At 73.7% G+C, this 49,612-nt stretch carries 41 protein-coding genes and 1 riboswitch; of the genes, 20 read left to right on the top strand and 21 right to left on the bottom strand.

Annotation, left to right across the window (positions count from 1 at the left end):
* Nucleotides 1-143 precede the first annotated feature (143 nt).
* The 4 genes from PT931_RS26095 to PT931_RS26110 are packed head-to-tail and all read left to right on the top strand — an operon-like array spanning nt 144 to nt 6,212.
* A complete protein-coding gene (locus PT931_RS26095; RefSeq protein WP_456248341.1) occupies nt 144-1,997 on the top strand; it encodes a hypothetical protein in 1,854 nt (617 codons plus the stop codon).
* A 17-nt stretch (nt 1,998-2,014) separates the two neighbouring features.
* On the top strand, nt 2,015-3,664 hold the full coding sequence (locus PT931_RS26100; RefSeq protein WP_456248342.1) for a glycosyltransferase family 2 protein: 1,650 nt from the start codon (nt 2,015-2,017) through the stop codon (nt 3,662-3,664).
* On the top strand, nt 3,661-4,665 hold the full coding sequence (locus tag PT931_RS26105; RefSeq protein ID WP_456248343.1) for a glycoside hydrolase family 26 protein: 1,005 nt from the start codon (nt 3,661-3,663) through the stop codon (nt 4,663-4,665). Before PT931_RS26100 ends, PT931_RS26105 begins: the two co-directional genes overlap by 4 nt.
* Complete coding sequence (locus PT931_RS26110) at nt 4,662-6,212, top strand: glycosyltransferase family 39 protein (RefSeq protein WP_456248344.1); 1,551 nt, start codon at nt 4,662-4,664, stop codon at nt 6,210-6,212. The genes PT931_RS26105 and PT931_RS26110 overlap by 4 nt, the downstream gene beginning before the upstream one ends.
* On the opposite strand, the gene PT931_RS26115 is transcribed toward PT931_RS26110, so the two are convergent.
* The gene (locus PT931_RS26115) at nt 6,209-6,772 is read right to left on the bottom strand and encodes a hypothetical protein (RefSeq protein WP_456248345.1); all 564 of its coding nucleotides are present in this window, start codon (nt 6,770-6,772) and stop codon (nt 6,209-6,211) included. The genes PT931_RS26110 and PT931_RS26115 overlap by 4 nt on opposite strands.
* 223 nt (nt 6,773-6,995) lie before the next feature.
* On the opposite strand from PT931_RS26115, the gene PT931_RS26120 reads away from it, so the two are divergent.
* The 4 genes from PT931_RS26120 to PT931_RS26135 are packed head-to-tail and all read left to right on the top strand — an operon-like array spanning nt 6,996 to nt 9,171.
* A complete protein-coding gene (locus PT931_RS26120) occupies nt 6,996-7,187 on the top strand; it encodes a hypothetical protein (RefSeq protein ID WP_363725874.1) in 192 nt (63 codons plus the stop codon).
* Nucleotides 7,184-7,510, top strand: a complete 327-nt coding sequence (locus tag PT931_RS26125) for a hypothetical protein (protein ID WP_456248346.1) — start codon at nt 7,184-7,186, stop codon at nt 7,508-7,510. Before PT931_RS26120 ends, PT931_RS26125 begins: the two co-directional genes overlap by 4 nt.
* 27 nt (nt 7,511-7,537) lie before the next feature.
* The gene (locus PT931_RS26130) at nt 7,538-8,446 is read left to right on the top strand and encodes an ATP-binding cassette domain-containing protein (RefSeq protein WP_456248378.1); all 909 of its coding nucleotides are present in this window, start codon (nt 7,538-7,540) and stop codon (nt 8,444-8,446) included.
* Nucleotides 8,443-9,171 carry an ABC transporter permease gene (locus tag PT931_RS26135; protein ID WP_456248347.1) on the top strand — a complete coding sequence of 243 codons (729 nt, stop codon included), beginning with the start codon at nt 8,443-8,445 and terminating at the stop codon, nt 9,169-9,171. Before PT931_RS26130 ends, PT931_RS26135 begins: the two co-directional genes overlap by 4 nt.
* Nucleotides 9,172-9,205: 34 nt before the next feature.
* Here the strand turns inward: PT931_RS26135 and PT931_RS26140 are convergent, their stop codons facing one another.
* Genes PT931_RS26140 through PT931_RS26165 form a run of 6 tightly spaced genes read right to left on the bottom strand, consistent with a single transcriptional unit; the run spans nt 9,206 to nt 15,670 of the window.
* Nucleotides 9,206-10,468 carry a cryptochrome/photolyase family protein gene (locus tag PT931_RS26140; protein ID WP_456248348.1) on the bottom strand — a complete coding sequence of 421 codons (1,263 nt, stop codon included), beginning with the start codon at nt 10,466-10,468 and terminating at the stop codon, nt 9,206-9,208.
* A gap of 59 nt (nt 10,469-10,527) precedes the next feature.
* Nucleotides 10,528-11,271 carry a DUF1295 domain-containing protein gene (locus PT931_RS26145; protein ID WP_456248349.1) on the bottom strand — a complete coding sequence of 248 codons (744 nt, stop codon included), beginning with the start codon at nt 11,269-11,271 and terminating at the stop codon, nt 10,528-10,530.
* A complete protein-coding gene (locus PT931_RS26150) occupies nt 11,264-12,529 on the bottom strand; it encodes a class I SAM-dependent methyltransferase (RefSeq protein WP_456248350.1) in 1,266 nt (421 codons plus the stop codon). Before PT931_RS26150 ends, PT931_RS26145 begins: the two co-directional genes overlap by 8 nt.
* The gene (locus tag PT931_RS26155; protein WP_456248351.1) at nt 12,526-13,734 is read right to left on the bottom strand and encodes a class I SAM-dependent methyltransferase; all 1,209 of its coding nucleotides are present in this window, start codon (nt 13,732-13,734) and stop codon (nt 12,526-12,528) included. The genes PT931_RS26150 and PT931_RS26155 overlap by 4 nt, the downstream gene beginning before the upstream one ends.
* The gene (locus PT931_RS26160) at nt 13,731-14,435 is read right to left on the bottom strand and encodes a DUF1365 domain-containing protein (RefSeq protein WP_456248352.1); all 705 of its coding nucleotides are present in this window, start codon (nt 14,433-14,435) and stop codon (nt 13,731-13,733) included. Before PT931_RS26160 ends, PT931_RS26155 begins: the two co-directional genes overlap by 4 nt.
* On the bottom strand, nt 14,432-15,670 hold the full coding sequence (locus PT931_RS26165) for an NAD(P)/FAD-dependent oxidoreductase (protein ID WP_456248353.1): 1,239 nt from the start codon (nt 15,668-15,670) through the stop codon (nt 14,432-14,434). Before PT931_RS26165 ends, PT931_RS26160 begins: the two co-directional genes overlap by 4 nt.
* 202 nt (nt 15,671-15,872) lie before the next feature.
* Here PT931_RS26165 and PT931_RS26170 point away from each other — a divergent pair, with 202 nt between their 5' ends.
* The 5 genes from PT931_RS26170 (at nt 15,873) to PT931_RS26190 (ending at nt 21,283) form a co-directional block, all read left to right on the top strand.
* On the top strand, nt 15,873-16,454 hold the full coding sequence (locus PT931_RS26170) for an alpha/beta fold hydrolase (RefSeq protein WP_456248354.1): 582 nt from the start codon (nt 15,873-15,875) through the stop codon (nt 16,452-16,454).
* Between the two features lie 82 nt (nt 16,455-16,536).
* Entirely contained in the window at nt 16,537-17,508 is a 972-nt protein-coding gene (locus tag PT931_RS26175; RefSeq protein ID WP_456248355.1) for a helix-turn-helix transcriptional regulator, read from the top strand.
* A 55-nt stretch (nt 17,509-17,563) separates the two neighbouring features.
* Nucleotides 17,564-18,763: a peptidoglycan DD-metalloendopeptidase family protein gene (locus tag PT931_RS26180; protein WP_456248356.1), complete on the top strand. Its 1,200-nt coding sequence runs from the start codon at nt 17,564-17,566 to the stop codon at nt 18,761-18,763.
* 1 nt (nt 18,764) lies between these two features.
* Nucleotides 18,765-18,835, top strand: a riboswitch (guanidine-III (ykkC-III) riboswitch).
* 13 nt (nt 18,836-18,848) lie between these two features.
* On the top strand, nt 18,849-19,100 hold the full coding sequence (locus tag PT931_RS26185) for a CBU_0592 family membrane protein (protein ID WP_456248357.1): 252 nt from the start codon (nt 18,849-18,851) through the stop codon (nt 19,098-19,100).
* Nucleotides 19,101-19,348: 248 nt separating this feature from the next.
* On the top strand, nt 19,349-21,283 hold the full coding sequence (locus PT931_RS26190; RefSeq protein ID WP_456248358.1) for an Agd3-related carbohydrate deacetylase: 1,935 nt from the start codon (nt 19,349-19,351) through the stop codon (nt 21,281-21,283).
* 58 nt (nt 21,284-21,341) lie between these two features.
* Here PT931_RS26190 and PT931_RS26195 read toward each other — a convergent pair whose 3' ends face one another.
* The 3 genes from PT931_RS26195 to PT931_RS26205 all read right to left on the bottom strand — a co-directional run bounded on the left by PT931_RS26195 (nt 21,342) and on the right by PT931_RS26205 (nt 23,981).
* The gene (locus PT931_RS26195) at nt 21,342-22,004 is read right to left on the bottom strand and encodes a response regulator (protein WP_456248359.1); all 663 of its coding nucleotides are present in this window, start codon (nt 22,002-22,004) and stop codon (nt 21,342-21,344) included.
* Nucleotides 22,001-23,191, bottom strand: a complete 1,191-nt coding sequence (locus PT931_RS26200; protein WP_456248360.1) for a sensor histidine kinase — start codon at nt 23,189-23,191, stop codon at nt 22,001-22,003. Before PT931_RS26200 ends, PT931_RS26195 begins: the two co-directional genes overlap by 4 nt.
* Nucleotides 23,192-23,282: 91 nt before the next feature.
* Nucleotides 23,283-23,981: a nucleotidyltransferase domain-containing protein gene (locus PT931_RS26205; RefSeq protein ID WP_456248361.1), complete on the bottom strand. Its 699-nt coding sequence runs from the start codon at nt 23,979-23,981 to the stop codon at nt 23,283-23,285.
* 107 nt (nt 23,982-24,088) lie between these two features.
* Here PT931_RS26205 and PT931_RS26210 point away from each other — a divergent pair, with 107 nt between their 5' ends.
* Nucleotides 24,089-24,904 carry a membrane protein gene (locus PT931_RS26210; protein WP_456248362.1) on the top strand — a complete coding sequence of 272 codons (816 nt, stop codon included), beginning with the start codon at nt 24,089-24,091 and terminating at the stop codon, nt 24,902-24,904.
* Nucleotides 24,905-25,136: 232 nt separating this feature from the next.
* On the opposite strand, the gene PT931_RS26215 is transcribed toward PT931_RS26210, so the two are convergent.
* Both PT931_RS26215 and PT931_RS26220 read right to left on the bottom strand, forming a co-directional pair.
* Entirely contained in the window at nt 25,137-25,505 is a 369-nt protein-coding gene (locus PT931_RS26215) for a PRC-barrel domain containing protein (RefSeq protein WP_456248363.1), read from the bottom strand.
* Between the two features lie 245 nt (nt 25,506-25,750).
* Nucleotides 25,751-26,692 (bottom strand): ribose-phosphate diphosphokinase, encoded by a 942-nt coding sequence (locus tag PT931_RS26220; protein ID WP_363725910.1) that lies wholly within the window; start codon nt 26,690-26,692, stop codon nt 25,751-25,753.
* Nucleotides 26,693-26,778: 86 nt separating this feature from the next.
* On the opposite strand from PT931_RS26220, the gene PT931_RS26225 reads away from it, so the two are divergent.
* On the top strand, nt 26,779-28,962 hold the full coding sequence (locus PT931_RS26225) for a phosphocholine-specific phospholipase C (protein WP_456248364.1): 2,184 nt from the start codon (nt 26,779-26,781) through the stop codon (nt 28,960-28,962).
* A gap of 314 nt (nt 28,963-29,276) precedes the next feature.
* Here the strand turns inward: PT931_RS26225 and PT931_RS26230 are convergent, their stop codons facing one another.
* The 5 genes from PT931_RS26230 to PT931_RS26250 are packed head-to-tail and all read right to left on the bottom strand — an operon-like array spanning nt 29,277 to nt 42,133.
* A complete protein-coding gene (locus PT931_RS26230; protein WP_456248365.1) occupies nt 29,277-31,496 on the bottom strand; it encodes a hypothetical protein in 2,220 nt (739 codons plus the stop codon).
* Nucleotides 31,493-35,383, bottom strand: a complete 3,891-nt coding sequence (locus PT931_RS26235; protein ID WP_456248366.1) for a DUF5682 family protein — start codon at nt 35,381-35,383, stop codon at nt 31,493-31,495. The genes PT931_RS26230 and PT931_RS26235 overlap by 4 nt, the downstream gene beginning before the upstream one ends.
* Entirely contained in the window at nt 35,367-36,521 is a 1,155-nt protein-coding gene (locus PT931_RS26240) for an ATP-binding protein (protein WP_456248367.1), read from the bottom strand. The genes PT931_RS26235 and PT931_RS26240 overlap by 17 nt, the downstream gene beginning before the upstream one ends.
* Nucleotides 36,518-41,257 carry a hypothetical protein gene (locus tag PT931_RS26245; protein WP_456248368.1) on the bottom strand — a complete coding sequence of 1,580 codons (4,740 nt, stop codon included), beginning with the start codon at nt 41,255-41,257 and terminating at the stop codon, nt 36,518-36,520. The genes PT931_RS26240 and PT931_RS26245 overlap by 4 nt, the downstream gene beginning before the upstream one ends.
* A 3-nt stretch (nt 41,258-41,260) precedes the next feature.
* Nucleotides 41,261-42,133 carry a DUF4132 domain-containing protein gene (locus tag PT931_RS26250; RefSeq protein WP_456248369.1) on the bottom strand — a complete coding sequence of 291 codons (873 nt, stop codon included), beginning with the start codon at nt 42,131-42,133 and terminating at the stop codon, nt 41,261-41,263.
* 119 nt (nt 42,134-42,252) lie between these two features.
* Between PT931_RS26250 and egtA the strand changes: the two genes are divergently transcribed.
* On the top strand, nt 42,253-43,431 hold the full coding sequence (egtA, locus tag PT931_RS26255; RefSeq protein WP_456248370.1) for an ergothioneine biosynthesis glutamate--cysteine ligase EgtA: 1,179 nt from the start codon (nt 42,253-42,255) through the stop codon (nt 43,429-43,431).
* On the opposite strand, the gene PT931_RS26260 is transcribed toward egtA, so the two are convergent.
* The gene (locus PT931_RS26260) at nt 43,389-43,604 is read right to left on the bottom strand and encodes a hypothetical protein (protein WP_456248371.1); all 216 of its coding nucleotides are present in this window, start codon (nt 43,602-43,604) and stop codon (nt 43,389-43,391) included. The genes egtA and PT931_RS26260 overlap by 43 nt on opposite strands.
* A gap of 214 nt (nt 43,605-43,818) precedes the next feature.
* Between PT931_RS26260 and PT931_RS26265 the strand changes: the two genes are divergently transcribed.
* Both PT931_RS26265 and PT931_RS26270 read left to right on the top strand, forming a co-directional pair.
* Nucleotides 43,819-44,250, top strand: a complete 432-nt coding sequence (locus PT931_RS26265; protein ID WP_456248372.1) for a MarR family winged helix-turn-helix transcriptional regulator — start codon at nt 43,819-43,821, stop codon at nt 44,248-44,250.
* Nucleotides 44,247-44,660 (top strand): organic hydroperoxide resistance protein, encoded by a 414-nt coding sequence (locus PT931_RS26270; RefSeq protein WP_363725930.1) that lies wholly within the window; start codon nt 44,247-44,249, stop codon nt 44,658-44,660. Before PT931_RS26265 ends, PT931_RS26270 begins: the two co-directional genes overlap by 4 nt.
* Before the next feature lie 79 nt (nt 44,661-44,739).
* On the opposite strand, the gene PT931_RS26275 is transcribed toward PT931_RS26270, so the two are convergent.
* Together PT931_RS26275 and PT931_RS26280 are read right to left on the bottom strand one after the other, a co-directional pair.
* A complete protein-coding gene (locus PT931_RS26275; protein WP_456248373.1) occupies nt 44,740-45,465 on the bottom strand; it encodes an AfsR/SARP family transcriptional regulator in 726 nt (241 codons plus the stop codon).
* A gap of 80 nt (nt 45,466-45,545) precedes the next feature.
* On the bottom strand, nt 45,546-47,687 hold the full coding sequence (locus PT931_RS26280) for a prolyl oligopeptidase family serine peptidase (protein ID WP_456248374.1): 2,142 nt from the start codon (nt 47,685-47,687) through the stop codon (nt 45,546-45,548).
* A 93-nt stretch (nt 47,688-47,780) separates the two neighbouring features.
* On the opposite strand from PT931_RS26280, the gene PT931_RS26285 reads away from it, so the two are divergent.
* Both PT931_RS26285 and PT931_RS26290 read left to right on the top strand, forming a co-directional pair.
* Complete coding sequence (locus PT931_RS26285) at nt 47,781-48,800, top strand: hypothetical protein (protein ID WP_456248375.1); 1,020 nt, start codon at nt 47,781-47,783, stop codon at nt 48,798-48,800.
* Nucleotides 48,801-48,862: 62 nt separating this feature from the next.
* On the top strand, nt 48,863-49,306 hold the full coding sequence (locus PT931_RS26290) for a DoxX family protein (RefSeq protein WP_456248376.1): 444 nt from the start codon (nt 48,863-48,865) through the stop codon (nt 49,304-49,306).
* 21 nt (nt 49,307-49,327) lie between these two features.
* Here the strand turns inward: PT931_RS26290 and PT931_RS26295 are convergent.
* On the bottom strand, nt 49,328-49,612 hold a 285-nt coding region (locus tag PT931_RS26295), incomplete at its 5' end, for a redoxin domain-containing protein (protein WP_456248377.1).

Here is a 49,612-nt window from a genome sequence, read left to right on the forward strand (position 1 = left end):
AGTTCCCGGGCCGGCCTCACTGTATGAACATGGACAGTCACAAAACGCTTATGGGTACTGCGATCTCGCCGACTTCCGACGTTGAGGACTGGCCGGTACTCGATACCATCAGGGCGCACCATTCCTTACCCTGAAGAGGAACCATGGCAAAGGTCGGCCCGTACGCGCTGCTCCAGCTCCTGAGCGACTCCCATATCGCCCAAACCTGGCTGGCACAGAGTGACGACGGCCAGCGGCTGACCGTCGTCGTGATGACCGACGGTGCCAAGCGCAACAGCGCGCACCGGTCCACCTTCAGCTTCGCGATGGTCTTCATCAACCAGGTGCTCTCCGGGCAGAACCTGGTCGCCGCGACCGACCCCAGCGGCAAGCGGCCCTGGATCGCCTTCCACGGCGAGAACCACGACGCCGCCCGCCAGTTCCTCGGCGCGATGAACATCCCGTTCGCCCCGGACGCCGGCACCGGCCAGCCCGGGCGGGGTTGGGCGCCGGAGCCGATGTCGGCCGAGCTGACCGTGCCGCAGGTGTTCCCCGCGCCGCCGGAGCCGGAGCAGGCGACGATCCTGCAGCCGATCCCGCAGGAGGAGCGGCGGTTCCTGCCGCCGGGGGCGTTCCCCTCGTCGTTGACGTCGCCGGAGCCGGCCGCCGCGCAGCCGGGATCGGAGCCGACGGCCGTGCTCGGGTTCCCGCCGGACCAGGGCAGCACGCCGCCCAGCGGCCTGCCCCAGGTCGGGCAGCAGCCGGGGGTGTTCGCCGCGCCCGAGCCGCCGACCGTGCCGCAGCAGGCCGGGCCCGGGGCGGGAGCTCCGCCGGTGGCCGGGCATCCGCAGGCGCCCGCGGTGGGCGCGCCCCAGCCGGGGCAGCCCGGGGCCGCGCAGCCGGGCCCGCAGCAGTGGCCCGGGCAGGCACAGCAGGCTCCCGGGCAGTTCCCGGGACAGCCCGGCCCGGGGCAGCCCGCTCCGGGACAGCCCGGCCCGGGACAGGCGTGGCAGGGGCAGGCCGTCACCGGGCACCAGTGGCCAGGTCAGCCGGGTCCCGGTCAGGGCGGTCCCGTCCAGCCGCAGCCCCCGCAGCAGTGGCCCGGCGCTCCCGCGCAGGGCATGCCGGTCGGCGCCCCGCAGAGCGCCCCGCCCGCGCAGGGCTGGCCCACCCCGCCCGTGTCGGCCGCGCCGTACCCGGTGTCCGGAATGCCCGGTTCGGTGTCCGCCGCGCCGTACCCCGTGTCGGGGCCGGCCGGACAGGTCTCGGGCACGCCGTACAGCGCGCCGCCCGGGCAGGCGTCGGGGGTGCCCTACACCGCCGCGGGGTATCCGCCGCCGAAGAAGTCCCGCAAGGGGCTCGTCCTGGTGCTCGGCGCGTTGGCGCTGGTCGTCGTGCTGCTGCTCGGCGGCGGCGTGGTGGCGTACCTGGAACTGAGCAAGAAGCCCGACCCGAAGCCGAGCCCGCAGGCCGAGCCGGAGCCGACGACGGGCGTGGTGCCCGGCCTCGAACCCCCGCAGGTCGCCGTGTGGCCGAACTACTGGGCGGTCTACAAGCCGACCGACAAGACCGTCCCCTCGAACACCAAGGCCGAGGTCGGGTTCGACTTCAAGGTCCCGACGACCTGGACGTGCGCCAAGCAGCAGGTCAAGCCCGGCTGGCCGACGATGTTCCAGTGCGGCGACGGTTCGGGCGCGGCCGGGGCCCCGAGCGGGCAGCTCGTGGTGCGCGACTGCCCCGACGGCTGCGGCGAGGACAGGCAGAAGGAGCTGCGGCGCAAGGAGAACGCCTGGGGCCTGCAGTGGTTCAAGGCCGAGGACGGCACGCTGTACGCCCGGGACAAGGAGGGCGTCGAGGACGGCGGCCAGAAGCAGTACCGGCTGGTGGTGGTCCGGTACGCGCGCAGCAAGCCCGGCGGCCCCCTCGACCGCCAGGTGACCCTGCGCCTGACCTCCTCCACCGAGCTGGGCTGGCACCTGCAACGCGTCGCCAACGAGCTCCGTACCGCGGTCGCCTAGGCCGGCGACCGGAAACGATGCGACCCCTCCTGACCAGGCGCACCCCGCGGGGCGTCGATCCGACGCTCACGGCCGAGTTCCGGATCCCCGGCGAGTTGCGGGTCCCGACCCAGCGCGCGACCGGCCCCCTCCGGCCGGCGTACGCGCCTGTGCCGTTGCCCCCGACGGACGACGAGAAGTACGTCCACCGGAAGCGCCGGCTGGTCGCGTTGATGCTCGCGTCCCTGGTCAGCTTCAGCTGCCTGACCGTGAGCCAGGTGCTGTTCCTGCGGATGTCCCCGTGGCTGCTCCTGTTCACCCCCCTGCTCGGGTTCACGATCGTCTACTACGTGATCTCGTTCGTGGTCAACGTCGGTACCCGCGACTTCGACATGCGCGCGCACAGCCGGCTGGTGGCGGGGTGGCGGCCCGAGAAGTACCCGTCGGTGGATGTCTTCCTGCCGATCTGCGGGGAGCCGGCCCACGTGGTCGGCAACACCTGGGCGTGCGTGCGGAAGATGGTGGCCCGCTACCCCGGGGAGATCCGGGTGCACGTGCTGGACGACTCCCCCGACGACGGGCTGCGGCGGACGGCCCTGGGGTTCGGGTTCCGCTACCTGCGCCGGCCCAACCGGGGCTGGTTCAAGAAGGCCGGCAACATGCGGTACGCCTTCGAGCGCACCGACCACGACTACATCCTGGTCCTCGACGCGGACTTCGCGCCCCGGGCCGACATGCTCGAGGAGCTCCTGCCGTACTTCGACGACGCGCCCGACCTGGGCATCGTGCAGTCGCCGCAGTACTTCCGGGTGCACAAGGGCCAGGGCTGGCTCGAACGGGGCGCGGGGACCGTCCAGGAGCTGTTCTACCGTTCCGTCCAGGTCTCCCGGCAGCACCACGGCGCGGCGATCTGCGTGGGGAGCTGCGCCGTCTACCGGCGCGCGGCGTTGGACGCGATCGGGGGCACGGCGCTCATCGAGCACTCCGAGGACGTGCACACAGGCTTCAACCTGCGCGTCGAGGGCTGGGGCCTGCGTTACGTCCCGGTGGTGCTGGCGGCCGGTTTGTGCCCCAGCAACGTGGACTCGTTCTTCACCCAGCAGTACCGGTGGTGCGCCGGCTCGATGAGCCTGCTGAGTTCGCGGAAGTTCTGGCGGACGAAGCTCAGCCTGCGGGCCCGCCTGTCCTACGTGTCCGGTTTCTGTTACTACGTCCACACCGGGCTCTACACGCTGGTCACCCCGGCGCTCCCCCTGGTGCTGCTGGCCGTGTTCCCCGGCCAGATCGCGGTGCTCAACTACGTGCTGATCATCCCGAGCATCCTGTACAACCTGGCGGTCGTCCCCCTCTGGCACCGCACGCCGTACGGGGTGGACGTGTTCACCGTGAAGCTGATCTACGGCTGGGCGCACATGTTCGCCGTGTGGGACATCCTCCGGGGCCGCCCGATGGGCTGGCAGCCGACCGGCGGCACCGCGAAGAAGGACCGGACCCGGCGGCTGTGGTACGGACTGCGGTTCTGGACCACCGGGCTGTCGCTGGCCTGGGTCGGCCTCGCCGGGGCCCGGATGTTCACCGGCCCGCCCCTGGACTACGCGCCGATGTTCCTGTCCGGCATGTTCGCCCTGCTCATCGCCCTACAGTCGTTGCTGGTGAAGCCCACCCGCGACATCGAGGTCATCGCATGAAGTCCAAGTACCTTTTCATGATCATGGCGATTCTCGCCGTGGCGGCAATCGAGGTCGCGGTGGTGCGCACGATCCCGATCCGGGGGCACGCGGGCGGGATCCTGGCCGCGCCGATCAACGAGCCGACCCAGGCTCCCGTCCCGACGTACGACGTGAGCCGCCTGGTGCTGCCGAAGACGAAGTACCTGGGCGTGTCGGTCGCCGGCGGCGCGGACGCGGGGCGGATCAGGGCGCACGCCGAGCGGACCGGCAAGGAACCGAACCTGGTCTCGATCTTCGAGAGCTTCAAGGACGGCTTCGCCGCGTCCGAGGCCCGCCGGCTGCACGAGGGCGGCAGCATGGCGTTCATCCGGTGGGAGCCGTTCGACATTCCCATGAAGGACATCGCCGAGGGCAAGCAGGACACGTACATCACCGGGTTCGCCAAGGCGGTGCGGAACCTGAACCTGCCGATCGCGATGACCTTCGCCCACGAGATGAACGGGCACTGGTACTCGTGGGGCACGAAGGGCAACACCCCCGAGGAGTACGTCGCGGCGTGGCGGCACGTGCACGACATCTTCCGGGCCCAGAACGCCACGAACGTGCTGTGGGCCTGGACCCCCAACGTGATCAACCCGGTCCGCGGCGTCGAACTCGGCCCGCTGTACCCGGGGGACGCCTACGTCGACTGGGTGGGCCTGGACGGCTACTACACCCTCGACGGCCAGCGGAACTTCAAGGACCTGTTCGGCCCGTCGATCGCGGCCGTCCGGAAGTTCACCGCGAAGCCGATCATCATCGTCGAGACCGGGGTCGAGCTGAACCCGTCCCGGCCCAGCCAGATCGTCAACCTGATGACCAGCGTGGCCACCAGCCCCGACGTGATCGGGATCGTCTACTTCAACATCAACGGCTCCGGGGACTGGAACATCGACAACGACCCGGCGGCGCTGAAGGCCATGCGGGAACAGGCCCAGAACCCGGTGTTCGGCTTCAGTGTCAAGGAGTACGCGGGATGACCGACGTGAGCACCGCGCCCCCGGAGGTCGACGAGGAGGAGGCCCCGGCCGCCGCGCCGCCCGCCCCCGCCCGCCCCGGCCCGCGCCGGGCGGGCGCGCTCCTCGCGCTGATCCCGGCCCTGGGCACGCTCGCCCTCGCCCTGTACCAGTCGGGCAACCGCAACATGTGGAACGACGAGCTGGTCACCTGGCACGCCGCCCGGCTGTCGTTCGCGGAGCTGCGCCGCCTGATCGTCAACATCGACCTGTACCACGCGTTCTTCTACGTCCTGATGCACCCGTGGATCAGGCTGGCCGGCGACTCGCCCACCACGATGCGGGTACCGGCGGCCGTCGCCATGGCGCTCGCGTGCCTGCTCATCGTCCTGATCGGACGCCGGTTGACGGACACCGTGACGGGTCTGACGGCGGGGCTGCTGTTCATGCTGCTGCCGTCCGTCTCCCGGTACGCCCAGGAGGCCCGGTCCTACGCCCTGGTCGTCCTGGGGGTGACCCTGGCCACCTGGCTCCTGCTCCGCGCGCTCGACCGGCCCACGGGCCTGTGGTGGGGCCTGTACGGCGCGACGCTCGCGGTGGTCGGCTGGCTGCACTTCGTGTCCCTGATGGTCCTCCTCGGCCACCTGGTCTGGGTGTTCCTCACGGCCCGCCGCGACGACCGGGTGTGGCAGTGGATCGTCACCGTGGGCACGGCGATGCTGGTCGTGATCCCGCTGTTCGTCCTCGGCAGCAGTCAGGCGACGGCCGCGTCCTGGATCAAGAACGACTGGCCGGCGGTGCTCAAGTTCCCCCGGCAGCTGTTCGGCACGATGACCATCGCCCAGGCGTTCGGGGTACTGGCGCTCGTCGGCCTGCTGCTGGCGCTCCGGTCACGGTGGCGGGTGGCCCTGACGCTGACCCTGTGGCTGCTGGTGCCGCCCCTGGTCGCGTACCTGACCGGTTCGGTGCTGCACATCTTCCTCGCCCGGTACTTCTTCTTCACCCTCCCGGCGTGGTGTCTGCTGGCCGCGATGGGCGCCTGCCAACTGTTCCGGCTGCCGGCCCGGGGCCGGATGCCCGCCACGCTGGGTCTGGTCGGCGGGTTCCTGGCGGTCGCCCTGCTCGGCTACACCGGGCTCCCGGCGCAGCGCGAGGTGCGGACCAACGCGGCCGACGGGCAGCCCGGGTACGCGGGCGCGTTCCGGTTCATCGCGGCGCACGCGCAGCCGACCGACGGCGTCGCGTTCAACGACGGGTTCGACCGGTCCGGCGACCTCGCCCGCCGGGTGATGAACTACGAGCTGCGCGACGCGCCGAGCCGGCCCCGCGACATGTTCATGGAACGGACGGCGCGGGAGCAGGGCTGGCTCGCGGCGAAGGAGTGCCCGGACTGGAGCAAGTGTCTCGGGGACGTCAAGCGGGTCTGGCTGGTGGAGACCGGCAGCCGGACCGATCCGTTCGGCGGGTTGCCGAAGAGCCGGGCGGCGCTGATGAAGGACAAGTTCACGGTCACGAGAACGACGAACCTGGAACGGATCCGGGTGATCCAGCTGGACCGCAGGAAGCCCTAGACGCGGGCGCCCCTGCCGCGTCGCCGCCACATCCAGGCCCCGCCCCCGGCCGCGACCAGCAGCACCCCGGCCCCGCCCGCGACCCCCCACCCGCCCGGCGTCACCGGCTCCGACTCCGGCTCCCCGGCCGCCACCGTGTTCATGTCCGTCGCGCACGCCACGGCCGCCCCGTTGCGCACCGGCAGCGCGCAGGCCGTCAGCGCCAGCCGCTGCTGACCGGCCGGCAGGGCCGAGGCCAGCCCAGAGACCCGGATCCGGGTGGACCGTCCGGCGCCGACCTCCACGGGCCAGCGGACCCGCGCCCCGTCGGCCTCCGCGCCGCGGCTGCGCGGGGTGAGCTCCACCCCGACGGGTACCCCGACCTCCAGCACCAGGTTCGCGGTCTCGGTGCCCGCGTTGCGGACCGTGACCGTGTACTCGTGCCGCTCCCCGGCCCGGACACTCGCCCGGCCGTCGTCCACGGTGACGGCGATGTTCGGTTCGGCGGCGGCGGGGGTACCGGTGCCCACGACGAGTCCACCGGCGACGAGGGCGAAGAGAATGCTTCTGCGTGCGTACATCCGCTATGCGTAACGCGTTGTGGTTCGGTGGCTCGGAAGGCGCGCCGGACCGTTTATTTCCGGTCGAAAGTTGTACCCACAGCCGACATAACGTGAATGAAAACTCATGTGTTTGACAGGTAGGCGACAGTCCGTCGAGATTGCCTGCTCACGCCCGCTTACCTGGAACGTACCGCCCTATCCGCTTATGGAAAGACAAGGCGTACGGAGAGGAAGCCTCACAATGGATCAACGGCCGCAGGTCTGGCTGGTGGTGACGACCGAACTGCCCCGTAGCCTGGTCGACCGGGAACAGGTGCTGGAAATCGTCGAACACCGCAACCGGCAGAACGCGATCGCCGAATTCGAGTACAAACGTGCCGGGCGCAATGTGCGCCGGGGCGTGTGGCGCGTGAAGGTCGTGGAGGCGACGTGACCGAATTCCTGACGACGACGCCGATCGGGGCCGTCGACACCGCGTACGACGACCAGCTCGGACTGCACCGGATCACGAGTCTGCGGCTGGAGTGTTCCGGCAACCACGTGTACTGGCTGGAGCCCGACACGACCTACCAGCTCAACCACGACGGGTACGACTGGACGATCAAGGGCGGGCAGTGGGGTCGGGCGCGTCTGACCTTCCTGGGCTCGCCGATCTGGGCGTTGCCGGGCGTCGAGGGGGACGAGCATCTCGACCAGCGGCACACGTACCTGCTGCGGCCGGGGTGCACCGGCTGGGAGTTATGGCTGCAACAGTAGGGAAAAGTACCTAATATTCTCCACATGATCGTGGAGGCGGCCGGGCTCGGAAAGTCCTTCGGGGCCAAACGCGCGGTGAACGACGTCAGTTTCGTGCTCCAACCCGGGCGGGTGACCGGCTTCCTCGGTCCCAACGGCTCCGGGAAGTCCACGACCATGCGGCTGATGCTCGGCCTGGACCGCGGCGAGGGCACGACCCGGTTCGACGAGCGGCCCCTCGTCGAGCACGAGGTGCCCGGCGGGGTGGTGGGCGCGCACCTCGACGCGAAGTCGTTCCACCCGAACCGGTCCGCCCGCGACCACCTGCGGATGCTCGCCGCCGGCACCGGGGTCACCGACCGCCGGGTGGACGAGGTGATCGAACAGGTCGGGCTCGACACGGTGGCCCGGAAGCGGCCCAAGGGCTTCTCGCTCGGCATGGGCCAGCGGCTCGGCCTGGCCAGCGCCATCCTCGCCGAACCCGATGTGCTGCTGCTCGACGAGCCGGCCAACGGGCTCGATCCGCAGTCGATCCAGTGGATGCGCGAGTTCCTCCGGGCCTACGCCGGCACCGGCCGGGTGGTGTTCGTCTCCAGCCACCTGATGTCGGAGATGCAGTTGATGGCCGACGACCTGGTGGTGATCGGGCGCGGTTCGCTGATCGCGCACGAGCCGCTGGGCGCGTTCGTCGCGCGGAGTACCCGCAACGACGTGCTGGTCCGGGTGCCCGACCCGGGGCTGTTGATCGACCGGCTCGCCGCCCAGGGGCTGTCCGCCGTCCGGGAGGGCGCCGACGCCGTGGCCGTCGCGGGGGCCAGTACCGACACCGTGGGCGACATCGCCTTCCACGCGGGACTGCCCGTCCGCGAGCTGCTGGCCCGGACGGCGAGCCTGGAGGAGGCGTTCCTCGAGTTGACCACCGACCACCAGGAGTACGCGACCCGGGAGGCCCCGTGACCTCGGCCCTGCGCTACGAGTGGCGGCGGATCAGCTCCGTGCCCGGGACCTGGGTGATCGCGGCCCTGGTGGTGCTGATCGCCGCCGGCCTGTCGACCCTGTTCGTGGCGGTCGGCGAGTCCGACCCGGAGCCCGCCCGGAACCTCGCGGCGGGGCTGGCGGCACCGTTGAGCATCGGCGGGTTCCTGTTCGCGGCGTTCGGGGCGCAGGCGCTGGGCCAGGAGTACCGGTTCGGCACCATCCGCTCGACCCTGACCCTGTTCCCGCGCCGCCCGACGGTCTTCGCGGCCAAGCTCGCGGTCACCGCGCTGGTCACGGTGGCCGTGCTGGTGCTGGCGGCCGTGGTCAGCGTCGCGGTGGTGGCCGTGGGCGGCTGGCGGCTCGGGTTCGACGACGCCGCCGGCGGCGGGGTGGGCGGGCTCGCGGTGCGGGTGGTGCTCGTGGCGCTGGGCTGGCTGGCGTGGGGCTTCGGGATCGCCGGGATCACCCGGAACACCGCGTTGGGCATCGTGCTGCCGCTGGTCCTGGCGTTCGTGGTGGAGACACCCCTCACGGTGGTACTGGGCGGGAAGGTGCCCTGGCTCGTCGACCTGTTCCCGTTCGGCAACGCGGGCGCCGCCGCGGCGATGGACGGCGGGGCGTGGGGGGCGCTGGGGATCTTCATGCTGTGGGCGGGCGCGGTCGCGGCGGCGGCGTACGCGTCGTTCACGTACCGCGACGCCTGAGGGGCGGGTCCCCGGACGCGGTGTCGACGCCGTCTCACAGGTCGATGATCGGCCTCGGATACCCCTTGGTCTGCGAGGCCGGCAGCTTCCACGGCTCGTGCACCACCGGCCCGGCCAGGCCCGACAGCTCTGCCACGTAGCGCCGCACGTACTCCCCGCGCGGATCGTGCTGGTAGCCCTGCCGCACGGGGTTGAACCGCCGGTACGGCCGGGTGTCGTTGCCGGTGCCCGCCGTCCACTGCCAGTTCCCGTAGTTGTTGGCCACGTCTGCGTCCTCCAGGTGCGCCATGAAGTGCGCCGCCCCCAGCCGCCAGTCGATCCGCAGGTGTTTGGTGAGGAACGACGCGACCACCATCCGGGCCCGGTTGTGCATGAACCCCTCGGCGGCCAGCTGCCGCATCCCGGCGTCCACCAGCGGCACCCCGGTCATCCCCGCGCGCCAGGCCTCCAGGGACTCGCGGTCGTCCACCCAGTCCTCGACGACGTTCTTGAACGGGTGCGTCGTGAGCCGGGGGAACGCGTGCAGCACCTGGGCGTAGAAGTCCCGCCAGCACACCTGGCGGACGAACGCCTCCGGCCCGTCGAGCAGCGCCCTCGGGGACAGGGTGCCGAAGTGCAGGTGCGCGGCCAGCCGTGACGTGCGGTCCCCGGCGAGGTCGTCGTGCCCGTCGGCGTAGGTGTCCCAGGTGTCCCGCCAGGTGGTGAGCCGCTTCCGGGCGGCCCGCTCGCCGTCCGCGCCCTCGGGGCCCGCCGACGGCTCCACGCCCGGGGGCAGGGTCAGCCGGTCGGGGGCCGGGGTCGTGCCGGGGCGCACCACGGCCTGCCAGCGCCGCCAGTACGGGGTGAAGACCTTGTAGCTGTCGCCGCCGGTCGGGACGAGTTCGCCCGGCGGGACGACCGTGAGCTGGTCGAACAGCCGCAGGTTCAGGCCGGCCCCCTCGCAGGCGGCGGCCAGGCGGCGCTGGCGGGCCTGGGCGAAGCCGGAGACGTCGGCGGCACAGGCGACCCCGATCCGACGGGTACCGTCGCCCGCGCGCAGTTCCGCCGCCAGCCGGAGCACCTCCGCCACCGGGTCGCCGGTCCGTTCCACGAGCCCCGCGCCGCGCGCCCGCAGCCCGGCCCGCAGGTCGGCCAGGCAGCCCGCCAGGAACGCCGCCCGGACCGGGCCCACGTCGAGGGCCGGGTCGTGCACGAACAGCGGGACCACGTGCCGGGCGGCGGTCGCGGCGGCGGTGAGCGCGGGGTTGTCGGCGAGGCGCAGGTCCCGGGTGAACAGCACGATCGCCGTGTCCATCATGGGGACATTGTCGCGTGCGGCCCGCACCGGAGTCCCGGGACCCGCCGGGCGGCCGGGGCTCAACGGCGCGGGAACCACGGCACGAACCCGCTGGTCCGGGCCACGTACTCGGCGTACCCGGGCCGGGCCTCCATCGCCGCCTCCGTCATCGGCTTGCCGGTCTTCCCGGCCAGGAACCACGTCATCAGCACCGGCGACAGGACCGTGAGCACCCCCGGCCAGGTCGCGCACGCCACGAGCCAGATCCCCCACCACACGCAGGCGTCGCCGAAGTAGTTCGGGTGCCGGGTGTAGCGCCACAGTCCGGTGTCGAGGACCCGGCCCCGCCCGCCGGCCTTCTGGAACGCGTACAGCTGCCAGTCGCCGACGCCCTCGAACACCATGCCCACGGCCCACAGCAGCACCCCGGGCGCCATCCACCAGGACAGTCCGTCGTCGTGCCACTGGGCAAGCTGCACGGGCAGGGACACGAACCAGACGATCACCCACTGCAGCAGGTACACCATGAACAGCGGGTACCAGCGGCTCTTCCCCGCCAGGAGTCTCGCGTACCGCGGGTCCTCCGGCTTGCCCCGGGACCGCCAGGCGATGAACAGGGCCAGCCGCAGCCCCCACAGCACCGTGAGCGCGGTGATCAGCCAGTGCCGGGGCGTGATCAGGTAGCCGACGAGGGCCACGGCGGCGAAGCCCAGGCCCCAGGCGATGTCGACGACCCGGTGCTTCCCGATCGCGGTGCCGATCCCGAAGAAGACCAGGAGCACGACCAGGGCCGCCAGCGCCTGCCAGAGCATGGCTTCAAACACCGAGCGCCTCCCGGGTGTACGGCATCCCGCTGTCCCCCTCCAGCATCGGCCGGACGGCGAGGATCTGGTCCACGCCCATCCGGTTCTCGGCGAAGCTGAGCGCCCCGCCGACCAGGTACAACCGGAAGATCCGGGCCATGGGTTCGCCCACCAGGGCCACGGCCTCCTCCCAGCGCTTGTCGAGGGTCTCCAGCCACGCCTCGACGGTGCGGACGTAGTGCTCGCGGATCGCCTCCACGTCGCGGACCTCGAAGCCGGCGTCCTCGATCAGCGCCACGGTCTCCCCGACGGGCCGCATGTGCATGTCGGGGGCGATGTAGTGCTCGATGAACGCGCCGCCGCCGGGCGCGACCCTGCCCCGGGACATCTGCTGGACGAGCAGCCGGCCGGTGGGGCGCAGCAGCCGGAACAGCGCGGCGGTGAACACCGGGTAGTTGCGGGCCCCGACGTGTTCGCCCATCTCGACGGTGGCGATGGCGTCGAACGGGCCGTCGTGCACGTCGCGGTAGTCCTGGAGCCGCACGTCGACCCGGCCTTCGAGCCCGAGGTCGGCGACCCGGCGCCGCACGTGCTCCAGTTGTTCGGCGGACAGTGTGACGCCGGTGACGTGCACGCCGTAGTGGTGGGCGGCGTGCACGGTCAGGGAGCCCCAGCCGCAGCCGACGTCGAGGAGCCGCATGCCGGGTTGCAGGTCGAGCTTGCGGCAGATCAGGTCGAGCTTGTCGCGCTGGGCGTCGGCGAGGGAGTAGTCGGGTTCCTCGGAGCGCCAGTAGCCGCACGAGTACGCCATGGTCTCCTCGTCGAGGAGGAGCTGGTAGAACGCGTTGGACAGGTCGTAGTGGTGACCGATCGCGGCCCGGTCGCGTTCCCTGCTGTGCGGTGCGCCGGTGAGCCGGGCCTGGGTCTCCGGGGCGGGCGGCTTCGGGCCGAGGATGCCGAGCCTCCCGGCCAGCCGGAGGGCGCGGAGCCGGTGGGCCGCGGACAGCTTCGGCCGGCCGGTGGTGCGGACCTGGCGCCAGACCCGGCGCAGCCCGTCGGCGAGGTCCCCGTCGACGTCGAGTTCGCCGGCCGCGTACGCCTGGGCGAGGCCGAGCTCGTTGGGGCTCCACAGCAGGCGGCGCAGCGCGAGCGGGTCGCGGACCACGAGGGTCGGGCCGTGGCCGGGGCCGGCCTCGCTGCCGTCCCAGGCCCGGATCCGGACGGCGGGCGGCTGGCCGGTGATGGTGGTCAGGAGCGACGCGAGCTGGGGCGCGATCATCCCTCCGCCTTTCCGAGGACGAGTTGGTGCACGTCGAGGTAGCCGGACGCGAACCCCGCCTCGGAGTACGCGAGGTAGAGGTTCCAGGTGCGCCGGAACGTGTCGTCGAACCCGAGCCGGGCGAGTTCCCCGGCGCGGTCGAGGAACCGGGCCCGCCACAGTTTGAGCGTGTCGGCGTAGTGCGGCCCGAAGGCGAAGGTGTCCAGGATCCGCAGCCGGGTGCGGCCGAACGCGGCGGACAGCGCGGGCAGGGACGGGATCAGCCCGCCCGGGAAGATGTACTTGTGGATCCAGGTGTACGTGTACCGCGACGCCACCATCCGGTCGTGCCGCATCGTGATCGCCTGGATGCCGACCTTCCCGCCGGGGGCGAGCAGCGCGTCGAGGGCGGCGGTGTACGTGGGCCAGTACTTCTCCCCCACCGCCTCGATCATCTCCACGGAGAGGATGGCGTCGTACTCCCCGCGCACGTCCCGGTAGTCCATCAGGTCGACCGTGATGTCCACGCCCGCGTCGGCGGCTCGGCGCAGGGCCAGGTCGCGCTGCTCGGAGGACAGGGTCACCGAGCGGACGACCGCGCCGCGCCGGGCGGCCCGGATCGCCAGTTCGCCCCAGCCGGTGCCGATCTCCAGCACCCGGGTGCCGGGGCCGACCCCGGTCGCGTCGAGCAGCCGGTCGATCTTGCGGTGCTGGGCGGCGGCCATGTTCTCCCAGGTGGCGGGCCCGTCGAACAGGGCCGCCGAGTACGTCATCGTGTCGTCGAGGAACAGCGCGAACAGCTCGTTGGACAGGTCGTAGTGCCGGTGGATGTTGCTGCGCGCGCCGTCGCGGTCGTTGGCGTCGGCGCGCGGGTGCCGGGCCACGTAGAACCGGCGCAGCCACTGCAGGCGGCGCGGGACGAGGGCGTCGGCGTGCGCGGCGAGGACGCCCAGCACCTCGGGCAGCTGCTCGGAGTCCCACTCGCCGGCCTGGTAGGACTCGCCGAAGCCGATCAGGCCGTCGCGGCCGAGCCGGCGGCAGAACGCCTCCTGGTCGCGGAGCTGGAGGGTGGGGCCCGGCCCGGCGAGCAGGCCGAGGCGACCGGCGACCCGGTCGAGGAGGGCGGCGGCGATCCGGCCCCGGAGCCGGGCCCGGGGCACCACCGCGACGGCGGGCCACCGCGACGGGTCGACGGGGGCGGCGGGACGGGACACGACCTGGGTCATCGGACTCTCTCTCGGGACGGGGTGCGGGGGACGGGCAGACCTTTCAGGTACAGCAGCACGCCCTGCTTCCTGATCCGCGCGGCCACCAGCAGGGTCTGGAACGCGGCGGCGAGCAGGCCGGGGACAGTCGCGGCGCGCATCGTGCCCCGCAGGCTCGCCACGAACGGCGTCCCGCCCTCGGGCCGGAGCGTGATGGTGAGCGCCAGCTGGTGGCCGGGGCGGGGCAGGCTCATCCGGTAGGTGCCCCGGCCCGGCATGAACGGGGAGACGTAGAAGTCCTTGTCGACCTCGGCGCCGTCGCGCGCGTCGGGGAACAGCAGGTAGCAGTGCCGGCCGCCGTAGGTGTTGTGCACCTCGGCGACGACGCAGGCCTGGGAGCCGTCGGCGCGGTGGCACCAGTACACGGTGAGGGGGTTGAAGACGTGGCCGAGGACCCGGGCGTGGGTGAGCATCAGGATCTGGCCGCCGCCGAGGTCGACGCCCTGCTCGGCGAGGTAGGTGTCCAGGTTGCGGCGCAGCGAATCGGACTGTCCGATGTGGTCCTTCGCGCGGAAGCCGGCCAGGGGGCGCAGGAGGCGCGGGATCGTCGGCAGGTCGTCCACGTCGACCAGCCACTGGTGGGTGCGGTAGGTGAACGCGTGCCGGACGGGGCCGGTGCGGACGTGCCGCAGGGAGCACCGGTACAGGGTCGCCGTCGTCACCAGACCACCCCCAAGCTCAGGGCCGCCAGCACGCCGGAGCGGCAGCCGTCCTCGTGGAAGCCCCAGCCGTGGTACGCGCCCGCGTACGCCACCGTCGCGTCGGACAGCTCGGGCAGCCGGCGCTGGGCGGCCACCGCCTCCGCCGTATACACGGGGTGCGCGTAGTCCATCCGGGCCAGCACCGCGCCCTCGCGGACCCTGCCGGCCGGGTTGAGGGTCACCACGTGCGGGGTCGGGGTGTCGAGGCGTTGCAGCCGGTTCATGTCGTAGCTGACCACCGGCCGGCCGGCGCCCGGGTCGCAGGCGGGCAGCAGGTAGTTCCACGAGGCCCGGGCGTTGGCGTGCCTCGGCAGGATCGCGTCGTCGGAGTGCAGCAGGGTCTCGTTGCGGGAGTAGCCGAACGCGCCGAGCAGTTCCTTCTCCGCGGCGCTCGCGTCCGGGCGGATCGCCAGGGCCTGGTCGGCGTGGGTGGCGATCACGGCCGCGTCGAAGAACTGGGCGAAGTCGGCCTCGTCGCGCACCTCGACCCCGCCCGCCACCCGGGTCACGGACCGGACGGGGACGCCGCGCCGGGCGGCGGGCAGGGTCGCGGCGACCTTGTCGACGTAGCTGCGGGAGCCGCCGACGACCGTGCGCCAGGTGGGCGAGCCCTGCACGCTGAGCATGCCGTGCCGCTCGAGGAAGACGAAGAGGTAGCGGGCGGGGTAGTCGGCGACCCGTTCCGGGCCGCAGGACCAGACCGCGGAGACGACGGGTACGAGGAAATGGCGCACGAAGTACGTGCTGAAGCCCCGGGAGAACTCGCCCAGGGTCATGTCGTCGTCCCCGGCGGCGAGCAGCGCCCGGGCCCTGCGGTGGAACCGGGGCACCTGGGCCAGCATCGCCAGGAACCGGGGGTCGACGGCGTTGCGCGGCCGGGCGAACAGGCCGGGCAGCTTCCGGGCCCCCGCGTACTCCAGGCCGCAGCCCTCGCAGCGCACCGACATGCTCATCTCCGTCGGCTGGGTGGCCACGCCCAGTTCGGCGAACAACCGGAGCAGGAAGGGGTACGTCCGCTCGTTGTGCACGATGAAGCCGGAGTCCACCGCCAGGCCGCCCAGGTCATGGGTGTGCGCGTGCCCGCCGAGCCGGTCGTCCGCCTCGAACAGGGTCACGTCGTGCTCCCACCGGAGCAGGTACGCCGCCGTCAAACCGGACACCCCCGCGCCGATCACCGCCACCTGCCGTCGCCCCATGGGCCACTTCACCCCTCACAGTCAGTCTTCACCGTGCATTCGGGGCGGGAGGGGGAACGGATGGGTCGGTCCGGTGGCGGCCCGGTGGGCCCGGGGTGGTGGGCGTCGGCCCCGGGGTGAGCTGGGACCCGTCCGGGGGCCGGGTGGCGACGAATGGCACTACGGTGGAGTCGCCCCGCACCCGAGAGTCGAGGACTGTCGCATGACCCGAAGGATCGTCGGCGGAGTGCCGGCCGGAGAGGGCCCCGTCGTCCTCGTCCTGCACGGCGGGGCGTCCGAGAGCCATCAGGCGCCCGGCCTGCTGCCGTACCTGCGGATGCTGCCGTTCGCGTGGGCGCTGCGGCGGCGCGGGCTGACCACCCGGCTGCTGCGGTACCGGTACCGGGGGTGGAACGGGGCCGACCGGGACGCGTACACCGATGTGCTGTGGGCCCTGGAGCAGCTCGGACCGCGCCCGGTACTGCTCGTCGGGCACTCCCTGGGCGGCCGGGCGGCCCTGCACGCGGGCGGCGCGCCGGACGTCGTCGGGGTGGCGGCCCTCGCGCCGTGGATCGAGCCGGGCGACCCGTGGGAGCAGCTCGCGGGCAGGCCGGCGCTGTTCGTACACGGGTCGCGGGACCGGGTGACCGATCCGGGGCTGTCCCGGCGGTGGGCGGAGCTGCTCGGGGCCCGGTTCGAGGAGCTCGACGACGGGCACGCGATGCTGCGCCGGGCGCGGCGGTGGCACACGCTGGTGGCGGACTTCGCGGTCGGGACGCTCGCGGGCGTGACGCCCCGGCGCTGACCGCCGCAGGCCACGCCGGCCCCGCACTGTCCGCGCGGCCTTCGGGCACCCGGGGCGGCGGATTCACTGACAGAATGTGTCAGTGCGCGCCAGTCGTCTCGTGTCCCTGATCCTGCTCCTCCAGACGCGGGGCCGGATGACCGCCCAGTCCCTCGCCGACGAGCTGGAAGTGTCGGTCCGGACCATCTACCGCGACGTCGACGCCCTGCACGCCGCCGGCATCCCGCTGTACGGCGACGCCGGCCACTCCGGCGGCTACCAGCTCCTCGACGGCTACCGCACCCGGCTCACCGGCCTCACCGCCGACGAGGCCGACTCCCTGTTCCTCGCCGGCCTGCCCGGCCCGGCCGCCGAGCTGGGCCTCGGCGCGGTGGTGGCCGCCACCCAGCTCAAGCTGATGGCCTCGTTGCCCGAGGAGCTGCGGGACCGGGCCGGCCGGATCCGGGAACGGTTCCACCTCGACGCGCCGGGCTGGTACGCCGAGGCCGACGACGTGCCGCACCTGGCCGCCCTCGCGCGCGCCGTCTGGGAACAGCGCGCGGTCGAGGTGCGCTACCGGCGCTGGCGGGCGCCCCAGGAGGTGACCCGGACCCTGGAGCCGTACGGGCTGGTGCTCAAGGGCGGCCGGTGGTACCTGGTGGCGCTGTCCGCCGGTCAGGTCCGGACGTACCGGGTGTCCCAGGTGCTCGAACTGCACGTCGCCGAGGACCGGTTCGAACGGTCGGCGGACTTCGACCTCGCCGGGCACTGGGCACGCTCCCTCGCGGAGTTCGCGGCCCGGCGGTTCACCGACGAGGCGGTGCTGCGGCTGTCCCCGGAGGCTGTGCGGCGGCTGGACGACCTGGTCAGCGACGAGGTGGCCCGCGCGGTCCGGGACACGGCGGCCGACGACCGGGACGGTTGGGTGCGGGCCACGGTGCCGATCGAGTCGGTCCGGCACGCGCGCACCCAGCTGCTCGTCCTCGGGGCCGGGGTGGAGGTGCTGTCCCCGCCGGAGCTGCGCGCCGCGATGGCGGAGACGGCCCGCGCACTGGCGGCGCTGTACGCGGAATAGTGCCAACCACGTACCTCGTGTGTGCTTGTCATGATTTGCTGGCTATCCTCAGTCGATGTCTGACTTAGCGTGCAGGGTCCTGATCGGCGTGGCGCTCGCCGGGCTGATCGTGGCCGCGGGTCCGGTGGCGGCGGGTCCCGAACCGGCCCCGCAGTCGGCGGCCCCGGAACCGGCTGCCACCCGGCCGCGCCCGGAGCCCGCACCGGTCGGGACCGTGCCGCCCCCGGCGCTCCCGTCGCCGCCGGCCTCTCCCGCCCCGCCGATGCCGCCCGCCCCGCCGTCGCCGCCCGGACCCTCCAGCTCGGGGCAGGTCAGCGGGCAGCCCAGCCCCGGCACCCCCGCCCCCACCAGCGCCGAGCCGACCGGGTCCGCCGACCCGCTGGCCGCGCTGCCCGCCCTCCCCCGCTCCGAGGTCACCCACGCGGCCCTCGCGCCGGTCGCGATCCGGGAACCCGGGGTCAGCCCGGCCGCCGCCGCCCGGGGCCAGGCCGTGCTCCGGGCCGCGCAGGCCTACCGGGAGGTCGCCGAGCAGAACGCCCTGCTGGCCGCCGCCGAGGCCGCCCTCGCCCGGGACACCGAGACCATGCGCACCGACGCGGGCCTGCCCGCCGAGCTGTACCGCCGGGCCGCAGCCGTGCCCGAGCCGATGCGGGGCCCGTGGTGGGAGCTGCACCGGGCGAACATCCGGCTCCCCGCCGACCGCACGACGCACGAGCGCACGGTCGCCGCCGACCGGATCGCCGTGTCCGGGGCGCGCGGCACCGTCGACCGGGCGAGCCGGCGCGCCCGGGTGGTGGCGACCGGGCTGGACGGGGCCGCGCGGACCGCCCTGGAGGCCGGGTCGCGGGCCGCCCCGCCGCCGCCCGGCCGGCTGCTGGCCCCCGTGGCCGGGCCGGTGACCAGCGGGTTCGGTACCCGGATGGATCCGTACTTCCAGCGGGTCGCCCCGCACGCCGGGCTCGACATGGCCGCGCCGGTCGGCACCCCGGTGCTCGCGGCGGCCCCCGGCCGGGTGCTGCGCGCCGGCTGGGCCGACGGCTACGGCTACTACACGTGCCTCGACCACCCCGACCGCGCCATCTGGACGTGTTACGCGCACCAGTCGGTGATCCTGGTCCGGCCGGGCGAGCAGGTGCACGCGGGTCAGCCGATCGGCCTGGCCGGCTCCACCGGGGCGTCGACCGGGCCGCACGTGCACTTCGAGGTCCGGCGAGGAGGATCACCGGTCGACCCGCGGCCCTGGCTGGCACAATGAGGGGGCGTCCCCGGGCTCGGGGACCGCCCGGACGAGATGTGCGCCGTACCCGGAACGCCAAGACGACGCTCACGAGGAGTACTCCGTGGGCCAGACCGTCCAGATTGTCGGTTCCCTGCTCGTGCTGTCCGGCTTCGCGCTCGCCCAGGCCGGCGTGCTGAACCCGAAGTCCCTGGTCTACCTGTGGCTGAACGTGGTCGGGTCCACGGTGCTGGCCGTCGAGGCCGTGCTGGAACGGCAGTGGGGCTTCCTGCTCCTGGAGGGCGTGTGGGCCGTCGTGTCGGCGGTCGGCCTGATCCAGGTGCTGCTCCGCCGGAACCGGCCGGCCGCGGAGTAGCCGGCGCCAACGTCAGGGTTCCGCATCCAGAGTGAGAAAGCGCCACCGGACGGCGCCCCGAGCCGCCCGATGGCCAGTCATACCCGCCGGACCTCCCGAAACACCACCCCGAACGGCGGCCCCTGCGCGGCGAACGGCGACCCGCCGGCCGCGAAGGGGCCGAACCTCTGTCGCGCGGCGGACACAATCCCCTGTGGATCAGGAAGCGGGGCCAATCTGGGGCTGTTCGCGTAGAGAGAAGGTCCCCCGTGAGACTTCGAATCCTGCTGGTCATCGCCCTGTTCGCCGCACTGTTGGGAGTGCCGTCGCCGGCTGGTGCCGTCGACCCCGGCGACCGGGTGGCACTGCGCCACCTCGTGATCGCCGTCGACGCCGAGGACTTCGGCCTCGCCACCTGGAAGGCCGCCCTCGACCGGGTCGGCACGCCGTACGACGTGCTGCTCGCCGGGTCCAGCCCGTTGCCCGCGCTCGTGAAGGCGGACGGGACCGGGCGCTACGACGCGGTGCTGCTCACCAGTGCCGCCCTGCTCACCGCCGACGGATCGGGCGGCTACTCCAGCGCGCTCGACGGCACCGAGTGGTACACGCTGTGGAACTACGAGCAGGTCTACCACGTCCGCCAGGTCGCCCTGTACGCCGGCCACGGCGCCTACCCCGAGGACTACTGCCTGCGGGCCGGCACCGAGGGCGGGATCGGCGCGACCCCCGAACAGGCCGCGGTCACCGCCGCCGGCGCGCCGATCTTCGACTACCTGCGCGCCTCGGCGACCGTCCCGATCCAACTCTCCTATGTGTACCGGTCCCAGCTCGCCCCAGGCTGCGCGGCCACCCCCGTCCTCACCCTGGGCTCCGACGTGATCGGGGTGACGAGTACCGCGCCCGACGGCCGGGAGCGGCTGGCGTTGACGTTCACGACGAACCAGTACCTGCCGCAGGCCGACCTGCTGCTGTACGGGCTGCTGCGCTGGGCCACCCGGGGCGTGTTCGTCGGCGAGCAGCGGCACTGGCTGCACGTGGACGTCGACGACGTGTTCATCGCCAACGACCACCTGCTGGCCGACGGGACCTACGCGCCCACCGAGTTCCGGATGTCGGGCGAGGACCTGGCCGGGGCGGCGGCACAGCAGGCGGCGCTGCGGCAGCAGTACCCCCAGGCGAGTGCTTTCGTGTTGAATCTCGCCTACAACGGGGAGGGCATCGACCCGGCCGCGCCCGCGCAGTGCTCCTCGACGGGGACGCCCGACCCGCTGACCAGCTACGCCCGCTGCCTCGCCGGGCAGTTCCGGTGGATCAACCACACGCTGACCCACCCGAAGATGAACACCACGCCCTACCAGGAGAACCTCGACGAGATCAGGAACAACCAGACGGCGGGTACGACGGCCGGCCTCGCCCCGCCGCCCGTGGTGCTCAAGACGCCCGAGTACTCCGGGCTCGGGGTCTACCACCCGGACCCGACCAACGACATCGACCCGCCGACCGACCACGGGCTCGCCGCGTCCAACCTCCCGATGCTCCAGGCAGCCAAGGCCGCCGGGGTGAAGTTCCTGCACGGCAACATGTCCTTCGCCAGCCACCGGCCGGCGTGCTCGAACTGCTCGACCCCGCACCCGCTGGTCCCGGCGCTGCTCGTCGTGCCCGACTGGCCCACCGACGTCGCCTACCACGTGACCACGCCCGAGGAGGAGACCACGTTCTACAACTCCTACTACGGGCCCACCGGCCGGTTCCCCTACTTCGACCACGACCTGAGCTACGCCGAGATCCTCGACCAGCAGGCCACGATCGCGATGGCGCACCTCGGCTCCGGCTCCGTGTACAGCCACACGATGCACCAGGGGAACCTGCGGCAGTACGCGCCCGGGTCCAGCCTGACCTTCGACTGGCTGAACGCGGTGCTGGCCCGGTACAGCGCCACGTACTCCGTGCCGCTGCGCACCCAGACCTGGCCGGACCTCGCGAGCTACACGTCCTACCGCAACACGCACTTCGCGGCCCTGGGCACCGGGGTCGACCCGGTGTGGACCCGCTCCACCCGGACGGTGAGCTACACGTCCACGGTCGCCGGGTCGCTGTGGTTCACCGGGATCCGGGCGGCCGGGTACGACCTGTACGGGTCGGACTTCATCTCGCGGATCGCGTTCACGGCCGGGGTGACGAAGTACCAGGTGCTGCCGAACTAGGGTCTCCGACGCCGCGCGGTTCCGGCCTGGTCCGGGCCGCGCGGCGCCGGGTGACCGCTCAGCCGCGCGGCGTCACCAGCCCCGACTCGTAGGCCAGCACCACGGTCTGCGCCCGGCTCGACACCCCGAGCTTCGTCATCGTCCGGTTCAGGTGCGTCTTCACCGTCGCCTCGCTCACCACCAGCCGCTCGGCGATCTCCGCGTTCGACAGCCCCCGGCCGACCAGCCCCAGCACCTCCACCTCGCGGGAGGTCAGGTTGTCCAGTTCGGGCACGACGGGCACCCGGTCCGCCCGGCGGGTGTACGCCTCGATCAGCCGGCAGGTCACACTCGGCGCGAACAGCATGTCCCCCGACCCGACGACGCTGATCGCGGCGAGCAGGCGCTCCGGCGGGGTGTCCTTGAGCAGGAACCCGGAGGCCCCGGCGCGCAGGGCCGCGAACACGTACTCGTCCAGGTCGAAGGTCGTCAGGATCAGCACCCGGGGCGGGACGGCGGTCCGGGAGCGGGCCAGCAGCCGTTCGGTGGCGGCCACCCCGTTGAGGCCCGGCATCTGGATGTCCATCAGCACCACGTCGGGCTCCAGCTCGGCCGCGAGCGCGACCGCCTGCTCGCCGTCGGCCGCCTCGCCCACGACGGTGAGGCCCGGGGCCGCCCGGAGCAGGGCGGCGAGACCGGCGCGGATCAGCACCTCGTCGTCCACGATGAGAACGCGGGTCATCGGCTGTCTTCCTCCACGAGTGCCACGGTGGGCAGGACGAGCTGTACGGCGAAGCCTCCGCCGTCACGGGGGCCGGCGGTGAGCACGCCCCCGAAGATCCGGGCGCGTTCCCGCATGCCCACCAGCCCCTGGCCGGTGGACTCCGCCGGCGGCCGGGCGGGGCGGCCGTCGTTGACCACCCGCACCGTGACCGCCTCCGGCCCGTAGTCCAGGTCCACTGTGGCACGCGCGGGGCCGGCGTGTTTCAGCACGTTGGTGAGGGCCTCCTGGGCCACCCGGTACGCGCACAGTTCCGCGCCCGGCGGCAGCGGCCGGGGGCGGCCCGTGACGGCGAGCGCGACCGGGACGCCGGAGGCGGTGACCCGGCGGGCCAGTTCGGGCAGGCGGTCCAGGCCGGCCGGGGTGCCGGCGGTCGCCTCCTCGCCGTCGCCGACCCGGAGCACGAGGAGCAGCCGGCGCAGCTCGTCGAGCCCCTCGCCGCTGGTCGTCTCGATGGTCCGCACCGCGCCGAGGGCCGTGTCGGGGTCCGTGGCGAACACGTACCGGGCGAGGCCGGCCTGCATCGAGATCACCGACATGTGGTGGGCGACGACGTCGTGCATCTCCCGGGCGATCCGGATCCGCTCCTCGGTGACCGCGCGCCGGGCCCGTTCCTCCTGGTCGCGGCGGAGCCGTTCGGTGAGGACCGCCAGCCGGGCGTTGCGCTCGGCGACCGCCCGGCTCTTCCCGCCGAACACGCAGGCCACGAACGCGATCAGGGCCATCTGGAACGCGATCACGTACCAGGGCAGCACCCGGGCGGACATCCCGCTGTACTGGAGCACGCCGAACGTGGCGACGGCCGCGGGCACCACCCGGCGGGTCGGGTAGGCCGTCGCCACCGTGTACAGCCCCAGCAGCGGGCCGAAGAAGTTGATCGACGGCAGGTAGCCCTCGGCGAGGAAGGCCACGAAGGCCAGACAGGACACCCCCAGGATCACGCGGGGGTACCGCCGGCGCAGCGTCATCGGCACGTTGATCAGCACCGTGAGCAGCCACGCCTCGGGGTCGAACGCCCGGTAGCCGTCGGGGAGGTAGAGGACGCCGACCACGATCGTCAGACCCGCCATCGCGGTGGCCAGCGCCGCGTCCCACACCAGTGGATCGAACCGGGAGACCCCTCTGAGCAGCGCCCGACCGGTCCCCATCCGGCAACCATAAAGCAACGTAAATTCTTTGTCACGACCCGCGACGGGTACCGCGGAAGTCGTACGCCCTACCACGCCCGCATGACCCCGGTCAGCCGATCCGGAAGCCCGTCCACAAGGGTCCGCCGACCCGGTCGAGGATCTCCCGCACCACCTCGGCGAGCACGTCGTGGTCGTCGCGCGCGGCCATCAGCCGGGCCGCGAGGTCGGGGTCCGCCGCCCGGAGCTCCCGGTACAGCCACTTGCCGTTCGCCTGCCAGCGCCCGGCGGCGGCGAGGGCCAGCCCGGCCGCGTCCCGGATCAGGTGCAGCGCGATCATGGCCGCCTCGTGCGGGTCGGCGCAGCCGGCGAGGTCGTCGAGCTGGTCGGTGATCCCGTACCGCCGGAAGTCGAGGTCGGCCCGGGTCAGCGGGGCGGGGCCGGCGGCCAACCGGCGCGCACAGTCGGCCCGGACCCGGGCGAAGCTGCCGTCGCCGTCGAGGATCAGGGTGCCGGCCGCGACCATCGAGGCGGTGATCGGGCGGCGTTCGACCAGCTCGCTCTCGAGGAAGCCGGTGAACGAGGCCTCGTCGTTGACGAACAGCTCCACCGGCCAGCCCTGCCAGAGGAACGACTCGCGGTACGGGGCGGGCGGGCCGTCGGGGAGGACGACGTAGACGTCGAGGTCGGAGTACGGGGTGCGGGCCGGCGTCAGGACGCTGCCGGTGACGATCGCCCACCGGGCCGCCGGGAAGCGCTCGTGGACGAGGGCGGTCGCAGCGGGGACGGGTTCCGGACGGTCATGATCCATCCGCCTATCGTCCGAGGCGGGGCTGTCGGCGTCAACGCAGTAAACGCACACAGTACTAATATCATGTCAATACCATGTTTAGGCGGATTTGCCTTTACCCTGTGTGCATGACCGATATCCGTGCCGTGAGTATCACCGACGGGCTGCAGAGCGCCCTCGACAAGACCATCGCGATCGCCCCCAAGCTCGTCCTCTTCGCCGTCATCCTGTTCGTCGGCTGGCTGATCTCCAAGGCCATCCGCAACCTCGTCGACCGGCTCCTCGACCGGGTCGGCTACAACAAGGCCGTCGAGAAGGCCGGCCTGCAGCGCTTCCTGGGCACCCAGAAGGCCAGCAGCCTCACCGCCAAGCTCGCCTACTACGCCCTGCTGCTGTTCACCCTGCAGCTCGCCTTCGGCGTGTTCGGCCCGAACCCGGTCAGCACCCTGATCGAGGGCGTCGTGAAGTGGCTGCCGCGCGCGTTCGTCGCCGTCGTCATCGTCGTCGTGGCCGCCGCCATCGCGCGTGCCGTCCGCGACCTCGCCGAGGGCGCCCTGGGCCGGCTCTCGTACGGCCCGCTGCTCGCCAAGATCGCCCAGGCGTTCATCATCGCGCTCGGCGTCATCGCGGCCCTCAACCAGGTCGGCGTCGCCGGTGCCGTCACCCAGCCCGTGCTGATCGCGGCGCTGGCGACCATCGGCGGCATCCTCGTCGTCGGCCTCGGCGGCGGGCTCGTCATGCCGATGCGCGAGCGCTGGGAGCGCGTCCTGACCCGCGCGGAGCAGGACACCACCCGCATGGTCGGCGACCCGGCCGCGACCAGCCGGTTCGGCCAGTCCTCGTACTCGACCGGCGCCGCCGACCGCGACATCGACCCGAGCCGCGCGCAGGCCGGGCAGGCCGGGGCGACCGCGAGCGACGCGGAGCACAAGCACTCCGTCTGACCGGTACGCACGACGAAGCCCCCGGACGTGGTTCCGGGGGCTTCGTCGTGCGCGGGTGACCCGTGCGCCGTGTCGTGCGGGTCACCCGCCGCTCCTCGGGTGTTGGTTCGTCGTGCGCGGGGTCGCCGCGTCGCGGGTCCCCGTGCGGCGGTGGCCGTGGTCCGGCCCGACAGCGGCCGGGGCGGGAGTGCCCGCCGACCCGGGTCGGGCAGAACCCGCTGACCCGGGTCGGTCAGAAGAAGCCCGGGCCGCCGTAGTAGCCGCCGAGGCCGTCGCGGTAGTTCGGGTCGTCGCGCACGTCCGTGTCGTACGGCGGCGCGTTCTTGATCTGGTCCTTCGTGCGGTTCAGGTAGACCTTCTCGTTCGCGACGTCCACCTGGCCGATCACGCCGGCCGGCAGCATCACCCGGGTACCGAAGATCCACGGTCCCGTGTCCACCACGACATAGCTCGCGCCCACGTCGTGGGTGGCCTCGTCGATCTTGCCGATGCCGCCGTCGGTGGCCTCGACATGGAAGCCGACCAGGTCGACCCCCTCGGCCGGGTATCCCGAGGCCGGCGCGTAGTTCCACGGATCCCAGTTGGGGTTGGCGGTCGTCATGACACCTCCAGGGTCTGGATCGACTGACCCCTCAGGGCTACCCGGGACCGGGCCGGGCTACACACCGGGATCCGGAACACCGCGCCGACCACCGGCCGGGCCCCGACGACCCGGAGCGCGGGGCGCGTGGCGCGGAGGCCACGCGCCACGCGCTCCGGATGGTGGACGCGCCGGTCCCCGGTACCCGTCGGGATCTGGGGGTGTGGGCTACCCCCGTACCCGTCGGGATCTGGGGTTTGGGCTGGTCAGGGGTGGAACAGGGCGCTCACCGACTCACCGTTGTGGATCCGGCGCATCGCCTCGGCCAGCGCCGGGGCGACCGAGAGCACCTTGAGCTTCTCGTGCGTCTCGTCGGCCGGGATCGGCACCGTGTTCGTGCAGACGATCTCCAGCACGTCCGGCTGGGAACCGATCCGCTTCAGGGCGCCGCTGGAGAACAAGCCGTGCGTGCAGGCCACCCGGATGGTGTTCGCGCCGAGCTCGCGCAGCCGGTCGAGGAGCTCCAGGACCGTACTCCCCTTCGCGATCTCGTCGTCCAGCACGATGATGTCCCGGCCGGCCACGTCGCCGATCACGGAGGAGATGGCCACCCGGTCGTCGGCGAACCGCTGCTTGGCACCCGCCGCGACCCGCACCCCGAGCAGCCGCGCGAACGCCGCCGCCTCCTTCGCGTTGCCCAGGTCGGGCGACACGACGGTGGTGTTGGACAGGTCGTACTGCCGGAAGTGTTCCGCCAGTTCGCGCAGCGCGTGCAGGTGGTCGACCGGCACGCTGAAGAAGCCGTGCACCTGCGGCGAGTGCAGGGTCATGGTGAGCACCCGGTTCGCCCCGGCGGCCACCAGCAGGTCGGCGACCAGGCGGCCCCCGATCGAGATCCGGGGCGCGTCCTTCTTGTCGGACCGGGCGTAGGAGTAGTGCGGCATGACGACCGTGGTGCGCGCGGCCGACGCGCCCCGGGCGGCGTCGAGCATCAGGAGCAGCTCGACCAGGTGCTCGCTGACCGGACGGACCAGCGGCTGGATGAGGTAGACGTCACGTTCGCGGCAGTTGGCCTGGAGCTGGACCTCCAGGCAGTCGTTCGCGAAGCGCTGCGACCGGACCGGCAGCAGCGGGGCCTCCAGGTGGGAACAGATCTCGGCGGCCAGCTCGGGGTGGGCACTTCCGCTGAACACGGCGATGTCTCGCATCGGAACTCCATTGTTGATCTCACGAGGCGAGCAAGACGCTACCCGGCCGTCATCCGCCGGCCATGATCGGCCGGTACACACAGGTCATGACCCCTTCCCTCTCCCGTCGGCAGGTGCTCGGCACCGGTGCCGCGGCCGTCGGCGCGTTCGCCGCCAGCTCGCTCCTCCCGCCGTCGCTGCAGGCCGCACTCGCCGCGCCCGCGCCGCCCGGTGACCTCAGCTCGGTGAAGCACGTCGTATACCTCGTGCAGGAAAACCGGTCTTTCGACCACTATTTCGGTACCCTACGGGGCGTCCGCGGCTTCGGCGACCCCAACGCCGTCGCTCTCCGCACGGGCAAGCCGGTGTTCGCGCAGCCCACGACCGGCGGCCACGTCCTGCCGTTCTCCGTCCGCGAGGCCGCGAAGACCGGCAACAAGGACATCCACTACATCGGGGACCTCAACCACGACTGGGCCGGCGGACACAAGGCCTGGGCCGACGGCTGGTTCGACGCCTGGATCGCGGCCAAGGGCCCGGCCACCATGGCGTACTACGACCGCACCGACCTGCCCTTCCACTACGAACTGGCCGACACCTTCACCCTGTGTGACGCATACCACTGTTCGGTGATGAGCTCGACCAGCCCGAACCGCAACTACCACGTCAGCGGCACCATCGGCTCCGAGCCGAACGGCAAGCGGGCCACCGGCAACTCCGCCTACTCCGAGGACAGCCACGCCGGCTACACCTGGGGCACGTACGCCGAGAAGCTCGAGCAGGCCGGCAAGACCTGGAAGGTGTACCAGGAGCTGGACAACTACCAGGACAACAACCTGGAGTTCCACGCCCCGTTCAAGCAGATCGCCCGCAAGGTGCTCGCCGGCCTGGGCTACAAGAGCATGGACACCTACTACAAGAAGCTGCGCGCCGCGACCGGCGCCGAGCGGACCCGCCTACAGGACGGGCTCGCCGCCGGGATCGCCACGTTGACGCCGGGCGAGAGGTCCCGCTACGACCGGGCGCTGACCCGGGTCGAGACCGGCGGACTGGCCGCCGCGTTCGCCGCCGACGTCGCCAACGGCACGTTGCCGCAGGTCAGCTACCTGGTGCCCTCGGCCGCCGACTCCGAGCACCCCGGCGCGTCCTCCCCCGCCGCCAGCGCCAGCATCACCTACCAGATCCTGGACGCGCTCGGCTCGCACCCGGACGTCTGGGCCGGCACCGTGCTGTTCCTGACCTACGACGAGAACGACGGGTACTTCGACCACGTCCCGCCGCCCGTCCCGCCGGCCTCCTTCACCGACGAGTGGGTCGACGGCCAGCCGATCGGCCTCGGCATCCGGGTCCCCATGCTCGTCATCTCCCCCTGGACCGTCGGCGGCTACGTCAACTCCCAGGTCTTCGACCACACCTCGATGGTGCGGTTCACCGAGGAGTGGCTGGGCGTCCGCGAGACCAACATCAGCCCGTGGCGGCGGGCCGTCGCCGGGGACCTGACCTCGGCGTTCTGCTTCGACCGCGGGGTGCGGCCGCCTCGGCTGGGGGCCCCGGGGCCGGTGCCCGCCGCCAGTGCGCGGTGGCGGCCGGTGCCCCCGGTCTCGCAGGTGATGCCGGTGCAGGAGCCGGGGGTGCGGCCGGCGCGGGCGTTGCCCTATCAGCCGGACGCGTTCCTCGCCGGGGGACGGTTGACGGTGCGGAACGACGGGGCCGTGAGCGCGCATCTGGTGGTGTGGCCGTACGCGGGGGAGTTCGCGCGGCCGGTGCATCTGGATGTGGTGGGGGGTGCTGAGGTGGAGGTGCCGGGGACGTTGGCGGTGGCTGGGGCCTCCGGTGGGGGTTCCGGGGCTTCCGGGGCTTCCGGCGGTGCTGAGTCCGTGCCGGGGGCGTCCGCGGCCGCCGGGGCCGGTGCCTCCGGGGCTGGCTCCGAGACGGGGACTTCGGCGGCCGGGGCCGGTTACTCGTTCGTGGTGACCGGGCCGAACGGGTTCCGGCGCGAGTTCGCGGGCAGCCGGGAGTCCGGCGTCGAGGTGCGCACGTCCATCGTGGGCGCGGGCCGGACGCTGCTGCTGTCGCTGGCCAACACGGGGACGGCGACCCGGACGTTCGTCATCGACGGGGCCCGGAAGATCACCGTCAAGCCCGGCAAGGTGTACGAGCTCCGCCAGGGCACCGCGCGGTCCCACGGCTGGTACGAGCTGACCTTGACCGTGGTCGAGGAGGCCGGGTTCCGGCGGCGGCTGGTCGGGCACATCGAGAACGGCAAGGAGAGCGTGACGGCGGAGATGTGATCCCGGGGGGCTGATGCGTGCCGGGGCGGGCCGGGCCTGGGAGACCCGGGGGGATGATGCGCGCCGGGGCGGGCCGGGCCCGGGAGACGCCGGGGGCTGATGCGCGCCGGGGCGGGCCGGGCCCGGGAGACTCCGGAGGCTGATGCGTGCCGGGGCGGGCCGGGCCCCGGAGGCGCCCCGCCGGGTGTGGGGTGTCGGATGGTCGCGCATCGGGGTGCCGTGGGAGCGGGTGGCCCCGATGTGGCAGCGATCTCGGGGAAGGTGGGGTGGTCCGGGGCCGGACGACCACACCTTCCCCGAGGTTGTCTGATCGCTCAGCCCGTGGCGCCCCCGTGCTCCTGGGGCAGCCAGGTCGCCTCCGCGAAGGCCCGGGTGGCCGCGTCCTCGTAGACCGCCGCCGACAACCAGGCCAGCGCGTAGGCGTGCCCGTCGTCGTCCGCCAGCCGACCGAACGCGTCGCGCGGCCGGTGCCGGGCCGCCGCACCCACCGCCGCCATCAGCGCGGCACCGGTGTCCAGCCGGGCCCGGCGGAGCACCCGGCTCTCGTCCGCCGCGAGCGCCTGCACGGCACGGCCGCCGGAGACGGTGCGCTCCACCTGGGCACGCAGGAACCGCAGCGCGGGATCGAGGGCCGCCCCGGACCGGAACCCGCCGTCGACCGGCGGGTCCGCGGCGACCCGGGAAGCGTCCCCGGCGCCGGGACGATCCTCCACCCCGGAAGCACCCTCCCCACCGTCGACCGGCCGGTTCGCGGCAACACCGGAACCGTCCCCGGCGGCGGGACGATCCTCCGCTCCGGAAGCACCCTCCCCGCCGGCTTCCACGGCCTCGCCCGGCGCGTCGCTCCCCGCAGCGTCTGCGGACCCGCCCGGCACGTCGCTCACTGCGGCGTCTGCGGACCCGCCCGGCGCGTCGCTCCCACCGGCTTCCCCGGTTCCTCCCTGCACCGCACCCGCCGCCGCCTTCCCGGCCTCACCCGGCGCGACGCCCGCTCCGGCCGGCTCGGGCAGGTGGCTGCGGTGCAGGCGGTCGATGCCCAGGTCGACGCGGCCGGCCCACTCCCCGGGCAGCAGCAGCGCCCGCGGCCCGTCCCCGGTGACCGCGACCGACAGCGCCCGGACCCGCCCGGGCCGCGAGGGATCGGGGCTGCCGACCACCAGCAACTCGCCGTCCACCGCCCCACCGAGGATCCGCAGATTGTGCCGGTACGGCAGCTCCGGGTACTCCGCCGCCGCCGTCAGACACAACGGCACACCGTCCACTGTGGTCACCCACACGCCCTCGGTGTCCGCCCCGCGCACCCGGACCCTGAGGAAGAGCAGGTCGTCCCCGACCGGATGCGCCTGGACCCCGGCCGCGAGCGCCTCGAACGCCCGGTGCACCTGAGCGCCGAGCGGCTGCTCCCACAACCGGGCCGCCGGTACGTCGTCCCATGCCCCGCCGCCCGCCCGGACCGCGCGCACCGAGCGCCCCGCGCCCAGTTGGCCGGTGTCGGTGGCGGTCGCGCCGGACAGGATCAGGCCGGCGCGGCCGAGCGCCCGGTAGCTGATCGCGGCCTCGCCGACCGAGACCGTGGACTCGGCGGAACCGGCGACCCGGCCCACCCCGCCCGGGTAGATGTCCGCGACCGCCCACAGGGTGCCGTCGCGGTCGACCAGGTACGTCAGCACCCCCGCGTAGCCCGACCCGGCGACGACGGGGACGGTGCACAGCCCGTACAGGCGGAGGCTGCCCCGGGGGTCGTACGCCCTCCTGGCCGTGCCCAGCAGTTCGGGCGGGGCTGCGGCACCCTGGAGGGCGTGCGCGAGGCCGAGCAGTTCGCGGAGGTCGTCGGTGAGGTCCGCCAGCCGGAAGCCGGGCTGCGCCTCCCGGGCCGACCGGAGCCCGGCGGCCACCCGGCGGCCGGCGGCGGCGCCCCGGTGCAGGCCCTGGGCCCGGGCCTCGTGCGCGGCGCGCAACAGGCCGACCCCCGCGATCACGCCGGACCCGACGACGCCGGTGGCCAGGACGCCGACCCCGGCCTGCCAGAGCCCGTGGGCGGCGGCCCGCTGCCGCACGGTGAGCGGGGCACCGCCGGGCGGGACGTCCTGGTCAGTGTCGGTTGAGGCACCGGGGCCGCCGTGCGGGGTCTTCGACATCCCGTCGGCATGCACCCCCGACTCGTTGTCGGACGGACCGGAGTCGACCGGGACATCGGCCGGGTCGTGTTCGGACGGGAGGTCCAGGCTGTCGTCCGCCGGTGGGCACAGGACCAGGACCGCCGTGCGGTGCAGACAGTTCGGCGCGAGCAGGCAGCCGCACCGGGCCGAGGCGGCCGTCCGCAGTACCCCCCGATCGGGGGTCAGGGTCACCGTCGTCTGCTCGTCCACGGTCACCGTGGCCACGTCCCCGTCGACCGCGACGGCCCAGCCCGCGGCCTTCGCCACCATGTCGTCGAGCCGCTTGCGGAGCCGACCGGGCAACGCGTCGACCGCCTCGGCGACCACCACCGGATCGGCGGCCGGCAACACGCCACCGGAGGCCAGGCCGCTCATCGGACCTGCTCCCCGACCCAGCGGGCCAGCTCCAACGGACTCAACGCGGCCACGGGCATCCCGGCGGCCACGAGCTGTTCCGCCACGGACACGCTGTACCGGGGCCGGCCCGTGTCGTCCAGGCTCGCGCAGCCGAGCACCACGCACCCCGACTCGACGAGTGCCCGGGTCTCGGCGAGCAGCCCGCTCACCGGGTACCCCTCCTCGAAGTCGCTGACGACCACGACCATCGTCCGCGAGGGGACGGTGACCAGGCTCCGGGCGTGGCGCAGCCCCTTGGCGATATGGGTACCGCCACCGACTCTCACCTCCAGCAGCAGCCCGAGCGGGTCGGACACCCGGTCGGTGAGGTCCACGATCTCCGTGGAGAAGGCGACGAAATGGGTGGTCAGCGCGGGCACCCCGGCGAGTACCGACGCGGTGAGCGCCGACCAGATCACCGAGGCCTCCATCGAGCCGGACACGTCCACGACGAGTACCAGTCGCCAGTCGACGCCCTTGCGGGCCCGGGTGTGGAAGACGGGCCGCTCGGGGACCAGCATGAGGCTGCCGTCCGGGCGGCGGCGGCTCGCGGCGAGATTGGCCCGGAGGGTACGCGGCAGGTTCAGCCGCCCGCCCGGCCTGTGGGTCGGGCGGGGCGTGTTGAGCCCGGCGAGCGCGGGGCGCAGGCGGGTGGCCAGTTCACGGGTCAGCTCGGCGACGATCCGGGCCACCAGGGGCCGCAGTTTCGCGACGGCGGACTCCGGCAGGGCTCCGGCCAGGGACAACACGGCCTGGAGCAGTTCGATCGAGGGTCGGACCGCGTCGGGGTCGAGCAGTCCGGCGGCCTCGACCCGGCCGGCCTCGACGGCGCGGGCCAGCACCTCCTCGCGGACGCCCGCTCCGAACAGGACCTCCAGTTCCTCGGCCCAGTCCCGGACCCCGGGGAACGCGGCCTCGCGCCCGGCCCGGCCGGCGTCGTCGGCGTGCCGGCCCTCGCCGCGCCCGGCGCCGTAGAGCTCGTCGAGCGCGGTCGCGTACCGCCCCGCCCTGCCGCCCATCCCCGACGTGTCCCGGCCGAGGAGCAACCGCCACCGGTCGAGCGGTGCCAGCCCCAGGGGTGCTCCCGGCGCGTCGGGACCCCCGGCGGCCGGCTCAGGCCCGGCAGACTCCCGCGGACCCGTCGGCACGGTGGTCCCGGACCCGGGCGACACCGCCACTCCGGCGGCGTCGGCCGGTGGGCGCACCGAGCCCGGTTCCGCCGGCCCTCGTGCCGCCGGGGCGGACCCGCCGGACACCGCCGCGGAACTGTCGCCCCCGGACACCGCACGAGCGGCCCCGGACTCCGAATCGGCGGTCGGGGACAGGCCCCAGGTGCCGAGCGCCGCCAGCCCCGCCCGGTCCGCGAGCAACCGCGCGAGCAGGGACCCGGCGTCCCCGGGCGCGTCGATGTCCGTCCCCCCGCCGAGCCGGGAGTCCACCACGGCCAGCAGCCGGCCGCGGCCGGCCGGGCTGACGGTGTGGAACCCGCCGCGCAGCGCCGGCAACCGGGCCAGGAACTGCTCGTCGGGCAGCGTCTCCACCCGGTCCAACAGGTCGTCGAGCACCGGCCCACCGGCCTGGAGCAGCGGTTCGGCGACGGTGAGCAGGCCGGTGAGGTGCGCCTGGAGCACCCGTCGGGCCGGCGGCGTACTCCCGGCGTCCACCCAGGACGTCACCCGCAGCGCGAGGCCCGCCTGGTCGCGCCGGCCCAGCAGGACCAGGACGGCGTGCGCGGCGGCGGAGATCACCGGCGAACCGGCGTCGGCCAGGTCGCGGAGCGCCGCCTCGAGCCGGAGCCCGACCCCGAGCGCGTCGGACCGCTGGGCGAGGACGGCGAGGGCCGCGGCGTCGGCCGGGTCCTCGGAACCGGCGAGGCCGTCGAGTTGGCGGACGGCGGCGGTCTCCACCTCGGCGGTGGTCGACTCCAGCGCCGCGAGGGCGTCGGGTCCGGGCCTGCCCAGCCCGGCGATGTGGCCGAGCCGCAGCTGGTCGAGCAGCGCGAGGGCCTCGACGGTCTCGGGCAGGCTCGCGGTGGTGGGCACGATGACGGCGAGCTCGGCGAGCCGTTCGGCTGCCAGCCGGGCCAGTCCGCACCGGGCGGCGGCGGCCAGGGCTCCGAGCACGTCGGCCACGGTCGGCCCGCCCTCGGCCGTGGTGCGCCGGTGGCGTTCGGTGAGGGTGCCGTGCGCGGCCTGGGCGAGGGTGACGCCCCGCAGCCCGGCGAGGTCGAGCATGGCGTCGGTGCCGGGGGTCCACTGCAGCCGCCAGCGGGTGGTGAGCCCGTCGGAACCGGACAGCCCCTCGACGGCCACCGGCTCCGCGTACCGCACGCCGCACACCGCGAGCTGGTGCAGCACGATGTCGCGGCGGCGGTCCAGGTCGGAGCGCAACGGATCCAACCGCAGATCCTTCTCGGGGGTACCGGGTCCCGGCAGCCCGAGCGCCGCCAGCATCCGCTGCACGGCGGGCCGCAGCCCCGATCGGGGGGTACCGTCCGCCAGCACTCCTCTCCGGTCCCCCACCAGCACGTTCTCCATCGCGGACGCGACGACCCGGCCCCGGCCGAGCACCTCGCCGTGCGCGAGCACGGTGCCCATGGCCTCGACGAGTTCGCCCCGGCCGGGGGCGGGCAGGCCGCGCAGCCGGGCCAGGTCGAGCGCCATCCGGACGGTCTCGCGCGCCTCGGCGGGCCCGGCGGGGTGCCCGGCCGCGCGCAGGTGGGCGCAGACCCGGACGACGGCGGCCACGGCCGCGTTCTCGACGGCCACGGGATCCGCGCCGGCCTCCAGGACGGACTGCTGCCAGCCGGGGTCCCGGATGCCGGCCGGGTAGCCGGACCGCTCGTCGAGCAGCCCGAACGTGTACGCCACCAGCGACGTCGCCACCTCGGCCCCCGACGGCGCGGCCCCACCGGCCTCGTCGCCGACGTACAGCGCCGGGGCGTGGAAGGCCCCGACCAGCATGGTGACCCGCCTGGGCACGTCGTTGTCGCCGGCTTCCGCCCCGTCCGCGCCCCGGTCAGCGGCGTCCCGCCGGTCGGAGGCGGCGGCCGGCCCGGCGGCAACCGCAGCACCGGCCGCGCCCGCGCCGGCGATCCGGGCGGCACCGGGCACACCCGCGTCACGACCCGAAGCGGCGCCGGTCCCGCCGGTCGTCCCCTCCGGGGCTTCTCCGCCCGCGAGCGCCCCGGCCAGGACACGCCGCATCCAGGCCTCGCGGCGCAGGTCGAGGGCCGAGACCCCGCCCCCGCGCGCCGCGTCGCTCCGCAGCGCCCAGCCGACGAGCAGCGCCGCCCGGCGCACCTCCTCGGGGTCGGCACCGGGGGCGCGGGCCTCGACGGTCCGGTCCCACATGTCGTCGCCGGGCCGGCCGGTCGCCGCGTCCCGCAGGGCGGTGGCCAGCACCGGATCGGGCCCGTCGCGGTCCTCTCCGGTCCGCCAGGCGGGGTCGGCGAGCGGCAGGTCGCAGGGCACGACGGGGACGCCGCGCCGGGCGGCCCACCGGATCGCGGCCAGCTCCGGGGAGAAGTCCGCGAACGGGTAGAAGGCCGGCGGGGCGTCGCCGACGACCCCGGCCAGCGCGACCGGGGCGACGGTGCCCGGGTCGGCGAGCCACGGGATCCAGCCGCCGAGCTCCGGGGGCAGTTCGAGGAGGAGGACGTCGGGGTCGGCGGCGTCGAGGAGGGCCGGGAGGACCGCCGCGAGGGCCGGCGAGTGGTGCCGCACCCCGATCAGGTGCGGCACCGTGCTCCCGGCCAGTTCGGCGACGGCCCGCCCGGGCTCCCCGATCAGCGTTCCGTCCAGACCGGACAGACCGGCCCCACCGTCGATCGGCCCGCGACCCGGGTCGTCAGTCGACGAGGACATCGCGCAGCTCCCACAGTCGCCGCCACAGCCGCGCCCCGTCCTCGGCGCGCCGCCGGACGGCCCCGTCCCAGTACCCCAGCAGGGTCGCGCCGTCGGCCGGGTCGTCCTTGCGGACCACGCCGAGCAGGTGGCCGGGCAGCAGGGAGAGGACGTCGCGGTCACCGGGGAAGTACGCGGCGGCCAGCCCCAGCGAGGTGGCCACGGCGACGGCCTCGGCGGTACTCATCACGGTCGAGGGTTTCTGCACGTCCCAGCCCTCGACGGAGCGCCCGCCCCGCAGGTCCCGGAACGCGGTGACCAGCACCTCGAGCACCGCCGCGTCGATCGCGAACGGCGTCGCGGCCCGGGCCAGCGCGGCCGTGGCCTGCCTGCGGACCAGCTCGGTCTCGGCGGCCAGGTCACCGATCGGCCCGACGGTCTCGAAGTTGAACCGGCGCTTGAGGGCGGCCGACATCTCGGAGACGCCCCGGTCGCGCAGGTTGGCCGTGGCGATCAGCGTGAAGCCGGGCGCCGCGTGCACGGTGGCGTCCCCGGTACCCGCCAGTTCCGGCACGGCGATCCGCCGGTCCGACAGCAGGGACACGAGGGCGTCCTGCACCTCGGGGAGGCACCGGGTCACCTCCTCGATCCGGGCCACCGCGCCGGTCCGCATCGCGCGGAGCACCGGCGAGGCCACCAGCGCCTCGGGGCTGGGCCCGTGGGCGAGCAGCATCGCGTAGTTCCAGCCGTAGCGCAGCTGGTCCTCCGTGGTGCCGGCGGTGCCCTGTACGACGAGTTCGCTGGTGCCGCACACGGCGGCGGCGAGCAGTTCGGACAGCATGGACTTCGCGGTGCCCGGCTCGCCGACCAGCAGCAGGCCGCGCTCGCCGGCGAGGGTGACGACGCACCGCTCGACCAGCGCGCGCTCGCCGACGAACTTGGCGCTGATCACGAGCCGGTCCGGGAGACCGGGGCCGGGCTCCGGGAGTTTCAGCTCGCGACCCTCGCTGCCGACGATGAACGTGACCACCGCGCGCGGGGTCAACCGCCAGCCGGGCGGCCGGGGCCCGTCGTCGTACCCGGCGAGGAAGGCCAGCTCGGCGGCGTGCGCGTCCTCGGCCGGTTCGACCTGGCGGCGGTGGGTGAGGGTGTCGGTCACGGTCGGCGGCGCCTTTCGGTGATGAGCTCGTCGAAGCGGGGGCCGTCGCCCTGGCGGACCCGCTGCCAGGCGACGGTGAAGAGTTCGGTCAGCGGGACGGCCGGGACCATCATGCCCAGGAACCACTCGCCGGCCTGGTCGGTGAGCAGCAGCCCCTTCTTCCACGCCTCCATCGGCAGGTTCGGGGCCTTGAGCTCCAGCCAGCCGCCGGGCAGGAACAGCGACCGGCCGGCCCGGCTCCGCTTGCCCTCGACCACGAGGTCGGTGGCGGCCAGTTCGGCGCGGGCCTTCTTGGTCCGGGCGGGCTTCCAGCCGTTCCACTGGGTGATGTTGCGGTCCGTGGGGTTGGGCAGGGCCAGGAGCTGCAGGTACAGCGTCGCGGCGTCGGCACCGAGCCCGTGGGTGGCGCTGACCTCCTCGACCAGGGCGGGCACCACGTCGGCGGGGTTGTGCGGTTCGCCCTCCGTCGCGGCCCGCAGCCCGCCGAGGGTCCGACCGACCCGGCCGTCGAGCAGGCCGCGGAGCGCGGTGACGAGGTCCGTGGCGCCGACCTCGGACCAGATCAGGTCCAGGACGGGGTCGCCGAGCCCGGTGAGCTGCGCCGGGAACAGCCGGACCGGCCGCCAGCCGGACTCCGCCGGCACGAGCAACGGGCCGATCCGGTCGCCCTCGGCGGTGGTGGTGACCGTGACGCCGAGCTGTTCGGCCAGCTTCGGGATCTTCTTCGGGTCGATGTGCCCACACTGGAGGGTGAGCCCGGGGTGGGCCAGCAGGGCGCGGACCCGGTCGACGGCGACCGGCAGCAGGGCCTGCACCGGATCGTCGGCGGGCAGCTCGTGGGCCAGCCAGGGCAGCACCCGGGCCAGGGAGGTCACGAGGTCGCCGGCGTCGATGTCGTCGACCGGTCCGGCCAGCCAGCGGCACGTGTCGGCGTTGGAGATGCCGTGCAGCAGCTCGGAGGCCTGCGGCCGGTAGTACTGCCGGGACTTCATCAGCCGCGTGATCAGCGCGTCGGGGACCGGGGTGCGGACGCCGTTGCGGGCCACGGCCCACGCGGCGAACCGCGCGATGTCGGGACCGGTGGTGACCAGGGCGGTCGGGTCCTCCGGCAGCAGCAGGCCGAACGCCTCGGTGAACCGCAGGCCCAGAGTCCCCCGGTTCCAGGTGTCGTAGCCGGTCGACAGGTCGACCTCGGTGAGGCCCTCGACCACGAGCTCCTTCAGGGCCTCGCTGTCGATGCCGCTGAGGGCCACGGCCGCCTCGGCCCGGCTGATCCCGGCCGCGACCGACAGCGCGTCGACCCGCGCCGGGTCCCAGGCCACGGGGCCGTGCTCGCGCAGCGCCGCGACGTAAGCGGTCACGCTGGTCGCGTCGATCCGGCCGTCGGTGAAGATCCATTCCTTGGTGATCCGGGTACCGGGGATGGCGCCGAACGTGCCGTCCGGGCTGAACTCCAGCACCTCGGCGTCGTCGGAGTCCCCGCGCAGGACGACGCCCCGACCATTGCCCAGGGTGAGCACCTGCGACTTGGCGAGCGCGACGCCCTCGTCGGGGACCACGGTGACCCGGCGGAGCCGGCTGCCCGGGGCGAGCAGGCCGACCTGCGCGCAGTGTTCGACGAAGGCGAGCAGGGTGTGCCGGCGCGCCTCCGGGGTGGTGGGCAGCGCCGCCCGGTACAGGATGCCGGGGAGCAGCCCGAACACGTCGAACCAGTCGAGGTCCCCGCTCGGCAGGGGCAGCGCCGGGGCGGGTTCTCCGGTGAGCACCTGCCCGGCCCACTCCACGAACCGCGCGACGCTGTACTGCTGGTTGTAGCAGTACCGGATGAGCCCGGACAGGGCCGTCTGCAACGTGTCGTCCGGGTAGGGACCCGCCGCCGCCTCCGACTCCGCGTCGTCGGGCAGCTCGCGGCCCTCCAGGATCGCGCAGTAGGCACCGAGCGTGGCCGCCTGGCCCGCCGCGACCCGCACGACGCCGGCGATCCCGGCGACGAGCTCGGGGTGGGTGACCCCCGGGAGCACCCGGCCGACCAGCTCGGCGACCTGGGCCGGCTCCAGCCCGACCGCGCCGGTGAGCAGCTCGGTGGCCTGTTCGTCGGTGAGCGCCCGGAGCGCGGCGGAGCCCGCCTCGTCCCGGGGCCGGAAGTGGTGCCAGTAGTTCACCGGGGGCAGGTAGGGGGTGCCCGCCGCGAACATGGGCCGGCGCTCGCTGGCCGGGTACGTCGCGACGGTGAAACCGTCGGCCAGCACCGCGGTGTGCCCGTTGTTCATGGAGTGGCCTTCGCGCAGCAGGCCGACGGGGACGTCGGAGCCGGGGAAGAGCAGCGCCCCGCCGGGCTGGCCGGCGAGGCGGCCCGGCGTGGGACGCAGGCCGAGCGGGCCCACGCCCGGGGCCATCGTGAACGACCGGCCGTCGGGGCCCTCGCCGGTGAACCCGCCGTCGGCGGCCTGCCGGACCCGCCAGCCCGCGAGGCCGTCCGCGCCGCCGAGCGGGCCGAGGTGCGCGCCGGGGGCCGGGTAGAGCCGGCACAGGTGCCGGACCAGGAGTTCCCCGTCGCGCGCGCCGTCCTCGAAGAAGGCCGGCAGCGAGGCCCGGCCCAGGTCGCCGGTGCGCGGGTCGAGCTCGAACCAGGCGACGCCGTCCTCGACGCTGCGCTGCAACCAGTGGGACCGGCCGTCGGAGGCGAGGATGCCGCCCGCCTTGCCCGACCGGTCGCCGGGGTGCAGCGGGCGTTTGCCGGTGACGCGCCCGCCGCCCGCCATGGGCAGGGACCACATGTCGTGCTCGAAGGCGTCGTCGGGGGCGATGAACACGTCGTCGGGGGTGGCCGACCAGTAGCCCGCGCGGTCGGGGCCCCGGTCCCAGCAGACCAGGAGCTGGCCGTCCACGTACCGCAGGACGAGCCGCCACATCCAGCGGCGCTGGTCGGCGGGGATCCGGGTGTGGTGTTCGAGCTCGATGCCGTCGGGGCCGACGACCCGCACGACGGGCGAGTCGTCGCGGGACACGATCAGGTGCGGCCACTGCGGGGTGAGCCGCAGGTCGGTGTCGTCGTCGGGGCCGGTGGTGGCCAGGGCGACGGCCTCGTCGAGGGCCGGCCAGCCGTACTCGTCGAGCACGCCCGCCCGCAGGGTGCGCCCCAGCACGGGGCCGAGCGGGTGGTCCACGATCCGCCGGGCCGCGTCGGGGTGCACGGCGAAGCCCTCGGCGCACGCGAGCCCGGCGAGCCGGTCGAGCTGCGCGGACAGGGTCGGCAGCCCGTGGCCGCCCAGCCCGTCGGCGAACCCGGCGAGCCAGCTCTCGGCGGCCAGCCGCAGTCCGGGGGCCGCGAGGGCCCGGTGCACCTTGTCGACGGAGGCCCTGCCGCCGCCGCGGCCGCGCAGGTCGTTCTCCAGGCCGGCGGACAGCGCGGGCAGGAACCGGGGGTCGCGGGCGACGGCGACCAGGTCGCGGCGGCCCTCGGTCTCGTCGGACAGCCAGTCGTCCACCCGGAGGTTCCACTGGCCCTCGCGGGCCGGGTCGGTGACGGGCACGCCGTGGGCGAGGCACACGTCGAGCAGGTCCAGCTCGATCTCGTGGCCGCTGCCGAGGGTGACGGCGACCGCGTCGGCGGCGAGCCGGGGGGCCATCCGTTCGACGAGGGACAGCAGGGCGGCCTGCCGGGGGCGGCGGCGCCAGTACCGCCGGGAGCGGTGGGCCGCGAACCGGGTCAGCCAGCCGGCCGGCCCGTCGGGCGAGGAGGCCTCGGGGGCGGCGTCGCCGGTGAGCGCGTCGGTGGCCCCGGCCTCCTCCAGGATGGAGATCCAGACGGCGTCGTCACAGTTGGTGACGGTCATGCCGAGCAGCTTGCCGCGCAGTGCGGGGTCGCGGGACGCCAGGCGGGCCAGCGTCGACCGGTACGCCGCCCAGAACGACTCCGGGGCCTTCGTGGTGGCCGGCGCGGCGATCAGCTCGCCGAGGACCTCCTCGTCCACCTCGTCGAGGGCGAGCCCGGCGGCCTTGGCGAGCCGGCGCAGGTCGGTGTGCATCGCCGCGTACGGCGGGAGGCCGCCCAGGGTGCGCTCGACGCACAGCCGGCGGAACCGGGTGAACGCCTCCAGCGGGGTGCTGCGGGCCGCCAGGTCGCGGGCGTGCGCCGACAGCGCCTTTGCGCTCAGCGCGCCGCCCAGCGCGAACTCCAGGAACACCGCGTGCTGGCGCTCCTCCTCGATGGTCAGCGCGTAGACCCGTTCGGCCTCGCGGGCCTTGCCGAACATGATCGCCGCGTACGAGGAGGACTCGGCGGCCAGGAACGCGCGGCCGGCCTGCTCGTAGTACGTCGGGAGGAAGTGCGGGACGGCGAGGGCGAGCTTCTGGCCGAGGGCGTCGAAGCCGTCCTTGGCGGGGCCGACCCGGGAGCCGGCCATCCGGGCCAGCTTCTCGATCTCCTTGACCAGGGCGAGCGCGTGGTGCCCGTTCGCCGGGTCGTTGACGAGGGCCCAGGCGGGGAACCCGAGGGCGCGTTGCCGGACGATCCCGACTTCGGCCACAGTGGACGGTGCCTGGAAACCGAGGAAGTCCATGGTCAGGTCCTCGGCACCGCCGAGCGTGCCGGGGACCAGCCGCACCACGGTCCGGTCGCCGAAGGCCGGGTGCCGGTACGCGCGGGCGGTCAGGGTGTCGACCGTGTCCTCGGCGTCGACGGACGCGCCGAGGGGCAGGACGGCTCCCGCGTCCAACAGGTGGGCGCTGCGCATGTTCTAGGACTCCGTTTCGTTCTTCTCGACGGTGCGGCCCGCGTACAGGGCGGCGGCCATCCGCATGCCCTCGGACCAGGTGACCGGGCCGACCTCGGAGACCGGCAGTGCCTTGCCGCTGGGGCCGACGAAGACCAGGTCGCCGGTCTCCGTCTCGTAGTACGGGTCGTCGGAGCCGATCCAGGACCGGGCCTCGATGATGTCGCCGCCCTCGACGACGCGGCAGACCGCGTAGCCGCCGCGGACGGGGTAGCCCTGGGAGGCGGCGCGGGCCATCAGGTGCCGGAGCTGCTCGAACCGGCCGCCGGAGTAGGTGTCCACGGCGGTGGCCAGCGGATCCAGGTCGGCGGGGCGGGTCCAGGTCTCGCGGAACAGCTGGGCGACGGTCTGGGTGCCGCCGAGGTCGGCGGAGAACTCCCGCAGGTCGTCCAGCTCCGTCAGCGTCACCGGGTGCGGGATCAGGACCCGCTCGCACGGCAGCCGGACGGTCTCGCCGTCGAGGGTGACGACCCCGATCCCCGCCTCGTCGGCGTGCCGGAGGAAGCCGACCTCCTCGGGGTCCCACTGTCCATTCTGGTCGAGCACGGCGACGACGAGGTCGGTGAGCGTGGCGCGCCAGGTCTCGTCGGCCCAGACCTGGGCGAGCAGCGTCGCCGGGACGGGCAGGGACCGGATCATCCACCGCTCGACGTCGGCGCGGCACTCCGTCTCGTGCCGGGTGAACCACTCGGTGAGCTGCCGCAACCCGACCACGGCCGGGTCGTCGCGCAACGTCTTGGGCAGGGTGCGCAGCTCCTTGCCAGCGGCGTTGCGGGACACAATCGAACCCTCGCGCAGGGTCACCTCGTAGCCGCCTGCGGCGGTCAGCCAAGCCATCCGGATGTTTCCTCTCCACTGACGGGACACCGCAGGCTAACCGCCGCCCCCGACAATTTCCGAAAGCGGCTGGTGGATGTGCCAGACTCCCTACAGTGCACGATCGGGAGGAGACCGAAATGACGGATATGCAACTCACGATCGACCTGGCGATGTCCCACGTGTCCGCCGTCAGTCTGCGGACCGGCCCCGTGGAGAGGCTCGGGGTGGAGCTCGAATGGCTCGTGCGCGACGCCGCCGATCCGGCGGCCCCCGTGCCCCTCGACCGGGTGCGGCAGACCGTGCGGGACTGCGGCGAACTACCCGGTGGCGGCCAGCTTACCTGCGAACCGGGCGGGCAGCTGGAACTGAGCTCCGCCGCGGGCCTCGGCCTGGCCGGCTGCGTGGCCGACACCGTCGCCGACCTGCGGATCCTGCGCGAGGCGGCCCACACCAACAACCTGGAGCTCATCGGGTACGGACTGGACCCGGTCCGCCCGCCGCGCCGGATCCTGGACGCCCCCCGCTACCGGGCGATGGCCGAGTACTTCGCGCCGTTCTCCCCCGCCGGCCAGCTCATGATGTGCTCGACGGCCTCCGTGCAGGTGTGCGTGGACGCGGGCCCGGGCAGCGGCGGCGACCGGTGGCGGCTCGCGCACGCCCTGGGCCCGGTGCTGGTGGCGGCGTTCGCCAACTCGCCGCTGCGCGAGGGCCGGCCGACCGGCTGGAAGTCGACCCGGTGGGCGGTGTGGGACGCGCTCGACCCGGCCCGGACCCGGCCGGTGACGCTGCGGGCGGGCGAGGACCTGCGCTCGGCGTACGCGCGCTATGTCCTCGACGCGCCCGTGATGTGCGTGCGGGACGGCAGCGGGGTGTGGCGGGTGCCGCAGGGGTTGACGTTCCGGCAGTGGATCCAGTCGCCGGGTACTCGCGCGCCGGGGCTCGACGATCTCGACTACCACCTGAGCACCCTGTTCCCGCCGGTCCGGGCCCGGGGCTACCTGGAGCTGCGGATGATCGACGCGCAGCGGGGTGACGGCTGGCTCGTACCCCTCGGAGTGGTGTCCGCCCTGATGGACGACCCGGTCGCGGCGGCCGCGGCGATGGCGGCGACCGAGGAGGTGCGCGGGGCCTGGCAGTCGGCGGCCCGGCACGGCCTGTCGACCCCGGCGATGGCGCGGGCGGCGCGGGAGTGCTTCGCGGCGGCGGCGGACGCGCTGGACCGGACGAACGCGCCGGCGGAGGTCCGCGCGGCGGTCGCGGACTTCCGGGAGACCTATGTGGAGCGGGGGCGCTGCCCGGCGGACGCCTGCCTCTGAAGCGGACGGCGGCGGGCGGCGCGGCGGACCCGGTCCGCCTCCGCCCAGGCCGCGTCGATGTCGGCGAGCAGCACGGCGGCGGGGTGCAGGGCGCTGACCGGGGCCAGGGAGACGGCGGCCGGGGCCAGGGTGGGCTCCGCGGGCCCGACGGTCGGCGGTGGTTGGTTGGACACCCGGCGGAATCTACCGGCCGGGTACGACAGTTCCGCCCGGTTATTCGCCGACCCCCGCCCGGCAGAACCCTTCGACCAGCGCCGATGGCTTATGTCCGTTGCGAATCCGCCGCTTGTTCCGCCGCTTACCGATGTGTCCCAGGTCACGTCCAGTGCCCCAGCTCACGCTCCGTATCGGTTGTGCACAACTTAATTGGGCACTACCGTTAGCGGCATGGAACTCGAGCTCCGGCACCAACTGTGCTTCGCGCTCTACTCGGCCTCCCGGGCCGTCACGGCGCTCTACCGGCCGTTGCTCGACGAGCTGGGCCTCACCTACCCGCAGTACCTGGTGATGCTCGTGCTCTGGGAACGCGACGCCCGCACGGTCAAGGAGCTCGGCGCGGAACTGCGGCTCGACTCCGGCACCCTCTCTCCGCTGCTGAAGCGGCTGGAGGCGGCCGACCTGCTGACCCGCGAGCGCAGCCCCGAGGACGAACGGTCCGTGACCGTCTCGCTGACCACCCGGGGCGTGGCGCTGCGGGAGAAGGCCGAGGAGATCCCCGGCCGACTGTTCTGCGGCACCGACCTGGCCGGCGACGAGCTGGCCGAACTGCGCGACACCCTGACCCGCCTCACCGACAAGATCCAGCGGAGGAACACGTGAAGGTTCTCTACACCACCGAGGCAGTCTCGACCGGCGGCCGGGACGGCCAGGTCCGCACCGCGGACGGCCTGCTCGACACCCAGGTCGCCACCCCGAAGGAGCTCGGCGGCCCCGGCGGCGCCACCAACCCCGAGCAGCTCTTCGCGGCCGGCTACGCGGCGTGCTTCCACTCGGCGCTGCGGCTCGTCGCCGGCAAGGCGGGCGTCGCGATCGACGGCTCGTCCGTGGCGGCCGAGGTCGGGCTCGGGGCGAACGGCGCGGGCGGCTTCGGCCTGACCGTGGCGCTCACCACCTCCCTGCCGGGCGTGCCGGCCGAGCAGGCCGAGGCGCTGGTGGCGAAGGCGCACCAGGTGTGCCCGTACTCCAACGCGACCCGGGGCAACATCGACGTCGCCATCGCGGTGGCGTAGCACCACCCCTTGCGGCTGCGGCCCGTCCGGCGACCCCGCCGCGGCGGGCCGCAGCCGTTTCGGCCGCGGCCCGCCCCCGTCACGGCCGCTGCACCAACCGGTGCGCCGCCTGCAGCTGCGGCCCCGGCCGGGGCAGCACCAGATTCGCCTGCTGGTACGCCGCCAGCGCGTCCGCCCGCCGCTCCAACCGCCCGTACGCGGTGATCAGCTGGGTCCACAGCCGCTCCCGACGGGGCGCGTCGAGCAGCAGCCCCTGCACCAGGGGCACGACGGCCTCCGCCCGGCCCCGGGCCAGCTCCGCCTCGACGAGCTGCTCGTGCACGGTGAGCCGCCGCTCCCGCAGGGCCCTGACCGCACGCTCGACCAGCCCGGGCGGCGCGTCCTCGTAGGGTTCCCCGCGCCACACGGCCAGCGCCTCCGTCAGCAGGAGCGCCGCCATGTCGGGGTCGTCGGCGATGTAGGCGCGCCGGCCGCGTTCGGCCAGGTCCTCGAAGGCGTGCAGGTCGAGCTGGCCGGGGCGCAGGCGCAGCCGGTACCCCCCTGGTTGGCTCTCGATTCTCGGGTCTCCCGTCAGGGCCTCCAGCACGGCCCTGAGCCGGAACACGTGCCCGGACAGCCGGCGCTGGGGGTTGCGCGGGGCGTGGGTCGGCCACAGGACGTCGACGAGCCGGCCCGCGCTCACCCATTCGTCGGGGCGGAGCAGGAGCGCGGCGAGGAGGGCGCGCTGCTGGGCGGCGACGGTCCCCGAGGGACCACCGCCGCCCACGCACACGGCCACGGGACCGAGAACACGGAAGACCAGCACACCCCCAGCGTGGCGTGGGTGGGCGCGCCGCGCATGGGGGCGGACCCCCACCTTTTTCTCCGCGCCCACCCGCTCCCGGGTCAGGGCCGCAGATGTGCCCGCAGGAAGTCGAGTTCGATCGCCGACAGCCGCTCGCCCACCCCGTCGGGCGTCATGTGGCTCAGGCCCGGAACCGTGACCACCGAGTGCGGCCGGGCCGCCGCCGTCAGCGCCTCCGACAGCCGCAGCGAGTGCAGCGGGTGCACGTTGTCGTCGGCCAGTCCGTGGATGAGCAGCAGGGGCCGGGTCAGGTTCGGGGCGTCGGCGAGCAGCGCGTCGGCCGCGTAGCCGTCCGGGTTCTCGGCGGGCAACCCCAGATACCTTTCCGTGTACGCGGTGTCGTACTCCCGGAAGTCCGTCGGCGGCGCCCCGGCCGAGGCCGCGTGGAACACGTCGGGCCGGCGCAGCACCGCCAGGGCCGCGAGATAGCCACCGAAGGACCAGCCGCGCACCCCGACCCTGGTGGTGTCGAGGTCCGGGTGCCGGTCGGCGAGGGCGGCCAGCGCGGCGACCTGGTCGTCGAGCACCACCTGGGAGAACCGGCGGAACACGGCCCGGGTGAAGTCGGGCGACACGTTCGGGGTGCCCCGGTTGTCGACGGTCACCACGAGGAAGCCCTGGTCGGCCCACCACTGCTTGGCCGCCCACACCCGCGGGTTGTGGGTGATGACCTGCGCGCCGGGGCCGCCGTACACGTCGAGGAGCACCGGGAGGGGGCGGCCGGCGACGTGCCCGCGCGGGTAGACGACGGCGGTGGGCAGGCCGTGCTCGGTGACCCGGGCGAGGACCGGGCGGCCGAGGTGCGGCAGCGGGTCGGACACGTCGGTCAGGTGCCGGCCGTTGACGGTCCGCCGGATGCCGCCGAGGGTGGCGCTGGTCGTGACGAGGGTGCCGCCGCCGACGACCGCGCTGTGCGTACCCGGCTCGGGGGTCAGCCGTTTCGCGCCCCCGTCGAGCTGGACGACGTAGAGGTGCTGCTCGGCCGGGTCCCCGTCGCCGGCCTCGACCAGCAGGCCGCCGGCGTGGTGCCCGACGAGGCGGCGCACGTACAGGTCCGGCGGGGTGATCACGACCCCGTCCACGGCCAGCGACCGGGTGTCCTCCTCCACGGTGGACAGCACTCGGCCGTCGTCCAGCAGGCACGGGGTGCCCGGGACGGCCTCCAGCCAGTGCTCGTCGGCGAACCCGGCGAGGTGCTCGGTCGCCCCGGTCACCGGGTCGACGGCGAGCAGGAGGCAGTGCTGCTGCAGCCGGTCGTACACCGTGATGACCGGGCGTTCCCCGGCGTCGACGTCGGTCAGATAGGGGTACGCCTCCCGGTCCCAGCCCACCGGCGTGGTCAGCCCGTTGAGCCGGACGAGGTACAGCTCGACGTCGGCGTTGGGCCCGCCCGCCCTCGGGTACGCCTGCGCGACAGGGGTGACCTCCGGGCGGGCCGGGTCTCCGAGGTGCCGGCGGACCAGGGCGGAGTCGTCCACCCGGGTGACCAGGAGGGCGTCGCCGCCGGGGAGCCACCAGTGGCCCCGGGTGCGGCCGAGCTCCTCGGCGGCGTTGAACTCGGCGCGACCCCAGGTGCCGCCGTCGGCGGGGGTGATCCGGCCGATGCCGGTGACGTGCACGGCGTCGCCCGCGACGTAGGCGACGCGGTCGGCGTGCGGGCGGGGGTCGAAGGCGGGGCCGGCTACGGGGAGCTCGTCGACCGTCGTCCGGACGGCTCCGGGGTCGCCCCGGTCGGTGTCGGGGGCGGCTCCGCCGTCGGTGCCGGCGGTCGCGCTGTGAGAACCGGTGCTGGCGGTGGCCGGGCCGGGCGCGGAGCCGGTGGCCGTCCGGGTGACCCGGAACAGCCGGCCGCCCAGGACGAACACCACGGTCGCGTGGTCGGCCGTCGCCGCGTACGACCCGATGCCCGGCGCCCACAGCCGGACCCGTTCGCGCAGCTCGCGCTCCGCCCGGGGCAGGTCGTCCAGGGTGACCGGGCCGCCGAAGAGGGCGAGCGGGTCGGCGGCGAGGTGCTCGGCACCGGACGCCACGTCCACGGTCCACAGCCGCTCGACCGGGTCGGTGGGGCCGGTGGAGCGGAGCAGGAGGAGTCGGGAGCCGTCGGCGGAGACGGAGACCGCCCGGGGCGCGCCGTAGGTGAACCTGCCGGTGCGCGCGGAGGCGGCGAGATAGGTGTCGAGCATGGTTGGTAGTACATCACATGCTACTGCTCGACAACACCCGTCGCGTCCGGGAATGTGCGCCGCCTCCCCGGTACCAAAAGGGATAATCAGCCGATGCAGCGGCAGCCGTTCCTCCGGTGGGGGCTCCCCCGCGACCCGCACGCGGTCCCGCTCCTCACGGCCTTCGTGGTCACGGCCGTCGCGACGGTCCTGCTCACCCGGGGCGGACTCGCCGCCGCCGGCTACCCGAGCGTCGGCGGCAGCCGCCTGCACATCGCGCACGTCCTGTGGGGCGGCCTGCTGATGGCGCTGGCCATGCTCCTGCACCTGTCCTTCATCGGCGCCATCGTGCGCCCCGCGACGGCGGTGGTCGGCGGGATCGGCTTCGGCCTGTTCATCGACGAGGTCGGCAAGTTCGTGACCCGGGACAACGACTACTTCTTCCGGCCGGCCGCCGCGATCATCTACGCCACGGTCATCCTGTTCCTCCTCGGCACCCATCTGCTGCACAGCCGTCCGCTCCGCGCGGGCGAGCACCTCGCCGGAGCCGTCTTCCAGGCCGTGTCCGGGGTGACCGCCGGTCTGAGCCCGCACCGCAGGGCCGAGGCCGACGCGCACCTCCGCGCCGCCGCCGGCCTCCCGGCCACCCCCGCGACGACCGCCCTGCTGGCCGCGCTCCCCGACGGGGCCGACGACCTCGGACACCGCGTCGCGCGCTCCCTCGTGACCCGCGCGCACCGGATCCTGGCCAGCCGGACGGCCACCATACTCACTGTCGCGCTTCTGGTACTCCAGGTGATCGGTGGCGTACTGACCGCCGCCGCGACCCTGTTCGCGCTGGTCCTGTTCCCCAAGGAGCTGGTGGCCAACTCCGATGAGATCCTCGCCACGATCATGAGCGTCAGCGCGATGGCCTCGGCCGGTTTCATCCTGATCGGACTCCTGCGGCTACGCCGGGACCGGGCGGGCGCGTTCGCCTGGTTCCACCGCGCGATCCTGCTGGACCTCCTGGTCACCCAGCTGTTGGATGCCATGTTGTCGCAGTTCGGGACGGTGTTCGGCGTCCTGGTCGACCTGCTCGTCCTGGGCGTGGTGGCCGTCGAACGGGCCCGACTGAGTGTGAGAGTTAGGTAACCCTAAGAACTTGTGGGCCATTTTCATTGACTTGACCTTGGCGTCCCTACAAACATGGCGATATGGACTCACTAGCCAAATTGCAAGGAACTGTCCACAGTCTCTTCCGCGTGGTGGTAGGACTACTCTTCGCCAGCCACGGAGCCTCGTCGCTCTTCGGGGTGTTCGGCGGCGCCATGGGCCAGGGGGGCACCGTCCCCTCGGGATCGTGGCCCGGCTGGTACGCGGCCGTCATCCAACTGGTTGGCGGCATCCTGGTGCTGCTCGGCCTCGGTACCCGGATCGCCGCCCTGATCTGCTCGGGCTCGATGGCGTACGCCTACTTCGTCGTGCACCAGGAGGTCGCGCTGCACCCGCTGCAGAACGGCGGTGAACTGTCCGCCCTGTTCGCCTGGGCGTTCCTCCTGATCGCGATCGTCGGCCCCGGCGCACTGTCCGTGGACGCGCTGATCAGCAGGGCACGCACCCGGCCGGCCACCTCCCCCGCGAGGGTCGAGGCCGCCTGAGTACGTGCGTACGACCGGGCTCTATCGCCCCGAGGCTCGCAACGCCTCGAGCGCCCGGTCGGCGTGCACGTTCATCCGCACCTCGCTCTTGACCACGTCGATGATCCGGCCGTCCTTGCCGATCACGAACGTCTGCCGCTTGACCGGCAGGATCGAGATATTGCGCTTCACCCCGTAGGCCGCCGCGACCAGGCCGCCCACGTCCGACAGCAACGGATAGTCGAACGCGTGCTTGTCGGCGAACTCCCGCTGCTTCCCCACGGTGTCCGGGCTGATCCCGACCCGCTGCGCGCCCAGCTCACCGAA

This window comes from Longispora urticae, assembly GCF_053902585.1.

What these genes read in the sequence shown, in the direction of transcription:
- PT931_RS26095 (WP_456248341.1), top strand. Translation starts at nt 144, where the DNA reads ATGGCAAAGGTCGGCCCGTACGCGCTGCTCCAGCTCCTGAGCGACTCC.
- PT931_RS26100 (WP_456248342.1), top strand. Translation starts at nt 2,015, where the DNA reads ATGCGACCCCTCCTGACCAGGCGCACCCCGCGGGGCGTCGATCCGACG.
- PT931_RS26105 (WP_456248343.1), top strand. Translation starts at nt 3,661, where the DNA reads ATGAAGTCCAAGTACCTTTTCATGATCATGGCGATTCTCGCCGTGGCG.
- PT931_RS26110 (WP_456248344.1), top strand. Translation starts at nt 4,662, where the DNA reads ATGACCGACGTGAGCACCGCGCCCCCGGAGGTCGACGAGGAGGAGGCC.
- PT931_RS26115 (WP_456248345.1), bottom strand. Translation starts at nt 6,772, where the DNA reads ATGTACGCACGCAGAAGCATTCTCTTCGCCCTCGTCGCCGGTGGACTC.
- PT931_RS26120 (WP_363725874.1), top strand. Translation starts at nt 6,996, where the DNA reads ATGGATCAACGGCCGCAGGTCTGGCTGGTGGTGACGACCGAACTGCCC.
- PT931_RS26140 (WP_456248348.1), bottom strand. Translation starts at nt 10,468, where the DNA reads ATGATGGACACGGCGATCGTGCTGTTCACCCGGGACCTGCGCCTCGCC.
- PT931_RS26150 (WP_456248350.1), bottom strand. Translation starts at nt 12,529, where the DNA reads ATGATCGCGCCCCAGCTCGCGTCGCTCCTGACCACCATCACCGGCCAG.
- PT931_RS26155 (WP_456248351.1), bottom strand. Translation starts at nt 13,734, where the DNA reads ATGACCCAGGTCGTGTCCCGTCCCGCCGCCCCCGTCGACCCGTCGCGG.
- PT931_RS26165 (WP_456248353.1), bottom strand. Translation starts at nt 15,670, where the DNA reads ATGGGGCGACGGCAGGTGGCGGTGATCGGCGCGGGGGTGTCCGGTTTG.
- PT931_RS26170 (WP_456248354.1), top strand. Translation starts at nt 15,873, where the DNA reads ATGACCCGAAGGATCGTCGGCGGAGTGCCGGCCGGAGAGGGCCCCGTC.
- PT931_RS26180 (WP_456248356.1), top strand. Translation starts at nt 17,564, where the DNA reads ATGTCTGACTTAGCGTGCAGGGTCCTGATCGGCGTGGCGCTCGCCGGG.
- PT931_RS26195 (WP_456248359.1), bottom strand. Translation starts at nt 22,004, where the DNA reads ATGACCCGCGTTCTCATCGTGGACGACGAGGTGCTGATCCGCGCCGGT.
- PT931_RS26200 (WP_456248360.1), bottom strand. Translation starts at nt 23,191, where the DNA reads ATGGGGACCGGTCGGGCGCTGCTCAGAGGGGTCTCCCGGTTCGATCCA.
- PT931_RS26205 (WP_456248361.1), bottom strand. Translation starts at nt 23,981, where the DNA reads ATGGATCATGACCGTCCGGAACCCGTCCCCGCTGCGACCGCCCTCGTC.
- PT931_RS26210 (WP_456248362.1), top strand. Translation starts at nt 24,089, where the DNA reads ATGACCGATATCCGTGCCGTGAGTATCACCGACGGGCTGCAGAGCGCC.
- PT931_RS26215 (WP_456248363.1), bottom strand. Translation starts at nt 25,505, where the DNA reads ATGACGACCGCCAACCCCAACTGGGATCCGTGGAACTACGCGCCGGCC.
- PT931_RS26220 (WP_363725910.1), bottom strand. Translation starts at nt 26,692, where the DNA reads ATGCGAGACATCGCCGTGTTCAGCGGAAGTGCCCACCCCGAGCTGGCC.
- PT931_RS26225 (WP_456248364.1), top strand. Translation starts at nt 26,779, where the DNA reads ATGACCCCTTCCCTCTCCCGTCGGCAGGTGCTCGGCACCGGTGCCGCG.
- PT931_RS26230 (WP_456248365.1), bottom strand. Translation starts at nt 31,496, where the DNA reads ATGAGCGGCCTGGCCTCCGGTGGCGTGTTGCCGGCCGCCGATCCGGTG.
- PT931_RS26235 (WP_456248366.1), bottom strand. Translation starts at nt 35,383, where the DNA reads ATGTCCTCGTCGACTGACGACCCGGGTCGCGGGCCGATCGACGGTGGG.
- PT931_RS26245 (WP_456248368.1), bottom strand. Translation starts at nt 41,257, where the DNA reads ATGCGCAGCGCCCACCTGTTGGACGCGGGAGCCGTCCTGCCCCTCGGC.
- PT931_RS26250 (WP_456248369.1), bottom strand. Translation starts at nt 42,133, where the DNA reads ATGGCTTGGCTGACCGCCGCAGGCGGCTACGAGGTGACCCTGCGCGAG.
- egtA (WP_456248370.1), top strand. Translation starts at nt 42,253, where the DNA reads ATGACGGATATGCAACTCACGATCGACCTGGCGATGTCCCACGTGTCC.
- PT931_RS26265 (WP_456248372.1), top strand. Translation starts at nt 43,819, where the DNA reads ATGGAACTCGAGCTCCGGCACCAACTGTGCTTCGCGCTCTACTCGGCC.
- PT931_RS26280 (WP_456248374.1), bottom strand. Translation starts at nt 47,687, where the DNA reads ATGCTCGACACCTATCTCGCCGCCTCCGCGCGCACCGGCAGGTTCACC.
- PT931_RS26285 (WP_456248375.1), top strand. Translation starts at nt 47,781, where the DNA reads ATGCAGCGGCAGCCGTTCCTCCGGTGGGGGCTCCCCCGCGACCCGCAC.
- PT931_RS26290 (WP_456248376.1), top strand. Translation starts at nt 48,863, where the DNA reads ATGGACTCACTAGCCAAATTGCAAGGAACTGTCCACAGTCTCTTCCGC.